The sequence below is a fragment of the Castellaniella sp. genome, from assembly GCF_036379515.1.
Classification (GTDB): Bacteria; Pseudomonadota; Gammaproteobacteria; order Burkholderiales; family Burkholderiaceae_B; genus Castellaniella.
Genome location: NZ_DASVGN010000007.1, coordinates 57,672 through 113,125, shown reverse-complemented (window position 1 = coordinate 113,125; position 55,454 = coordinate 57,672). Strand labels below are relative to the sequence as shown.

Here is a 55,454-nt window from a genome sequence, read left to right as displayed (position 1 = left end):
GCCACATCAGTTCGTCCGAAATGGACATCACCTTGCCGAACATCTCACCGGGCGGCTCTTCGATACCGATGTAATTACCGAGAGACTTTGACATCTTGTTGACGCCGTCGAGGCCCTCGAGCAGCGGCAGCGTCAGGATGCACTGGGGCTCCTGGCCGTATTCTTTTTGCAGTTCGCGCCCTACCAGCAGGTTGAACTTCTGGTCGGTGCCGCCCAGCTCCAGGTCAGCCTTCAGGGCAACGGAGTCATAGCCTTGCAGCAGCGGATACAGAAATTCGTGCACCGAGATGGGGATGCCGCCCTTGAAGCGGCGCGTGAAGTCGTCGCGCTCCATCATGCGGGCCACGGTATAGCGCGAGGCCAGTTGAATCAGCCCGCGAGGGCCCAGCTTGTCGCACCATTCGGAGTTGTAGCGGATCTCGGTACGGGATGGGTCCAGCACCAGGCTGGCCTGCGCGTAATAGGTCTTGGCATTTTCGTGAATCTGCTCGGGCGTGAGCGGCGGGCGGGTGGCGTTGCGTCCGCTGGGATCGCCGATCTGCGCGGTGAAATCGCCAATCAGAAAAATGACGGTATGCCCCAGGTCTTGCAGTTGGCGCATCTTGTTGAGCACCACCGTGTGACCCAGGTGAATATCGGGCGCCGTGGGGTCAAGGCCCAGTTTGATGCGCAGCGGCACGCCAGTGGCGCGGCTGCGCGCGAGTTTGTTGGTGAATTCTGAAGCGACGAGAAGTTCGTCGCAGCCCCGCTGTGCCACGCGCAGATCACTGGCGATCTGGGGGTCTACAGGGCTGGTGGGGGACGACATGATATAGGTTTTTACGAGAAAAATTGAAACACGGCTCGAAAAAGCACGCGCTATGCGCTAGCATAACGTGCCTTTGCAGCTTCTGTACAACACATTCGTCGCGGAACTGAACGAAAGGGCTCCATGTTAGCAGAGCCCATCAGCAGATTTTGCGCACACCAGAAATCCTCCGGACGCCTTGCCCATGATGCCTGATGAACAGCAGACACACTCCTCCCGTCATGTCACACGTAGTTTGCTGATTGCCGCCGGGGGTCTGTTTCTGACTGCTGCCGCACTGGCTGTTGTCCGACCGTCCGCCCCACCCGAACCCATTTTTCACGCGCGCCAGACGCTGGATCTGCCTCCCATGGGAAGCCCGGCGGCCAGGAACCCGGCGCCCTTCATTGCCTCGACTCGCATCCGACGCGGCGACACGGTCTCCGATCTGCTTGCACGTCTGGGCGTGAACGAAGACGGTCTGCTCACATTCCTGACCCACGACAACAGCGCACGGTCCATCTACAAGCTCTACCCCGGCCGCACCATTGAAGCGGCGCTGGACAACCAGAACCGACTGGTCTGGCTGCGCTATTCGCATACGCCAGGCAGCAGTGCAAAATCAGGCGTGGATTCCTCGTGGCTCGAGGTCCGCCCCGACGGAAAAGGCAACTTCACGGCGCAGGAACAGACTGTCGCCGCCTCCCGGGAACTGCGCGTCGCCGAAGGCGAAATCAGCAGTTCTTTGTTTGGCGCAGCCGACGAAGCGCACATCCCGGACGCCGTCACCATGGAAATGGTCGACATCATGGGCAGTCGCATCGACTTCCTCAAGGATTTGCGCAAGGGTGACCGCTTCCGCATTTTGTACGACGCCTACACGCACGACGGCGAAGAAGTGGGCACCGGACGTATTCGCGCTCTTGAATTCATCAACGGCGGCAAAACCTACAGCGCCGTATGGTTCGACGACTCGCACGGCAACAGCGGCTATTACGATTTCTCGGGCGCGAGCCTGAAGGGCGCATTCCTGAAGACGGCCATCAAGTTCACCCGCATCAGCTCGCGCTTTGGCATGCGCATGCACCCCATCCACAAAAAATGGGTGGGTCACAAGGGGGTGGACTATGCGGCGCCTGCGGGCACGCCCATCCACGCCACGGCGGACGGTACGGTGGCCTTCATCGGCCAGCAAACCGGCTACGGCAATGTCATCATCCTGAAGAACTTTGGCCAATATTCCACGCTCTATGCACACCAAAGCCGCTTTGCAGCGGGGCTGCACAAGGGCGATCACGTGCAGCAGGGCCAGCTGATCGGCTACGTAGGCCAGACGGGTTGGGCAACCGGGCCACACCTGCACTACGAGTTCCGCATCAACGACAAGCCGGTCGATCCGCTGTCGGTGGCGCTACCGGTGGCACAGCCGCTGGATCCCGCCGACCAGAAAAGCTTCCGTGCCTTGGTGGCACACTACCAGCCTGACATCCAGATGCTGGCCGCGCTGCAGAACAGTCGCATCCAGGTAGCCGAACGCTGACCCAAGGTCTGTCTATGTCCGAGATCTACATCGGCCTGATGTCGGGCACCAGTACGGATGGTGTGGATGGCGTGCTGGCGGATTTGGCCGGCGACGGCATCCGAGTGCTGGCCAGTACCAGCCTGCCCTTGGCAGGCCCCTTGCGCGAACAGCTGTTGGCGCTGAATACCTCAGGCCCCGACGAGTTGGCTCGCAGTGCCCGGGCGGCCCTGGGCCTGGTCGACGCCTACGCTGCCGTCTGCGCCGAGCTGCTGCGCCTGTCAGGTTTGCCCGCCACGGCCGTACGAGCGGTGGGGTCACACGGCCAGACCGTGCGCCACGCGCCGCAAGACGGCTATACGATCCAGATCAATGCCCCCGCACGGCTGGCCGAGCTCACCAGCATGGCGGTCGTGGCGGATTTTCGCAGCCGCGACGTGGCAGCCGGAGGGCAAGGTGCGCCACTGGTCCCGGCGTTCCACGCCGCGCGCTTTGGCCGCAATGCCGGCCGGACGGTCCTGAACCTGGGGGGGATTGCGAACCTGACCGTCCTTGGCGCTCCGGTGCGGGGCTTTGACACAGGCCCCGCCAACATGCTGATGGATGCCTGGATACAACAACACCTGGGGCAGCCATTTGACCGCGACGGCGCCTGGGCGGCGCGGGGACGCTGCAATCCCATGCTGCTGGACCTGCTGCTGGCGGAGCCCTGGTTCAACACGGTGCCGCCCAAGTCCACGGGTCGCGACCTGTTCAATCTGAGCTGGCTGCAAAAGCATCTGAAGTCTTTGCCGATCACGGTGTCCGACGCCGACGTGCAGGCCACACTGCTGCAGCTGTCCGTCACGACCATCGTCGATGCCATCCAGACCCATGCGCCCGAGACTCAGGAAGTCCTTGCCTGTGGCGGCGGGGCACTGAACCGCGGGTTCATGCACGCGCTGGCCCGGCAGCTATCCTGCCCACTGACCACGACAGATACCTATGGGGTGCCGGCCCAGACGGTCGAGGCGCTGGCCTTTGCCTGGCTGGCACAAGCCTGCCTGCACCAAAAGGCGGCCTGCTGGCCCGAAGTGACAGGCGCGCGCCATGCGAGTATCGCTGGCTGCCTGTACCCTGCCTGAGTCAGGGCTCGAACGAAGAGCCGCAACCGCAGGTGCTCTGGGCGTTGGGGTTGTCGATGACGAACTGTGCTCCGTAGAGATCTTCCTGGCAGTCGACTCGTGCCCCCGCGAGAAAAGGCGCACTCTGTGCATCGACCACCAGGGTAGCGCCCGCACATTCGACCAGCGTGTCGTCGTCGTGCACGGCTTCTTCCATGGAAAACCCATACTGAAAGCCGGAACAGCCGCCGCCTTGGACATACACGCGCAGCTTGAGCGCCGCGTTGCTGCACTCCTGCTGCAACGTACGCACACGGGCCGCAGCCGCATCGGTCAGCGTGGGCAGGCCTGGAGCGGTCTGCAGATCGGTCTGTGCTACACGAGTCATTGTGATGCTCCCGTCGGTGGGTTCGCGGCGGATGCCGCCTTTGGGATGGCGCTTTGGGACGCGCGCACCGTATCGCCTTCGAGCACGTCAACACGCACCGATTGAATCATGAGCCCGGGGATTTTCTCGAGCACGCCCGTGCTGCGCTGATATTGATCGAAGTCCAGCGCCAGGGGATCAACCGGCGCAGCGGGTGCTGTCTTGGGCGACGCAGACGAAGCGCTGGCCATTGCAGGGGCAGGGGCAGGGGCGTGATCGGATGCTGCAGGCGTTGCAACGTTGGCAGGAGCGGCATCAGCAGAGGCCGCGCCCGCCGCCGGGGCTCCGTCGCTTTGCGGAGCGCTCAAGGGAATCTGCACGGTCTTGCCGTTCTGGCGGCCCGTGGCCACGAACCGCAGACGCCCTTTGAGGGGCGCGGACGAGTCTGGCGCGCTGCGTGTCAGAAGCACCCGATAGTGGAGAAAATCGCCCTCGGGCTGGACGTCGAAAGCCCGAACCGTGACAGACCCCGCCGGCCCCGCCGGCAACAACTGTTCGTAGAAAGACAACTGGTCGCGCGTGTTGCCCAGGGCCTGCTGCAGCTCGGTGACCTTGTCCTGCAGCGTACGCTGCGTGCCATCTTGCACGTTGCTCTGGCTCGTCAAGGCCGCCAGCGCCGCCTGCGATTGAGTGAGATGGTCTTGCAGCTCGGTGTTTTGCACTTGCAGCGCCTTGATGTGTTCACGGTCGCCCGAGTGCATGCCGACGTGCATGACCACCGCCCCCACTACGAAAGCGAGAATCAGCACCAGCAGGCGCGAGAGACCCCGTACCAACCAGCTGCTCAGGCCACCTCGCCCATTTTGATTCGTTGCCATGATCGCTCCTGAACGCTGGGCCTTACGGCAACACGGCCACTTGCTGCAAGCCGGTGGTTTCCGGGAAGCCGAACATGAGATTCATGTTCTGCACAGCCTGACCCGCCGCCCCCTTGACCAGATTGTCTTGCACCACCAGTACCACCAGCGTATCGCCATCGCCCGGGCGATGCACGGCAATACGCAGCATGTTCGAGGCCCGCACCGAACGCGTCTGCGGCAAGCTGCCAGCCGGCATGACGTCGACGAAGGGTTCGCCCGCATAGCGCTTTTCGTAGAGCGCCTGAAAATCGGTCTGCATGGCATCCGGCAAAATGCGCAGATACAGGGTGGAGAACATGCCGCGGATCATGGGCACCAGATGCGGCACAAAGGTGACGCTCACCGGCACGCCTGCAATGCGGTTCAGGCACTCGGTGATTTCAGGGTGATGCCGGTGCCCGGCCACGCCATACGCCGCAAAATTATCAGACGCCTCGCAAAACAGCGACCCCACCTGGGTCTTGCGACCCGCGCCCGACAAGCCGGATTTTGAATCGGCAATGATGTGGGCGACGTCCACCAGCGGCTGCGCTGCCTGCAACACGGGCGCGAGCCCCAGCAGCACGGTCGTGGGATAGCACCCCGGATTGCCCACCACCCGGGCCTTGCGGATGCGCTCGCGGTCCAGCTCGGGCAAGCCATAGACGGCGTCGCGCAGCACGGCAGGGCAGCTGTGCGGCAGCTTGTACCATTTTTGAAAGGTATCGACGTCCTGCAGCCGGAAATCTGCCGCCAGATCAATCACCCGCACATCGTGCTTGAGCAAGGCCGGAGTTTGTTCCATGGCCACGCCATGGGGCGTGGCAAAGAACACTACGTCGCACTGATCGAGCGCGGCTTCTTCGGGTGTCTGGAAGCACAGGCCGACGTGACCACGCAGATTGGGGAACATGTCCGCCACCGGCAGGCCTGATTCCTTGCGTGAGGTGATGGCGTGCAGGTCCACACGCGGGTGCTGCGAGAGCAGGCGCAAGAGTTCGACGCCGGTGTAGCCGGTGCCACCAACGATGCCAACTTTGATGCGCGATGGGGTGTCTTGCGTCATGGAGGTGAACCTTGTGAAAGAGCAGAGGCCAGCCCCTGCCGTCAAAACAGCAAAATGATCCTTTATTGTAGGCCAGACCAGCCTGCGCCTCCCGCACCGGCCCGCTTGCAGCAAGGACTTCTTTGACGCAAAAACCCCGACGCGAAGGCCGGGGTTTTTGTCGCATGAGCCGTTGCCGGCCGATGCTTAGCGCTTGCTGAACTGCTTGCGCCGACGGGCCTTGTGGAAGCCGACCTTCTTGCGCTCGACTTCGCGAGCGTCACGCGTGACGAGCCCGGCCTGCTTGAGCGGGGACTTCAGCGTTTCGTCGTAGTCGATGAGCGCGCGAGTGATGCCGTGACGCACGGCACCGGCCTGGCCAGATTCACCGCCGCCCGTGACGTTGACGTGAAAGTCGAACGATTCGAGGTGGTTGGTGACTTCGAGTGGCTGGCGCACGACCATGCGGCCGGTTTCGCGGGCGAAGTATTCGTCTACCGGACGACCGTTGACGACGATCTTGCCAGTGCCTTTCTTGAGAAAGACGCGGGCCACGGACGTCTTGCGGCGGCCAGTGCCATAGTTCCAATTACCGATCATGATGGCCTATCCTCAGATGTCCAGGGTTTGCGGCTGCTGCGCACTGTGCGGATGTTCGGCACCGGCGTAGATCTTCAGCTTCTTGGCCATGGCGTAGCCCAGAGGGCCTTTGGGCAGCATGCCTTTGACGGCTTTCTGCAGGGCGCGGCCCGGAAAACGCTGTTGCATTTTCTGGAAGCTGGTTTCGTAGATGCCGCCCGGGTAGGTAGAGTGGCGATAGTAGCGTTTGTCGGTCGTCTTGGCGCCCGAAACGACGATGTCGGCGGCGTTGATGACGACGATGTAATCGCCAGTGTCTACGTGGGGAGTGAATTCTGGTTTGTGTTTGCCACGCAAGCGGCGTGCGACTTCGCTGGCCACACGGCCGAGGATCTTACCCTTGGCGTCGATCACAAACCATTCACGCTTGACTTCATGCGGCTTGGCCACAAAGGTCTTCATGATGGGTTTTACCTGAAAATTAAAGTGAAGATTGCTGCTGCTATTTCCGCCGCTACAACCCTGCCCGTCTGGGTTTCATGGCTTCAGTTTTGCATCCCTAAGCGCAACCCGTACAGACATGGATTCAAACGGAAATCCGACAATTGTACCTGGAATTTTGGTCTCATGTGAAACCGGGCTGGACGACTGACACAGCACGCAGGCTACGGCCAGTGGCCCTTCGGGCTTCCTGGGTCTTCCTCGTCCGGGTGGCAGCGGACAAACTCGCCGCTGCGCGGCTCAAACATGTCCGCTGACGACTCCCACCCTCCCTTCGGCAGCACCCAGCACTGGCCTACCCGCCCGCGCGCTGTGTCAGTCGTCCAGCCTCTCCACCGTAGCGCGGCGGCCTCCAGCTTACCCCGCAATCTGCGCGTCGCGCCCTCCCGCCCTCTATTGCCCCGCCACCGCCATCTGATCGATCAAGATGGACCCCGTGGATTTGGCGCCGCGTCCGTAGACATCCGCGCCCACGGCCACCATGCCTCGGAACATCTCTGCCAGATTGCCCGCGATGGTGATTTCGTGCACCGGGTGGCGGATCACCCCGCCCTGCACCCAATACCCGAACGCGCCCCGGGAATAATCCCCCGTGACATAGTTCACGCCCTGCCCAATGAGCTCGGTGACCAGAAGCCCCGTGTCCATCTTGCGCAAGAGCGCGGGGAGATCGTCACCCGCTTGCGTCCGCTGCGAACGCAGACTCAAATTATGCGAGCCGCCGGCATTGCCGGTCGTGGCCATGCCCAGCTTGCGCGCGGTGTACGTAGACAGGAAGTACCCTTCGAGCACGCCCCCGCCCACTACTCGGCGGGCCTGTGGCCGGACACCTTCGGCGTCAAAGGGCGAACTCCCCTGAGCTCCAGGGATATAGGGGTTCTCGATGACATCGAGGTGATCGGCCAATACCGGGGTTCCCAAGGCATCGAGCAGGAAACTTGCCTTGCGATACAAGGCTCCGCCACTGGCGGCCTGCACCAGCGCGCCCAGCAACCCCACGGCCAGAGGTGCTTCGAAGAGCACCGGGTAGCGGCCCGTCTTGACTGGCCGCGCATGCAGGCGCGACAGCGCCCGCTGGGCGGCGTAACGGCCCACTTCGGCGGGATCTGCCAGGTCTTCGGCACGCCGCGCCGACGTATACCAGAAATCGCGCTGCATGCCATCGCCACGCCCCGCAATGGGGGCTACCGACAGGCTGTGGCGCGAATACGGATAGCCGCCTAGAAACCCCCGGGAATTGCCCAGCACGAAGTGGCCTTCAGTGGCATCCACCGAGGCGCCTTCCGTATTGGTGATGTCGCGGCTGGTCGAAAGCGCAGCCCGCTCGGCCCGAATGGCCAGGCGCTTGGCGCCCTCGGCATCGATGGCCCATGGGTGATACAGATCCAGATCCGGGTAATGCAGCGCCAGCTGATCGGGTTCGGGCAGGCCTGCCGCCGGGTCTTCGGCGGTATAGCGCGCGATGTGCCAGGCCGCATCAACCGTGCGCTGCAGTGCGTCTGCAGAAAAATCGGATGTGGACGCCGAACCGCGACGCTGGCCGGCAAAGACCGTGACGGCCAGCGACCGGTCGCGCGTCTGCTCGATGGTTTCGACTGCCAGCTGCCTGGCCGCCACCGAGAGCCCTCGGCTCTCGGAGACTTCGGCGGCCGCATCGGTCGCACCGGCCTTGCGCGCACGCTGCAGCACGTCCGTGACCAGTTCACGAAACCGCGCCTGCTGTGCGGGGATGTCCAGAAAATCTTCGGTAGAGTCGTTCATGCGCAATCCGCAAAAATCCAGACGGTTATCATAACCACTGATCAGTCATTTTATGCTTTCAACCATGGACCCTACGTCAACGGAATCCTCCGACCTGCAGGATCTCCCTCCCAGCAAGTCGCAGGTCAAGCGCGACATGCACGCGTTGCTGGATCTGGGCCGCGAGCTCATCGCCTTGCCAGCGTCGCAGCTGGATCAGCTGCCGCTGGCCGAAAGCCTGCGCGACGCCATCGATCTGGCCCAACGCACGCGCAGCCACGAAGGCTTGCGGCGGCAAACCCACTACGTGGGCAAGCTCATGCGTCAGGCCGACGCGCCCGCGCTGCGCGCCCAGCTCGACCTATGGGCCAACGGGTCACAGGCGCAAGCGCGCGCCATGCAGCGCATCGAAGCGCTGCGTGATCGGCTGATGGACAGCGACGACGCCCTGACTTCCCTGCTGGACAGCTTCCCGGGCCTGGACATCCAGGCGCTACGGGCACAGATCCGGGCAGCCCGCAAAGAGGCACGCGACAATGCCGCACTGCCGGAGGGCCGGGAACCGGTGCGCAAGCACTACCGCGCATTGTTCCAGACCCTGAAAAAACTTGATTTCAAGGACGAGACACGCTGATGGATATCCCGCTCGAGACGCTGGAACGCGAAACCGGCCCCAACCCGACGCACAGCATCATCTGGCTGCACGGGCTGGGGGCAGACGGAAATGACTTCGCACCCATTGTCCCCGAATTCACTGGCGACGGCCTGCCGGCGCTGCGCTTCGTGTTCCCCCATGCACCCGTGCGCCCTGTCACGCTCAATCAGGGCATGCCCATGCGCGCCTGGTACGACGCCTACGGTCTGCAGCGCGACTCGCGCGAAGACATCGCCGGCATCCGCACGGCACGCCAGGCCATCGGAGGCCTCATCAAGCAGGAATGCGCACGCGGCGTGCCGTCAGAACACATCGTGCTCGCGGGGTTTTCTCAGGGCTGTGCCACGGCACTCTACACCGGGCTGCGCTTCGAACGCCGCCTGGCGGGCATGGTCGGGCTGTCGGGATACCTGCCACTGCGCCACACCACCGCCGCCGAACGCCACCCGATCAACGCACAGACGCCGATCTTCATGGCGCACGGCACGCAAGACCCCGTCATACCCATCACCTTCGCCGAAACCGGCCGCGACCTACTCACGGCGCTGGGCCAGCCGGTGCAATGGCACACCTACCCCATGCCGCACGCCGTGCACCCACAAGAGCTTGAAGACATCCGTGCGTTTCTGATCGCACTGTTCAGCCCGCCGCAAAAGTAGGCTGCAACCCCAGGCGCGTCACATTGCCTCAAGACCACTGCCGCACCACGGCCTACTCGCGCCGTTTGCGCAGATCCAGCCACACCCGCCGCATGGTGGGGTCATCCGCCTCGGCATCGTTCTGGAACCCCAGATGGGTCATCAGCCCCAGCATGGGCCGGTTCGTGGCCAGCACCACCCCTTCGATGTAATCGAGCTGCTGGCGCTGCGCCACCTGAATCAGGCTCTGCATGAGGTGCTCGCCCAACCCGCGCCGCTGCCAGTCGTCGGCAATGACCAGCGCGTATTCTGCCCCCTGGCCATCGGCATTGCGCAGACAGTGGGCAAAGCCCACGATGCGCTCGCGCAGCAGCCCCCGGTTCTCGGCGTTGGACACTTGTGCCGTCGCCACCAGCGCTACCTCGCGGTCGTAATCGATGCGCGTATAGCGGGCCAGCATCCGGGGCGTGAGTTCGCGCAGCATGGACACGAAGCGCATATAGCGCGATTCGTCCGACAGCCCGCGGATGAACTCCTGCAGCAAGGTGGCGTCCTCAGGGCGGATCGGGCGCAACAGCCATTCTTGTTGACTGGCCGTCACCATGGACCGCACCAGACGGCGCGGATAGGGATGGATCGCCATATGCCGATAGGCGCGATTCTCTGGACGCTCGCCATCGTAGTCGGGGTCGAGCGTGACGTGCACGCCCCCTGCAAAAAGGCTGGTGTCGTCCGACCACAATGGGTCTACCGTCAGCGTCTTGACTCCGGGCAGTTCGCTCACGATTTCTGAAATGCGCTCCAGCGTGTCGCGCAGGCGATCGAAGACGGCGGAGGTCAGTTCACGCTCGAGCACCCGGGTCCAGAAAGACCCCCGTTGGATGAGTTGACGCGCCAGGTAGGTATTGAGCGGTGGCAGCTCGATATTGCGCTGTGTCGTCACCAGCTGGGCATAACGCCCACCTGGGCCAAATTGAATGTAAGGCCCAAAATGGGCATCCTGACCCACACGGATTGCCATGGGAATGGCTGCGGGTGTCTCACCGGGCGTACGCTGTTCGTCAAAGACGACAGGCACGTGAAAACAGTCCAGCAGCCAGCGACTACCAGCGGCATCCAGACTGGCATGCCCCGACATGATCGCGTCCGAGATCAACGTCCGGGCCTCGTCGAGCCGAGGCGGGCGATTGAGCATTTCAGGCGGCAAGGCCTGCTGCGCCAAGGTCTGGTTGTAGTGATAGGTGGCTAGAATACCCAGCGCATTGGCGGCAGATTCGGGCGTGCGGAAAGCAGGCAACCCCACCGCGTCCAACCTGTGCCGCAAAGGCCGCATGGCGGCATCGCCCAGAAAGCACGACACAATGGGTTTTGCGGCAGACTCTGAAAACTGCGCCAGCACGTCGCTGGCTGCCTCCATGTCGGACAAGGCATCGGGCGCAAGCAAGACCAGCACACCATCCACATTGGCGTCGCCCGCCACGAGCGCCAGCGTCTTGCCCAGACGCTCGGGCGTCAGGGGCGCATGACTGACGACGGGGTTGTCCACACTGGCACCGGGCTCGAGCAAGGCCTCAAGATCGCGTCGCGTTTGTGTGGTGAGATCGGCGCGCAGCAGGGGGCCATTGCCACCCATGACATCCAGCGCCAGGTGCGCGGCACCATAGCCATTCGAAAGCAGCGCCACCCGACGCACGCGTTGTTGCCGCGCATGCACCAGCACCTTGAGGGCCGAAAACAATTGCACGAAAAACCGGATGCGCACCGCCCCCGTGCGACGCAACAGCGCGTCGAAGACGCGGTCGGCCTCGAGATCCTGCACCGCGCCGGGCGGGTTCGCCTTGAGCACGATGACCGGCTTGACGCTGGCCGCCGCCATGAGTGCGCTGGTGAAATGCCGCGACGAATCGGCCTCTTCGAGGTACAGCACGATGCTGTCGCTGCGGGAATCCATGGCGAGGTATTCCAGGATCTCGGCCACCGTCACGCCTTCGGCATCGCCCGCCGAAACCACAGCCGAAAACCCCAGCTGGATGTCGCCCGCCCAATCCATGACGGCCGCTGCAATCATGCGGGATTGTGCGACCAGCGCGACGCGCCCCACGGGGGCCGCGCGCGGGTCCAGACTCAGATTCAGACTCAGGTGCGGGCGTTGCACCCCCAGTGCACCCGGGCCCAGGACCAGGCAGTCGTTCTGCCGCCCCCAGGCCTGGCACTCGGCGCGCGCACGCCGCGGGTCAGCAGAGGGAATTTCGTGCGGCAACAACACCAGCGCTCGCGGATGATGCGGCCGCAACGCCGCCAGCGCCAGAGGCAGTTGAGCCGGGTCGACGCTGAGCAGCGCCATGTCCAGACGCTGCCCGTCCTGCAAAAAACCCAGCCGGTTGGCAGGCAGACGCCAGCGACCATCCGGCTGAATGCGGAAATCGGCGATTCGGCCCTGCAGCTGCTCGGGGGTCGACTGAACGACCGGGAGTTCGTGAGAGCTCAGAATGAGCAGTGAACGCGGCTCGAACAGAGCCGCCAGACGGTGACGCGACATGAAATGAGATCCTGGGTGATGCCGCAAGTGGCTGTGAGCAGGGCGTTTCGCACGCGCTGCCGGCGGCCCCCTTAAAATGGCAGATTGTTCCCTTGATTTTACTAGCTGCAGACGCGCTGGCCGCACCTGCACTCCGACTCCGACCATGACCGACGTTTCGACGCGCCCTGTGCGCACGCGCTTTGCCCCTTCTCCCACCGGATACCTGCATCTGGGGGGTGCCCGCACTGCCCTGTTTTCGTGGGCGTTTGCGCGCCACTTTGGCGGTACCTTCATCTTGCGCATCGAAGACACCGATCTGGAACGCTCTACGCCGCAGGCCGTACAGGCCATTCTGGACGGCATGAAGTGGCTGGATTTGCAGCCCGACGAAGGCCCGTTCTATCAGATGCAGCGCATGGACCGGTACCGTGCCGTCATCGCAGACATGCTGGCGCAGGGCACCGCCTACTACTGCTACAGCACGCCCGCCGAAGTCGAAGCCATGCGTGAGCGCGCCCGCGCCATCGGCGCCAAGCCCCGCTACGACGGGACCTGGCGCCCCGAGCCGGGCAAGACCTTGCCCCCCGTTCCACAGGGCATCAAGCCGGTGGTGCGCTTTCGCAGCCCGCTGGAAGGCGCGACCGCCTGGAACGACCTGGTGAAGGGCCCCATCAGCATCGACAACGCGGAGCTCGATGACCTCATCATCGCTCGGCCAGACGGTACCCCCACCTACAACTTCTGCGTCGTCGTTGACGACTGGGACATGGGAATCACGCACGTCATCCGAGGCGATGATCACGTCAACAACACGCCACGGCAGATCAACATCCTGCGCGCACTGGGCGCCGAGATCCCGCACTACGGGCACGTCCCCATGATTCTGGGGCCCGATGGCGAAAAGCTCTCCAAGCGCCACGGCGCCGTGAGCGTCATGGAATACGATCGCCTGGGCTACCTGCCACAGGCCATGATGAATTATCTGGCGCGCCTGGGCTGGAGCCACGGCAACGACGAGCTCTTCACACGCGAAGAATTCATCAAATGGTTCGACCCTGCGCACCTGAGTCGCTCGGCCGCGCAGTGGGACCCCAAGAAACTGAACTGGGTCAACGCCCACTGGCTGCGTGAGCTGGCGCTCGACGACCTGGCAGCCCGCGTCACACCCCGCATCCGCGAACGTGGCGGCGACCCGTCGGCGACGACCGACCTGCCCGCCGTGCTGGCACTATTGCGTGACCGCAGCGAAACCCTGGAAGACCTGGCCGAAGGGGCCATGCTGTTTTGTGGTGCCTACGTACCGGCCGACGACGCACTGCGCACCGAAGTGCTGGACACCGATGCGCTTGCTCTGCTGCGCGAATTCCACACTCAGGCAAGCGCGCTGCAAGACTGGTCCGAAGCCAGCTTGGATGCACTCATCAAGAGCATCCTGAAAGACCGCGGCGTCAAGATGCCCAAGCTCGCGATCCCGCTGCGCGTGGCTGTCACGGGACGCAAGCACACACCGTCAATTGGCGCCGTGCTGAATCTGCTGGGCCGCACCACCGTGCTCGAGCGCCTGGGCTCAACGATCTAGTGCCGAGGCGCTTCGACGCTCATCAGAATGGCAGGCGATAGCCCGGCGACATCCGCCTGAGACGCACCGCGCCATTCGGGCCCAGCATCCGCAGCTCGGTTGCGGTGGCTTGGCTCACGCGGTAGCGGTTGATATAGATGGGGTCGTTCAGATCGACAGGCACCCCGTTGGACTGCAGTGTGCGCAACACCACCGTCTGGCTTTCGTGCGTCCAGCACCCGGCCTCATACAGACCTTGCGAGGGCGCACGAGGACGCTTGACCTGCTCGACATAATTCATCGTGCCATTGGCATTGAGCGTGTAGAGCGTGCGCAAAGAACCGGCCAAGCCTTTCTCGGAGGTCACCGACAGCCAGTTCCCGACCACGGGGTCGCCCGCTCGTGCAGGCACACAGGCGGGCGGCGCCTTGGCCTGAGTTTGTTCGGGAGCCCTAGCCGGTGGCGTGGTGGGGGCGCATGCTGCCAACGCCACCAACACCGATAAACTCAAGGGCCCGCGCAGCAGACGAACGGTTCGCACGGTTTGACTCCTATTCATGACATAAGTCATTCAATTCCCCAAGCCCACACGCCCATGATGTTCGAGTGACACGCTTGAGACCTACAATTTTTTGAAAACTGGCACAGGGCCAGTTCGCCTTATTCTAACGACATGAGCCATTCCATACTGCAGACATTGCATCTGTACGCCGCCATATTTTTCGTGGGCACGGTGTTCTTCGAGGTCACCATCCTGGAGGGTATCCGCGAGCCGCTGGGGCGTGAAACCATGCGCAACGTAGAACTCGCCATCGGCCGCAGGGCGCGCCGCATCATGCCCTTCGTCATCCTCGTGCTCTTTGGCGCAGGGCTCGGCATGGCCTGGCAGTTCCGGGCCGAACTCGCGCACCCGCTGGGCAGCAGCTTCGCCACGCTGCTCTGGATAAAGATCATCCTGGCGATCAGCGTGCTCGCGCACTTCATCACCGCCATGACGCTCAGTGGCACAGGCCGCCTGAAATCCCGCCATTTCAAACTGATCCATCTCAGCGTGTTCACGCACGTGATTCTGATCGTGTTCCTCGCCAAAGCCATGTTCTTTCTGCATTGGTAAGGCGCGCGCGAACGCAACTTTTTTGAGACAGGCTGCGCCAGAAATCATCGGCAAACGGCCAATCACCCGCAATAATGCTTGGTCCGCGCAACACCTTAAGATAGACTGGAAGGCATGCGATATTTTCATATTGCATGCCTGCGCCATTTGAAATGGGCCGCACCCCGCGGTGGGGGTCATGTCAAATGGGTGGACGTTTTCTTCCGACCTCCAGGAGCATGAAAATGGCAACCCGCAAACCGGCCGGCACAGCGGCCACCGCGGCGGCATCCAAAGCCGCCAAGAAACCCGCCACAACCAAGCCTGCAAAAGCAGCTGCAGCCAAACCTGCAGCCAGCACCAAAAAGCCTGTAGCCAAGGCATCCAGTCCGAAGTCCGCCCCCAAAGCTGCCGTCAAAAAAGCGGCCGCCAAGCCAACTACCAAAGCCGCAGCCAAGCCAGCGGCCAAAGCCAAGGCAGCAAAGCCCGCCGCCAAAAAAGCAGTAGCAGTCAAAGCACCCGCCAAAAAGGCCGGTACTGCAAAACCTGCAACAAAGGCAGCGGTCAAGAAAACCGCCACCAAGGCCAGCGCCGCCAAACCAGCTGCAAAAGCAGCAGCCAAACCGGCCGCCAAGAAAACAGCAGCTAAAGTCGCGGCAAAGAAACCCGCGGCAAAAAAGGCCGCTGTAGCAAAGCCGGCTGCCAAAAAGGCCGCTGCTGCAAAGCCCGCCGCCAAGGCGGCTCCGGCAAAGTCTGCGGCTGCAAAAAGCGCAGCTGCTGCCAAAAAGCCGGCCGCCGCAAAGCCAGCCGCCAAGAAACCTGTCGCCAAAAAGGCCACAAAGCCCGCAGGCGCAGCCCCGGAAGCACGCACGGACAGCAACCCTGCGGGCTCATGGCCCTTCCCGGTCTCCAAGCGGCCCTAAGCCCTCTTGCGTCTATCCATGACGCAGCAAAACGGCCCGGCAACTTGCCGGGCCGTTTTGCTGAATGCGACAATGCGACAATAGGCGCGCACCCACACGGCCCGTCGGCCACACGAGCACTGCATGGTACAGAACATCCTCCTCTTCCTGATCGACATCTTCTTCCAGCTCTTCGGAATCGCGCTGATCCTGCGTGCGTGGATCTACGCCATCCGCCTGCACCCCTTCAACCCCTACTCGCAAGCCATCTTGCGCGTGACCGACTGGCTGGTACAGCCCATCCGCCGCGCCATTCCGGCCAGTGGGCGATTCGACTGGCCCAGCATCATCGCCTGCTGGATTTCAGCCATTGTCTACCTGCTGCTCACCTGGCTCCTGGCCATGGGTAGCTTGCCCTCGGCAACCTCCACGGTACCGCTATTGCTCACAGGCCTGCTCATCAGCCTGAAATGGCTCTTCAACGTCATCGTGTGGATCACGCTGATCCAGGCCGTGTTGTCGTGGGTCAATCCGCTTTCGCCCATCATGCCGGTGCTCTACACGCTGACGGCGCCGCTGTTGGACCCCATCCGCCGTGCCATGCCGCGCACCGGAGGCCTGGACTTCTCACCGCTTATCTTGCTGGTGATCGCACAAGTCCTGATGATGGTGCTCAGCCACCTGGCGTTTTCAACCTTCGGCCTCTGAATTTCCCTCACCCGCCACAACAAAAAGGCCCGACATCCGTCGGGCCTTTTTGTTGTGGCAATACCCAAAATTACATGGGCACCACACGCGTGGGCCCGCCGCCACTGATGACCTGCACGCGCTGCCCTGAACTGAGTGGAACGTCGGCGGCCTGTGCAATGACGCGGGTTTCACCGTTATCGAGGCGTACGGTGATCTCAAGACCTTGCGTCTTGCCCACCTGATTTTCGACGGCATTGCCAGCCAGGCCACCCAGCAAGGCGCCCCCAATGGCCGTCAGAATCTGCCCGCGGCCACCGCCGATGGCACTGCCTGCCACACCGCCCAATGCAGCGCCCCCAATGGCGCCTACGCCCGAGGACTGATTCGATTGAATGGTGACAGGCCGCACCGATACGACCGTACCGTAACGGACGATCTGCTCCTGCTGAGCCTGCCCGTAGGTGTACACCGAACTGGAAGCCGACTGGCTGGCGCAGCCCGCCAGCGCCAGCACAGACAGCGACAACCCCGCGGCGGCCAGTACACGAACGCAACGAGAAGAACGGAAACCAAAAGTGGGGATCGCCATGGACAGACTCCTGAGTAACGATGTGCCGTTCAGGCCGGAAAATTGGCCTTCACGCCATAATGGGCCTGCAAGGCAGCCGCAATATCAGCACGTGACGGGCGATGGTTCTGTGAACCCTGGCTGCCGATTTTAAAGCCCCCCATGACATTCGCCAAACAGCAGGCGTCATGCAGGGACCAGTCGTTCACCAGCCCATAGAGCAGGCCCGCGCGGTGCGCATCACCACAACCGGTGGGGTCGACGACGGCACTGACCGGGACGGGCGCAATATCCGCGCGCCCTGAAGCCGTGTACAGCGACGCACCCTCGCCCCCGCGCGTGACTACCACGGCTTTCAAGCCCGCGGCAATCGACTCCAGCGATTCGCCGGTGCGGTCGACGATGATGCTGGCTTCATAGTCGTTCGCGGTGAGGATCGAGGCCATGCCCAACATGCGGCGCAGGTCTTCACCTTGGAACAGCGGCATGGCCTGCCCCAGATCGAACACGAACGGAATGCCAGCCGCATGCAGGCGTTCGGCGTGGGCGAACATGCCATCCTTGGAATCGGGGGACACAATGCCCCAGGCCGCCTTCTGGCCCGTCAGATCGTTTTCAGCCGAACGCAGCATGGCGCCCGGGTGAAAGGACGCGATCTGGTTCCCATCCTGGTCGGTGGTGATGTAGCACTGCGGCGTATAGGCATCGGCCAGCACGCGGATCATCCGAGTGTCGATCCCCATGTCCCGCATGCGCTGCAGATAGTCGTCGGCGTCCTGGCCCACGGTGCCCACCGGTACCGGATGTCCCCCCAGCAGCTTCATGCTGTAGGCGATGTTTCCGGCACAGCCCCCGTACTCTTTGCGCAGTGTGGGAACAAAGAACGACACGCTCAGCGAGCGGATGTTGTCCGCGAGAATGTGATCACGGAATCGCCCTTCGAAGACGGCGATGGTGTCAAAGGCAATGGAGCCACAGACAAGAACTTCCTTGGACATTGAAACCTCAGGGGAAGAACAGATCCAGCTGGTATCCGTTGATACGGACGCCACTCAGGGTCAGGGGAACACGCAAGAGCGCTTCACTATGCGCGGCAAAAGGCTGGCCATTCATGGTCGGCCCGAGATATTCGGCCGGTGTCAGGTTGCGCCGAACCAGCAAGGTGCCCGAACCGTCTTTCAGATCCAGCACCAGCATGGGCCATTCTTGCGGCTGTCCGAGCTGATTGCGCAAGGTGACCTGCAGCACAAAATGCTGATCGGCATCCGGTGCAGACGTGGCGCCACTGCCATGGCCGCCGGATGGCGAGGCCGGTACCGTGTCGGCCACCTGCAGCGCCGAGCCCGTCACGACGATTTGATTGATGTCGCGCGCGTAAGGCACGCGGCAGCGCAGCGGTACGCAAACGCGCTCCAGCAACGGCCGCACGCTGGGCGCAAACTGCGCGATTCTGGCCCGATAGACGTAGACGAGCTGCGCCACGAACAGTACCACCAATAGGCTGAGCAACACCATCGAAAAAAATCGAACGAGCGCAGACCAGAGCCCTTCAGGGCGATCCGGCTGCAGCAAGGGCGCAGCAGACCCCCCTGCGGAGCGGGCCGGGTGCGGCTCCACGACGATGGAACCTCGGCCACCCGCGGCGGGAGTTTCGTCCCACGAGAGTGGATCGGAGTCCATGCCCGATTCATCTGCGGACGACCCTACGTGCGGCTCATTCCAGTCGCTCGCACGGGGACCGTCTTCGGGCCAAGGAGCCACGCCCACCCGGAACTCCGGGTCTCGAACAGACGATGAACCATGCAGGGACGAACGCCCTGCCCGAATGACTTGTGGCGGCGCATCCCAGTCCTCTTCAGGTTCCGGCCCTGGTTCCGGCACCGATGCTCGGGTCGGAATGGGCTCCGGGCCGCGCGGCGGCGCTGCATCGAGCTCACCGGCGGCCATGCCGCCGGGCTGCGTCGGCTCCCGTACGACTTCGGCATAGCCATCGAAAATATGGGCGCACTGCACACAGCGGATATAGCCCTTGCGCAGCTGCAGATCCGAGAGGCTTGCCTCAAAGACAGTGCCGCAGTTGGGGCAGCGTGTGGTCAGATCCATACGCTTGCGCCCTCAGTCGGGCTTGCGCCCTGCCAGGCACACCCAGCCTTCGCGCGTGGCCCAGACCCGCAGCAGCAACCAGGGCGCATAGACCTCTGCCACTTCACTGGCCTGGCGTTCGAGCACGCCCGAAAGGACCAGATGTCCGCCCGGAGACACCCGGGAGCACAGCATGGGTGCCAGCATTTTCAAGGGGTTGGACAGGATGTTGGCCACCACAAGAGCGCTGGTTCCGGCCGCCAGGCCGTCGGGCAGACAGGCATCCAGCTGCACGTGGTTGACTGCTGCGTTCTGCCGCGTCGACAGCACAGCCTGCTCGTCGATGTCCACCGCGTGCGTCTGGCCAGCACCCAGCAAGCGGGCTGCAATCGACAAGATGCCCGAACCACAGCCGTAGTCCAGAACGGTTTCACCGCCGCGCACGTGCTGTGCGAGCCATTCGAGGCACAGATGGGTCGTGGGGTGGCTACCCGTACCAAAGGCAAGCCCCGGGTCGAGCTCGATGCGCACCACGCCCGACTGCGTCTCCGGAGTGGGCACATGCGTGTCGTTGCGGTGCCAGCTGGGCACGATCCAGATGCGATCCCCGACCACGATAGGGCCGAACTGAGACTGCGTGAGCCGGACCCAATCGGCATCGGGGACTTCGCGCACCGACCAACGGATCTGTTCGGGAGGCACTGCAGCCGCCTGCGCCAGATACGCCACGAAATGCGCGGGGTCTTCGCCATCGGCGATCAGCGCTGCCAGCCGATTGCGCTGCCAGGCCTGCACCTCGGGCTCGAGCCCGGGTTCACCAAACAGCGGCTGCTCGTGCACCGTATCGCCGTCTGCGTCTTCGACCGACACGGAGAGCGCCCCGGCTTCGAGCAAGCTGTCGGACCAGAACTCGGCTTGTTGCTCGGTGCAGCTCAGTACCAACTCTCGCATGGCGACCTCAGGCTGCCTGGCCGGCCAGCTTGTGCTCCAGATAATGAATGCTGGTGCCACCGGCAATGTAGTTGGCATCCGCCAGCAGCTCGCGATGCAGCGGGATGTTGGTCTTGACGCCTTCCACGATCATCTCGGACAAAGCAATGTCCATGCGCATGCGGGCCTGCTGGCGATCATCGCCAAAAGCAATCAGCTTTGCAATGAGCGAGTCGTAATACGGAGGCACCGTATAACCCGTGAAGACGTGCGAATCCATGCGCACGCCCGGCCCGCCCGGCACGTGCCAGTTGGTGATGCGGCCCGGACTGGGCGTGAACTTGTGCGGGTCTTCGGCGTTGATACGGCACTCGATGGCATGCCCATGCAAATGGATGTCGCGTTGACGCAAGGTGAATTTTTCACCTGCAGCCACCCGGATCTGCCACTGCACGAGATCGAGCCCCGTGATCATCTCGGTGATGGTGTGTTCGACCTGGATACGGGTGTTCATCTCGATGAAGAAGAACTCGCCGTTCTCGTACAGGAATTCGAAGGTGCCTGCGCCACGGTAGCGCATCTGGCGGCAGGCTTCAGCACACCGCTCGCCAATGGCTTCGATCAGTGCCCGGTCGATGCCGGGTGCAGGCGCTTCTTCAATGACCTTCTGGTGGCGGCGCTGCATGGAGCAGTCGCGCTCACCCAACCAGACGGCCTTGCCCTCGCCATCGGCCATGATCTGGATCTCGATGTGGCGAGGATTTTCGAGGAATTTTTCGAGATAGACCTCGGAATTATTGAAGGCAGCACCAGCCTCGGTGCGCGTCATGGCCACGGAATTGAGCAGCGCGGCCTCGGTGTAGACCACCCGCATGCCACGCCCGCCGCCTCCGCCTGCTGCCTTGATCATGACGGGATAACCAACCTCTTTGGCAATCCGCAGGATTTCCTTGGGGTCTTCGGGAAGTGCGCCATCAGACCCGGGCACGACCGGCACGCCTGAGGCAATCATGGCCTGCTTGGCGTGCACCTTGTCGCCCATGGTACGGATGCTTTCAGGGCGTGGGCCAATGAAGACGAAACCGCTCTTTTCGACGCGCTCGGCGAAATCGGCGTTCTCGGACAGAAACCCGTACCCGGGGTGGATGGCCTCGGCGTCGGTCACCTCGGCAGCCGAGATGAGAGACGGGATGTTCAGGTAGCTGTCGCGCGGCGAAGCAGGCCCGATGCAGACGGCTTCGTCGGCCAGGCGAACGTACTTGGCTTCGCGATCGGCTTCGGAATACACCATGACCGTCTTGACGCCCAACTCTCGGCAGGCGCGCTGCACCCGCAGCGCGATTTCGCCGCGGTTGGCGATCAGAATTTTTTCAAACATGGCGCTCAGGCAATAATGAAGAGGGGTTGGCCGTACTCGACAGGCTCGCCGCTTTCGACCAGGATTTCCTTGATGACGCCGGACTTGTCGGCTTCGATTTCATTGAGCAGCTTCATCGCCTCGATGATGCACAGAGGGTCGCCTTCCTTGACCGACTGGCCGACTTCCACAAAGGCGGGCGCACTGGGGTTGGGCGCGCGGTAGAACGTCCCGACCATGGGGGCCTTTACCTGGTGACCTTGCACGGTCGGTGCCGCGGCGGCTTCGGCCGCCACAGGCGCTGCTGCCACGACGGGTGCCGCCGCGGCCATCACAGGGGCGGCAGCCATCACGGGAGTCTGCGAGAACTTCACGATGCGGACCTTGCCTTCGCCTTCGGTGATTTCGAGTTCAGCAATCCCCGAATCGGCCACCAGGTCGATCAGCGTTTTCAGTTTTCTGAGATCCATGAGAATTGAGTCCTGTGTGCTGGCTCACGGGCACCGTAAGCCTCTGAATCATTGAATTGTGCGTGATAAATAAAATAGGCCGTCGACCCGCTCCTGATGCGACGGACATTGAATCCGCGGCACCGGTATTTCGGAGCGTCTTCGACGGCGATAGAAAAAGCCCATGAATACCTGTACGAGTGCTCCTCAAGGTACCGCCACCCGGCCACGAACCCGGGCGCCAAGCCTTTCAAAGCGTCTTTTTACGCTAAAGGCCGCGATTTGTCCACTAAAAACCGGCGCAATGAAGCGTACGCGCACCCCATTGAAACCTAAAGTATCTTCGACAAGCGCGCATCCAGGGTCGCCGGCGTCAGCTCGCCCAACACCATGCTGGAAGCGCGGCCCCCTGAATTGAAGAAGACCGTAAAAGGCAGGCCACCCCCTTTGTTGCCGAGGGTGCGCATGAGGGAGATCCCGTCGGTGCCACCCAGTACCAAAGGATACGAAACGGTCACTTTCTGCAGAAACCGTTGCACGTTGGAACGCGTATCGATCGCCACGCCCACGATGACAAGCTGGGGATGACTGTGATGCAGTGCTTCGAGCATGGGCATTTCGCGCACGCAAGGAGCACACCAACTGGCCCAGAAATTGAGCACCACCGGGCGCCCGACATACCCGGCCATCGACATTTGCCGCCCTTGCAGGTCTTCGAAAGAACGACCAAAGACCGGATCAGGCGGCAGGGAAAACGCCTGTGCTGCTGATCCGGCCAGCATCAGCGCCGCCAGACTGCCGCATCGAAGAAAGTCCCGCCTGTCCATACTGCCTCCGCTCCACGAGCGTTCATTCCGCATGGCAGACTACCCGCGTGCGCAGACGGCGTCAAACTCTCCCCGTGCGAGCCTCTACAATACCCCCCGGAGGAATCGATGCACGTACACATACTGGGAATCTGCGGCACGTTCATGGGCGGCCTCGCGCTCATCGCGCGCTCGGCCGGCCACACAGTCACCGGCTGCGACGCCGGCGTCTACCCGCCCATGAGCACGCAGCTGCAAGAGCAGGGCATCGAGCTCACCGAGGGCTTCGACGCGAGCCAGCTCGCGCTGGGCGCCGACCTCTACATCGTAGGCAACGTGGTGAGCCGGGGAAACCCGCTCATGGAAGCCATTCTGGATCGCAACCTGCCCTACACCTCGGGCCCGCAGTGGCTGGCCGACCACGTGCTGCGCGGCCAGCATGTGCTGGCCGTGGCAGGAACGCACGGCAAGACCACCACCAGCTCCATGCTGGCCTGGATCTTCGACCATGCGGGTCACCCCGCCAATTTTCTGATCGGTGGCGTAGCCCCCGACCTGCAGGTTTCGGCGCGCTTTCAACCCGGCCACACCCACTTCGTGATCGAGGCCGACGAATACGACACGGCCTTTTTCGACAAGCGTTCGAAGTTCGTGCACTACCACCCACGCACAGCAATTCTGAACAACCTCGAATTCGACCACGCAGACATTTTCCCGAGCCTGGCGGCCATCGAAACGCAATTTCATCACCTGGTGCGCACCATCCCGGCCTCGGGCTGCATCATCCGTCCGGCGACGAGCGCTGCTCTGGACCGCGTGATCGCCCAGGGCTGCTGGAGCCCGATCGAGACTTTCGGTCCCGGAGGCCACTGGCAGGCTCGCCCGCTGACGGACGACGGTCAACGCTGTGACATCGTCTTTGACGGACAGCGGGAGGGGACGCTGGACTGGGCAATGGCTGGCACGCACAACCAGTCCAATGCCCTGGCGGCCATCGCTGCAGCCCGCCATGCGGGCATCTCGGTGCAAGACAGCATCAGTGCCCTGAATGCCTTTCAAGGCGTACGCCGACGACTGGAACTGCGGGGCACCGTCAACGGCGTGGCCGTCTACGACGACTTTGCACACCACCCCACCGCCATTGCCACCACCCTCGACGGCCTGCGCCGACGCGTAGGGCACGCTGCACGCATCCTGGCCGTCATCGAACCCCGCTCCAACACCATGAAACTGGGCACCATGGCAGCGCAGCTGCCGGCCGCGCTTGCCGACGCCGACCTGACCTTCTGCTACGGAGCCACCCACGGCAAACAGGCGCTGGGCTGGGACCCGGCCAAGGTGCTGGCCCCGCTGGGCGAACGGCTCTGGTCCGGGTCGGACCTGCAGGCGCTGGCGCAAGCTGTCTGCCGCGTTGCACGCCCGGGTGACCACATCCTGGTCATGAGCAACGGCAGCTTCGGCGGCATTCACCAAACACTGCTCGATGGTCTCGCCCATCGCCAGACCCACTGAGTTTTTCACATCCATCATGTACGTTCTCTACGAAGACACTGGCAAACTGAAGGCCGAGACCCTGTTTTCCGAGGCAGAGACCTCACTGCAGGTCGAGTCGGCCAGCGGCAAGCGCAGCAAGATCAAGCGCAACACGGTGCTCTTCACCTTTGAGCAGCCGGCCCCTGATGTGCTGCTGTCGCAAGCCGAAGCGCTCGCGGCCACGCTGGATATCCCGTTTCTATGGGAATGCGCGCCACAGCAGGAGTTCGAGGTGGCATCGCTGGCCGAAGACTATTTTGGTCACGCCCCCGGCGCGCTGGAAAAAACAGCGCTGCTGATGGCGCTGTCGGCAGCGCCCGCCTATTTTCATCGCCGCGGACGCGGCACGTACCGCCCTGCACCGCCTGACATCCTGCAAGCCGCGCTGGCCGCCATCGAAAAGAAGCGCCGCCAGGCCGAACTGCAGCAACAGTGGACTGACGACCTGGTCGCCGGAAAATTGCCGGAAGCGCTGCAGCCCGTGGCGCGCTCGTTTCTCGATCACCCGGATAAAAACACCCAGGAATGGAAGGCCTTCGACGCTGCCTTGCAGCAGTTGAACGTGTCGGCCGACAAACTGCTCCTGACGCTGGGCGTCTGGCCCAACCCGCTGGCCATGCGGCGCGAGCGGTTCCTGTCCACCCATTTTCCCAAGGGCACCGAGTGGCCACCAGTGGCGACCCAGCCCTGGGGAGCCGACCTGCCGCAAAACGACATTGAGGTCTATTCGGTCGACGATTCCAGCACCATCGAAATCGACGACGCCTTGTCAGTGACATTGCCCGACGACGGCACGATCCGTGTCGGCATCCACATTGCCGTGCCGTCGCTGGCCATCCCGCGCGGCAGCGAGTTCGACGACATGGCGCGTACCCGCATGTCGACCGTGTACATGCCGGGCGAGAAAATCCCCATGCTGCCCCGTGAACTGATTGCCGCGTTTTCGCTGGACGAGGGTCAGTGGCGCCCGGCGCTGTCGCTCTATGTCACCGGCCGCATGGAAGACGGCGAAATTCTGCAGACCGAAACCAGGCTCGAGCGCATCAGGGTAACCGGCAACCTGCGCCACGACGTGCTCAACAACGAGATCACGGAAGCCGCACTGACCGATCCGTCCGCGACCGTCCCTTACGCCCACTGGCTGCGTCCGTTATGGCACTTTGCGCTCAAGCGCACGGCCGTGCGCGACCACGTGCGGGGCAGACCCGAAAACAACGACCGGGTCGAATACAGCTTCGAGATCGAAGGTCCGCCAGACGACCCGAATTCCATCGTGCAACTCATCCCGCGCCAGCGCAACGCGCCACTGGAGCGACTGGTGGCCGAATACATGATCCTGGCCAATAGCCAATGGGCGGCCCTGCTAGCGCAGCACGGAGTGCCTGGCATCTTCCGCTCGCAGCAGATGGGACGTACCCGCATGTCCACCCAGCCGCTGCCGCACGAGTCCATTGCAGTGCAGCAGTACGCATGGGCCACCTCACCGTTGCGCCGCTATGTGGACCTGATCAACCAGGGCCAGATCATGGCCGCCGCCGAGCATGGTGTCTCGGCGCGCCTGGTGGCTCCGTTCAAACCCAAGGACGCCGACCTGTACGCCATCATCGGGGCCTTCGATTCGCAGTACACGCTCTGGGGCGATTTCCAGTCGTCGATGGAGCGCTACTGGTGCATCCGCTGGCTGCAACAGCAGCGCATCAAAGAAGTGGGGGCGTACGTGCTGCGCGACAATCTGGTGAGGCTGTCCTGCGCGCCCTTCGTCACGCGGATCAATGGGATGCCGGCCATGGAACGCGGTGACGCCGTCGTGCTGGACATTCTGGGGTACGATGAACTGGACCTGGACATCGACTGCCGTCTGCATGAGGCGGCCTGACACCGGGCGGACCCCGCCATGGATACTCTGTCACTCCAACTGCTGCAAGCTCCGCACGAAGGCCGCAGCCGCATGGCGACGGCCCTGCTGCTGTCGCTGGCAGCGCACGGTGCGCTCCTGCTGTGGCACAGCGGCCTCCTGACGCCGCCTCGCCCAAGCCCGACTTCGCTGGAAGTCACTCTGGTCAACAGCCGCAGCGACACTCCGCCGCTCAGACCCCAGGCGCTGGCGCAGCAATCGCTCAACGGCGGAGGCAACGCGGCCACGGGCCTCGCCGCATCACCCCTGCCGCGCACAGTCGACAGTACCGCGGACGAACAAGTGCTCGAGGCGCTGCACCGGCGTCAAGCCGAGCTCGAAGCCGAACAGAAGCGACTGCTCACTCAGCTCGAAGCCCACGAAAAAGTCGCCGCTTCGCGACCCAATCGCGAGCTGCTGGGGCAAAGCAGCGATCCCGGCAACGACGACCGCGAGCAAGAAAGCCTGATCCTGAACGCGCGCATCGCAGCGATCAAGGAGCAGATCGAGCACTACAACGCCGAACCGCGCCAGACCTTCGTAGGGCCCGCCACCCAGGCCGTGGGCTACGCTCAGTACGTCGAAGCATGGCGCCGGCGCATCGAACTCATCGGCACCGAGCACTACCCTCCCGAAGCTCGGGGCAAGATCTACGGTGATCTGCAGCTCACCGTCTATATCCGGAGCAACGGCCAACTGGACCATATCGCCTTCGACCAGCCCTCCAGCCACGCAGTGCTCAACAGCGCGGCGCGACGCATCGTGGAACTCGCTGCACCCTTTGATCCCTTTCCGGCCGAGCTCGCCAAGAAAACCGACATTCTCGCCATCACCCGAACCTGGCATTTCACCCACGGCGGGCTGGAAACCGGGTCGCCATGAGGCCCCGGTTTCGCCGCTCGCTGACCCGGCTGCTGCTCTGGATCATCTGTGCCGGGGTGCTCTATGAAGTCAGCCTGTTTGGCCGTGTCGTGTGGTTCAACTACCGCAACCCGAGCCAGTCTGCCGTGATGCAAGAAACACTGGACGTCTTGCGCCAGACCAATCCCAAGGCCCGGCTGAACCATCAATGGGTACCCTATAACCAGATTTCACCGGCACTCAAGCGCGCAGTCGTGGCATCGGAAGACTCCGGGTTCATGGAGCACGACGGGGTGGAATGGGACGCCATTCAAAAGGCCTGGAGCTACAACGCGCGCGAAGCGGCGCTGGGGCGATCGCGTCGGCGCGGAGGCTCCACCATCACGCAGCAGCTGGCGAAGAACCTGTTCCTGTCGAATTCACGCAATTACCTGCGCAAAGGACAAGAGCTGGTCCTCACCTACATGATCGAGGCTGTCATGAGCAAGCGACGCATTCTGGAGCTCTACCTGAACGTCGCTCAATGGGGAACCGCGACATTCGGTGCCCAGGCGGCGGCCCAGCACTGGTTTCATACCAGCGCCGCACGGCTCTCCAGCGCCCAGGCGGCCGCGCTGGCCTCCATGTTGCCCAATCCCGATTACTACGATCGCCACGGCCAGACGTCGTGGTTGCGCAGCCACGCGGCTGTCATCCAGGCCCGGATGCGTCTGGTAGAGATTCCCTAGCGCTACGATCAAGAGAGCAGGGGCGATCGCGTTACTATGGGGGCTTTCATTGCCTCTTCTTCCATGCGCACGGCCCGACGCTACATCGCCCGCGAAATCTATCGCTCGACCGCCATCATTCTGATCGCGCTCGTGGGGCTGTTCATGTTCTTTGCGCTCATCGAGGGGCTGGACCGGGTCGGGGCCCACCTGACGCTGCTTGACCTGTTCTACCTGCAGACGCTGGAGCTGCCCAGCAACCTGTACGAGCTGCTGCCGATCGGCCTTCTGATCGGCGCCGTCCTGGCACTGGCCGGGCTCGCCCAACGCCACGAACTCACGATTCTGCGCGCCTCGGGCGTAAGCGGGTTGCGCCTGCTGGCGACACTTTGGCTGATTACGCTCCCCCTGGTGGCAGGTGCCTTCGTGCTGTCGGAATACATCACACCCGCGGCCGAAATCCAGGGCAGCGAATCGCGGCTGGCGCTTTTGGGCCGCACCGATGGCGGGCGCCTCGAGAGCGGCTACTGGTTCAAAGAGACAGACGCCCGAGGCGGTGACCGCATCATCAACATCCAGTCGCTCAGTGGCCAGGGCCGTGTCAGCGGCATCACCCTGTACGAATTCAACCACAACGAAAGCCTGGCCAGCTTCACTCAAGCCAAGACCGGTCGCTTCACGCACGGCAAGCTGGATCTGAGCGACCTGACCGAAACGCGTATCGAACCAGAATCCACCAGTGCGCTCTCCGATGCCAGCGCCCCCACGGCACCCATTGCAAAAGTCCTGCACCAGGACAAGCGCACCATCAACACCAGCCTGACGCCTGAACGACTCATCGCTCGCATCCTGACTCCAGAACGCATGTCGATTTCCGACTTGCTCGACTATATCCACTATCTGCAGGCCAACCATCTGCAGACGGACCGTCAGGAAGTCGCGCTGTGGCGCAAGATCGCCTATCCGTTCACACTGCTTGTGATGATGACCATTGCCGCACCCATAGGTTTCATGCAAACGCGGCGCGGTGGCGTGGGCCCCAAGGTGTTCCTGGGAATCATCCTGGGGGTGGGGTTCTTCATGCTCAACCAGCTGGCTCTCAACGCGGGCATGCTCGGTAACTGGCCCCCTTGGGCTACCGCGCTGGTCCCCAGCCTGGCGGGTCTGGCGCTGGCCCTGGCCGCCCTGCTGGCCATGGAGCATCGTCACCATGTGTCGCTGTGGCTGCGGCAACGCCGCCTGGAGCGCAGCCACTCATGACGGCAGCACGCGACGTCTGGGTCATCGGCGACGTCCAGGGCTGCGCGGGTGCGCTGCGGGCCCTGCTTGCACGCCCGGAGCTTTCGAACCCGGACGACGAAATCTGGTTTGCCGGCGATCTGGTCAACCGCGGCCCGGATTCCCTCGGCGCCCTGCGCCTGATTCAGGGACTGGGCTCGCGGGCCCGGGCCATTCTCGGTAATCACGACCTGCATCTCCTGGCCGTGGCGGCGGGAGTGCGCAAGCAAGGCAAGTCCGACACACTGAGCGACATCCTGCAGGCACCCGACGTGACTGCCCTGCTGGACTGGCTGCGCCACCGGCCGCTCCTGATCCGAGGTCATGGTCACATCATGGTGCACGCGGGCATCCTCCCAGCCTGGACCTTGGACCAAGCCGAGGCACTGGCACAAGAAATCGAGACCGCGCTGCAGGGCCCCCAGTGGCACAAGGCGATGGACGACCTCTACGGAGAAGAACCGCTCCAGTGGAACGATGCGCTGCGGGGCGCGGACCGCATGCGCGTGATCGTCAATGCGCTGACACGCATGCGCGTCTGCCACACCGACGGACGCATGGAATTCCGCTACAAGGGCGAGCTGGCGGACGCACCCGAAGGATTGCTGCCCTGGTTCGAACTGCCGGCACGCCGCGATCCAGGCGAACCCGTGGTGTTCGGTCACTGGTCGGCGCTGGGTCTGAACATCCGTGCGGACAGCATCTGCCTGGACACGGGCTGTGTCTGGGGGCGGCAACTGACCGCCCTGCGCCTACGCGACCACCACATCGTGCAGCAGAACTGCACGGAGTGCCGGTAGCCAGTTGGTTCTATTGCTCCGTACCCCGACCAGGCGTCACAGCGGGGCCCTCTCCCGAGGGCAAAATCTTTTGCCGGATCGCAGCTCGCGCCTGATGCGCCAAGGTGCCCCGCTGCGATTGTGCCGAAACCGGGATGAGCGGTAAAAACTCGCACTCCACCCTCACCCGCGTCGCTCCCAGCAGCCACCAAAGGTTGGCGACCAAGGTCTGCTCGCCCACGAAGGCCAGCTCGGGCGCGCGCCGCGCCCCGCGCATGAACCGCAGCGCCACAGGTTGCACGGCGACTTGCGCCTGAACGGCCGCGTCGAAGAGTCCCGCATGGAACGGCAGCAGATCCAGGCCCTCGGTGGTGGTGCCCTCCGGAAAGAGCCCCACCGCATCGCCCTGCGTGAAACAATCCTGCATCTGCTGGCTTGCCTGGCGTACCGCCTGCCGATGCCCGCGATCGATGAATAACGTCCCGGCCCAGGCCACCAGCAGTCCGATCACCGGCCAGCGCCGAATGTCGCTCTTGGCCACGAAAGAGGTCGTGCGCACGCTATTGAACGCAAAGATATCCACCCAGGACACGTGATTCGACACCCACAGAACCGGCCCCTGCAACACGGGTTGCCCCATGACTTGCAGGTGCACGCCGCACAAGACCATCAGCCCTCGCGACCAGCCGCGCACGACCGAACGCCGCGCAGAACGCCGTAAAGCCGGAAACACCAACAGCTCGGTGGCCAGCCCCAACACGATCCAGACGATCACGGCCACCGCACGAATCACGAACAGAAAGAGCGCCACCGGATACCCCGCCTACGAATGAAGTGAGGCCGTACACCTCCTGGGCTGCAAAGGCTTGCAGACACCAAAAATGGACAGCACAATTGGTGCGCCATGATAACCGGTGGGGGTACGACGGCTTAGGGCAGACTGTCGAGATGGCGCTGCAGGATGATGGCGGCCGCCATGGCGTCATCGTCCGATCCGGACGCCAGCAAGCCCTGAGCCTCGACGCTGGAGCCCCGCTCGTCGACAAGAATCACGGGGACATGAAAACGTCCCTCGATCTGATGCGCAAACCGCCGACTCTGCTGCGATGCGGGTTGCTCTTCTCCCGCGAGGGTGAGCGGCAGGCCCACCACCACCGCATCGGGTTGCCATTGGGCGAGCACCGCCGCCACCTGATCAAAGCGTGCTGCCCGGGTCTCAGACCGCAGGATACAGAGGGGCCGGGCGTGAGCGGTCAAGGTGTTGCCAATGGCCACGCCGATCTTCTTCAGGCCGTAATCGAACGCCAGCAGGGTTTGTTCTACGGCCGGCCCGTGCCCGGCAGCTTCAGGCATGCCCCGCGTCGCCCGTCAGCATCGAAGAGCGGATTCCCAGCTGCGCCAGCGCTGCGTCGTAGCGTTCGTCGGCCGGTGTGTCGAAGAGGATTACGTTCGAGGCCAGGACATTGAGCCAGGCATTGCGGGCAAGTTCGTCTTCGAGTTGCCCCGCGCCCCAGCCGGCATAGCCCAGCGTGACCAGAAGATGTTCCGGCCCATGGCCATCAGCCACGTCCTGGAGCACGTCGCGCGACGTGGTGAGCGCCACATCGTCACCCAGCGGGATGCTGGAGTTGTAGGCGCGTTGCGGCACATGCAGCACGAAGCCGCGATCGGTCTGCACCGGCCCGCCAAAAAAGACCGGCGCCTTTTCAATCGGGCCAATCTCGAGCGACAGTTTGAGATCGATGCGCTGCAGCAGATCACCGACAGTCAGATCCGTCGGGCGATTGACCACCAGCCCCAGCGCGCCATGTTCGGTGTGCTCACAGACATAAATGACCGTATTGGCCAGTTCGCCGGATACTCTGCCCGGCATGGCCAGCAGAAATTGCCTCGACAGGTCGATGTGCGGTCGATTTTCGGCAGCATGCGATTCGGTTGTCATGGCAACTCCTCAACGGCCACATGGCCTGCTTACCTAGTGTACCGTCTGGCCAACCCAAATACCGGGATTCAAATCTCGATCAGTTCAAAATCCTCTTTTCGGGCGCCACACTCGGGACAGACCCAATTGGGAGGAACATCTTCCCAGCGGGTGCCCGGCGCAATGCCATCCGCGGGATACCCTGCCGCCTCATCGTAAATCCAGCCGCACACCAGACACATCCAGGTTCGCATGGAATTTGCCTCACCTATATCGCTCGCCGCCATGGTCACAGACCGCATCCATTAGAATGGAGGCCATAGTACACAACTTGCCGGCGCACAGGCCGACGCGCAATCCGCACAATGGCTGTCCTCGATCTACCGGCTACGCCGCTCCCCCTGATTTTCGGCCCGCTGGACCCAAGCGGCGCAAGTAACCTGCCCGCCGACGCAGTCATCTGCGCCCAGTTGGGGACTCACGCCGCCTCGGTGGTCACGGCAATCCACGTGCAGGACACCACCGGGGTGGAATCCATCCAGCGGCTGTCTCCGGAGCTCGTGGACGACCAGGCCCGGTGCCTGCTCGAAGACATGGCGATCGGCGCCCTGAAGATCGGCCCTCAATACGATCCTGAAACCATCTCTGTGCTCGCCCAGATCACGGCCGATTACAGTGCGCTGCCGCTCGTGTTGCAACTCTCCAACCCGCCCCCGGTACCGGACGTCGAGACCCTGGATGCCGAAGAAACCGTCAGCGCCCTGGTGGAATTGCTTGTACCGCAAGCCCTGATGGCCGTCGTGGATGCGGGCCTTCTGGAGCTTTGGGCGGGCCAGGGTCTCTTGTCGTCCTCTCGCGCCAGCTCTCCCATCGAAGCCCTGCACGATTTCGGCGTTTCTCATGTGCTGTGCAGCAATGCAGCCCTGAGTCCCGAGCTCAATGGGATCACTCTGTACTCGCGCGGGCAGCCCAGCCGTCGCTGGCCCTGGGCCGCGCCCAGTGTGCGCGTCAGCGACGCCGAAGGCCTGCTCGCGACCATCCTGACCTGCCTGCTGGCCCGCGGCGAAGACCCGCAGGCAGCCGCGCGACAGGCCGTTACGGCCTCCGGTGCCATGCTCTCACGGCATTTTCACCCCGGCATGGGGCAACGTATTCTGCTGCACACGACACCATGAATCCACTGCGTTTTCCCCGAGGCCTCTACGGCATCACACCCGACTGGGACGACACCGAGCGCCTTTTGGGCGCCATCGAACAAGCGCATGCGGGCGGCATGGTGGCGCTGCAATGGCGACGCAAGCATGGGACCCAAAGTGCGTTGCGGGCCCAGGCGCGCGAAGTGCACGCGCTCTGTCTGCGCCTGGGCCTGATCTTCATCATCAATGACGATTGGCGCCTGGCCGCCGACCTGGACGCCGACGGGGCTCACATCGGGCGTGACGACGGTGCCGTTGCCCAGGCCAGGCAGGCCCTGGGCGCAGACAAATTGCTGGGCTGTTCCTGCTACGACAGGCCGGATCTCGCCCGAGAACGGCTATGCGAAGACGTGGATCTGATCGCATTCGGTGCCATCTATCCGTCCCCGACCAAGCCCGAGGCCGAACACGCCACGCTGGATCACATCCGAGCCGGGCACGACCTGGTGCGCGGTCTTTCCCCTCGCCCGGCCGTCTGTGCCATCGGCGGCCTCACCCCAGAAAACTCCGCTGCCGTGATTGCGGCCGGTGCCGACAGCCTGGCTGTCATCAGCGCCGTATTCGAGGCGCCCGACATTCGAGCTGCCGCGCAACGCTTCTCGGCGCTTTTTCTCTGATTTTTATACGGATATCGTCATGTCCCGCAACACAGAACTCTTCGAACGCGCCTGTCGCGCCATCCCGGGTGGGGTGAATTCGCCCGTGCGCGCCTTTCGCTCCGTGGGCGGCACTCCGCCCTTTATCGCGCGGGCACGTGGACCCTACATGTGGGACGCCGAAGGCACCCGCTACATCGACTACATAGGCTCCTGGGGTCCGGCGATCCTTGGCCACGCCGACCCCGAGGTAGTTCAGGCGGTACAGCAGGCAGCCGAGGGCGGCCTGTCGTTTGGCGCGCCCACCGAAGCCGAGGTCGAAATCGCCGAGGCCATCATTGCGCGCATGCCTTCCATCGAGCAGGTGCGGTTGGTGAGTTCAGGCACCGAGGCCACCATGTCGGCCATCCGGCTCGCCCGCGGCTACACCGGCCGTCCCAAGATCATCAAGTTCGAGGGCTGCTACCACGGGCACGCCGACAGCCTGCTCGTGAAAGCCGGCTCCGGCATGCTGACCTTCGGCAACCCGACCTCGGCCGGGGTACCGCCCGAATTCGTGCAGCACACGCTGGTTCTGGACTACAACGACCTCGCGGCCGTCGAAGCCGCCTTCCGGCAATATCCCGAAGAGATCGCCTGCATCATCGTGGAGCCCATTGCCGGCAACATGAACATGGTGCGACCCGCGGCCGGGTTCCTGCAGGGTTTGCGCACGTTGTGCACGCAATACGGTGCGGTCCTGATCTTCGACGAAGTCATGACCGGCTTTCGGGTGGGGCCGCAAGGGGTGCAGGGGCTCACGGGGATCAAGCCCGACTTGACCACGCTGGCCAAGATCATTGGCGGCGGCATGCCCGTAGGGGCTTTCGGTGGGCGGCGCGACATCATGGAACAGATCGCCCCGCTGGGCGCGGTTTACCAGGCCGGCACCCTGTCCGGAAATCCGGTCGCCGTGGCTGCAGGGCGCGTCACCTTGCGACGCCTGGCACAACCGGGGTTCTACGAAGCGCTGCATCAACACACCGGCGAGCTCGTGCAAGGCCTGGTGGAGCGGGCGCGCGCCCACGACGTGGCGTTCTCGGCCGATTGGCAGGGCGGGATGTTCGGCCTGTATTTTCGCGACACGCCGCCCACCAGTCTGGCGGAGGTCTCCGCCTGCAATCTGGAAGCCTTCAAACAGTTCTTCCATGGCATGCTGGCCGCAGGGGTGCACTTTGCACCTTCGGCGTTCGAGGCAGGCTTCGTATCGGCAACGCATGACTCTGCGGTGATCCAGGCGACGCTGGATGCTGCGGACCGGGTGTTTGCCCGCATGATTCAGCACTAGAATTGCAGCTTTGAACCTGATCCCCACCTCGCGACATGGCCATCAACCTTGACATCCCGGCGCGTGACGCCGTCTTCCCCGTCCCCGGCATTCGCATCGGCATGGCCGAAGCGGGCGTGCGCAAGGCCAACCACCGCGACCTAACTGTGCTGCTGCTCGACGAAGGCACCACCGTCGCCGGCGTCTTCACGCAGAACCGCTTCCGAGCCGCCCCCGTTCAGGTGTGCGAACGGCACCTGTCCTCGGGATCGGCCATCCGGGCACTGGCCATCAATACGGGCAACGCCAACGCCGGGACGGGTACCGCCGGACTGCAGGCTTCAGACGCCACTTGTCAGGCTCTTGCGGGGCAATTGGGCCTGAAGGCGGATCAGATCCTGCCGTTTTCGACGGGCGTCATCCTGGAACCGCTGCCCGTGGATCGCATCATCGCCGCCCTGCCGGCGGCGGTGGCAAGTGCCCGCGCCGACCATTGGTTCGAAGCGGCGCACAGCATCATGACCACTGACACGCAGCCCAAGATCCACTCGGCGCGCGTCGAGCTCGCCGGACAGGCCGTGACCGTGACCGGCATTGCCAAGGGCGCGGGCATGATTCACCCCAACATGGCCACCATGCTGGGATTCCTGGGCACGGACGCCGGCTTGCCAGCCGAGCTGCTGCACACCCTGGCCAAACGGATCGCCGACCGGTCCTTCAACCGCATCACCGTGGACGGCGATACCTCCACCAACGATTCTTTCATCATCATGGCGACCGGGGCCAGCGGGATGCACATCACCTCGGAAGCAGACCCTCGATTCGCCGCGCTGGAGCAGGCGCTGACCCATGCGGCACGCGACTTGGCCCAGAAGATCGTGCGCGACGCCGAAGGCTCGACCAAATTCATGACCATCCAGGTGGAAGAAGCCGGCAACACGGCTGAAGCCCTGCAGGTGGCCTACGCCATTGCCCATTCGCCACTGGTCAAGACGGCGTTTTTTGCGTCCGATCCGAACCTGGGCCGCATCCTGTGCGCAATCGGATATTCGGGTGTGCCTGACCTGGATGTCTCGAAGATCACGCTCTGGCTGGGGGATGTGCGCGTCGCCTGCAACGGTGGTCGCGACCCGGGCTATCAAGAAGCCGACGGCCAGCGCATCATGGCCGCACCTGAAATCCTGGTGCGCGTAGCCCTGGGGCGCGGCCAGGCAAGCGACACCGTTTACACCTGCGACCTTTCGCACGAATATGTGAGCATCAACGCCGATTACCGCTCCTGAAGTGCGTGATATCAAAATGTGTGCGCCAGCCCTTTGATTTGACAAGGTAATTCTGTATATAATGCAGGGCTTGGCGTTTGCTCTACCTATAGGCTTGCGCCATTTTGCAATGTCAGCGCCTTGCAGATCGTCTGCCGGGCTTGGCAAATTCTTTAGGAATCCCCCATGTACGCGGTCATAAAAACCGGCGGCAAACAGTATCGTGTTTGCGCTGGCCAAAAACTGAAAATCGAACAGATACCGGCTGACATTGGGCAAGAAATTTCGCTTGACCAGGTGTTGTCGGTGGGCGAAGGCGAGTCGCTGAAAATCGGCGCGCCTTTCGTTGCTGGTGCCTCGGTCAAAGCTACCGTTCTTGCGCAAGGCCGTCACGACAAGGTCACCATCTTCAAGATGCGCCGTCGCAAGCACTATCAGAAGCATCAAGGCCATCGCCAGAACTACACTGAAATCCGCATCGAAACCGTTGCGGCCTGATTCCGGCCATCGCATTTAGGAGCTCATCATGGCACACAAAAAAGGCGGCGGCTCGACTCGCAACGGCCGCGATTCCGAATCGAAACGACTGGGCGTGAAGGTGTTCGGCGGCCAGGCAATCCTGGCAGGCGGCATCATCGTTCGCCAACGCGGCACGCAGTTTCACCCGGGCGTGAACGTCGGTATCGGCAAGGACCACACGCTGTACTCGCTGGTCGACGGCAAGGTACGTTTCGCAGTGAAGGGCGCGCAGAACAAGCGCACCGTCATTGTCGAATCTGCCAGCTGATCGCACCGACGCGACAGAGGGCCCTGCCAACTGGCAGGGCCTTTTTTTATTAGAATGAAAACTGCAGTTCCACACGGAACCTGCAACCTACCCGCCGTCTGACGCGGCGTTGGATTCCACCATGAAATTCGTAGACGAAGCCACCATAGAAGTCGTCGCTGGCAAAGGCGGCAACGGTGTCGCGAGCTTCCGCCGGGAAAAATTCATTCCCATGGGCGGCCCGGACGGCGGCGACGGAGGCCGGGGCGGTTCCATCATCGCCGTGGCCGATCGCAACATCAACACGCTGATCGACTACCGCTACGCCCGCCTGCACCGGGCCAAGAACGGCGAAAACGGGCACGGCTCAGACCGATACGGCGCCGGGGCTGACAACATCACGCTGCGCATGCCTGTAGGCACCACCATTCTGGATGCTGAAACAGGAGAACAGCTGTTCGACCTGGATCGCCATGGCGAACGCGTCACCCTCGCTGCCGGAGGCGCAGGGGGCCTGGGCAACCTGCACTTCAAGTCCAGCACGAACCGGGCACCACGCCAGTGCACCCCGGGGCGCGAAGGCGAGCAGCGCAAGCTGCGATTGGAGCTCAAGGTACTGGCCGATGTGGGCCTGCTGGGCATGCCCAACGCGGGCAAGTCCACCCTGATCACCAAAGTCTCGAACGCACGCCCCAAGATCGCCGATTACCCCTTCACCACGCTGCACCCCAATCTGGGGGTGGTGCGCACCTCTGCGTCCCACAGCTTCGTCATTGCCGACATCCCTGGGCTTATCGAAGGGGCATCCGAAGGCGCCGGGCTGGGGCATCTGTTCCTGCGCCACCTGAGCCGCACACGCGTGCTGCTGCACCTGCTGGACGTCTACTCGCCCGATCCTGACGTCGACGCCTGCGCCCAGGCGGCAAAAGACGCGCGAGCCATCGCTCTGGAACTCGAGCGCTACAGCCCTGAACTGGCCGCCAAACCGCGCTGGCTGGTCCTCAACAAGATCGACATGGTCGAAGACCCGGCCGCCGTGCAAGCTCGCATCTGCACGGAACTGAACTGGACCGGCCCGGTGTTTGGAATCTCGGCGCTGACCGGCGACGGCACGCAAGCGCTCACGGGCGCACTGCAGGCCTGGCTCGACGAGCAGCTGCGCACCGCTCATGCGCACGACGACGATCCGCGCTTTGCCTCACCCGATTCCGCCGAACAAGACCCCCAGACGCCCTCTTCCGACGACACTCTCTGATTTCTCCATGGCTCACCCTGCTCCCGGGCCTTCGGTTGCCCACACTGCCCACCGGCTGGTCCTGAAGGTCGGTTCCTCCCTGGTCACCAACGAAGGCCGAGGCATCGACCTGGAGGCCGTCGAGCAATGGGCGGCACAGATCGCCGGGCTGCACGCCGAGGGCCGGCAAATAGTGCTGGTCTCCAGCGGCGCGATTGCCGAAGGCATGGCCCGTCTGGGCTGGCCGCGCCGCCCCAGCACCATGCCCGAGCTGCAGGCGGCCGCTGCCGTGGGTCAGATGGGGCTCATCCAGGCCTACGAATCCGCCTTTGCCCGGCATGGCATTCGCACGGCGCAAATTCTGCTCACGCACGAAGATCTGTCGCACCGCCGCCGCTACCTGAATGCGCGCAGCACGCTCAACACTTTGCTGAGCCTGGGAGTCGTGCCCATCGTCAACGAGAACGACACCGTCGTCACGGACGAGATCCGCGTGGGCGACAACGATACGCTGGGGGCTCTGGTCACCAACCTCATCGAAGCCCACGTTCTCATCATCCTGACTGACCAGCCGGGGCTCTACAGCGCCGACCCCCGCAAGAACCCCGAGGCCGAGTTCATCCACCACGGCCAGGCGGGCGACCCGGCTCTGGAAGCCATGGCCGGCGGCTCGGGGAGTGCCATCGGCACGGGTGGAATGCTGACCAAGGTACTGGCCGCACGCCGAGCTGCCAACAGCGGTGGCCACACCATTATTGCCTCGGGCCGTGAACCGGCCGTACTGCAGCGGCTCGCCGCCGGTGAGGCCATCGGTACCGAGCTACGCGCCGTGCTGCCGATGCGTTCGGCCCGCCAGCGGTGGCTCGCCAACCACCTGCGCCTGCGCGGTCGGGTCACACTGGACGCGGGTGCCGTGCGGGCACTGACGCAAGGCCATCACAGCTTGCTGCCGGTCGGCGTCATCGCAGTCGAAGGCGACTTCGACCGAGGCGACGTCGTGGCCTGCGTGGACGAACACGGGGTCGAGTGCGGTCGTGGCCTCATCAATTATTCGTCCGCCGACACTGCGCGCATCCTGCGCCAGCCCAGCAACCGGATCGCCGACATCCTGGGCCATCTGACCGACCCCGAGCTGATTCATCGGGACAACCTGGTGGTGGTGCGCACACGCACCGCCATCACTTCTGCGCAGGAATGAAAGACGTCTCCTTGACTTCTTCCATCACCACGCAGCTCTTGGTCTGCGTCACCCCCGGCAAACGCAGGAGAATGTCGCCCAGAAGGTTGCGGTACTGACCGATTTCCTTGATGCGCGCCTTGATCATGTAATCGAAGTCGCCCGAGACCAGGTGACATTCGAGCACCTGCGGCACGCACAGCACTTCGCGGCGAAATTCTTCAAACGTGCGCTCGGACTTGCTGGACATGGTGATTTCGACGAAGACCAGCAGACCCGCATCCAGCGCTGCCGGCGATACCTGTGCGTGATACCCCCGGATGACACCGTCGCGTTCCAGCCGCCGCACGCGCTCGATGCAGGGAGTCACCGTCAAGCCCACCGCATCGGCCAATTCGGTCATGGAGAGCCGCCCATTTTGCTGCAACAGGTCTAGAACGCGGCGATCAATCTTGTCCAAGGCATGGGTTGATTCTTTCTGAATCCGCATGATTTTCTCCGTGGCAACGACCCGGCTCCGGCGACTGTTTTGGCTGCTTTCCAGGACCGAACGCGCCGCACCAGCATTTCGTCCTGCCGCTCGCTGATTAGCAGCTTAATACCCATTGTATTTCATGGAAATGTGATTTTTCCATAAAAAATTAACCAGACAAATCGCCTACCATAATGAAAAATTCATTGTGATGAGGCGCATCATGAAGGTTCTGGTTCTGGGTGGCGGTGTCGTAGGGGTCACGAGCGCCTACTACCTGGCTCGCCAAGGGCACGAAGTCACCGTCGTCGACCGCGAATCCGACACTGCCGAAGAAACCAGCTTTGGCAATGCCGGGCAACTTTCCTTCGGATATTCATCTCCGTGGGCGGCTCCAGGCATTCCGTTCAAGGCGCTCAAATGGATGTTTCAGCAGGATTCCCCACTGACCATCCGTCCCGACGGCAGCTTCGCGCAAATCAAATGGCTGCTGCAGATGTGGCGCAACTGCACGCCCGAGCGGTATGCACTGAATAAAGAACGCATGCTGCGGATGTCCGCCTACAGCCGTCAGTGCCTGCACGATCTGCAGTCCGACACCGGCATCCGGTTCGAAGGACGCCGCCAAGGCACATTGCAGGTCTTCCGCACGCAAAAGCAGATGGACACTGCCCAGATCGACGTGCAGGCGCTCAGCGACGCGGGCGTCTCGTTCGAGCTGGTGGATGGTGATCACCTCACACAATACGAACCGGCCCTGGCTCAGGTCCGCCACAAACTGGTGGGCGGGCTGCGCACGCCTGACGACGAAACAGGCGATTGCCGCCTCTTCACCCATGCACTCACGCGTCTTGCACAAGACCTGGGCGTTCAGTTCCGCTACCAAGAGACCATTCAGTCACTGCAACGGACGGGCGGACGCATCACCGGGGTGAAATGCGCTTCGGGGTTGCTCCAGGCCGATGCCTACGTCGTCGCGCTGGGGTCGTATTCTCCGCTGCTGCTACGCGGCATCGTCGACATCCCTGTCTACCCCATGAAGGGCTATTCCATCACGGTGGACATTGCCGACGAACAGCGTGCCCCGGTGTCCACCCTGCTGGACGAAACCTACAAGGTAGCCGTCACCCGGTTCGATCAGCGCATTCGGGTCGGCGGCATGGCGGAAGTCGTAGGCTACGACAAGACGCTCAACCCGCGTCGCCAGCACACGCTGGAACTGGTGCTCAACGACTTGTTCCCCGGCAGCTATACCCCTGGCAACGTGCATTTCTGGACGGGCCTGCGCCCCAAGACCCCTGACAGCACACCGATCGTGGGGGCCACTGCGCTGGACAATCTGTACCTGAACACAGGCCATGGCACGCTGGGCTGGACGATGTCATGCGGCAGCGGCCGTCTGCTTGCCGATGTCGTGTCGGGGCGTGCCACGGCGATTCGCAGCGACGACCTGAGCGTGGCCCGCTACCACACCGTCAATCAGACCACCCAGCAGTATCGGGCCGCCACGCGCTGAATCGGGATCGTCAGGCCCAGCTTGCGCGCCCTGGCGCGCAAGCGCCCGACCACGACAGGGATATTTGCCGTCGCCCTGAGCGGGCGGTTGGCGGGGGCGTCCCAGGCTTGCAGAGCCACCTGCACCAGCGTGTCGGGATGCGCCTCGTTGTGCACAGCCTCGAAGAGATGCTGCACCAGGGCGCGCTCCACTCGCGTCAACGGCACACACTTCCCCTGATCATGCACCAGAAGCCAGGCGCTCGAACGCGGTGCCCAGGCGTCGTGCGCCAGCTGCCACGAACCAAGGCACAAGGTCTTGCCAGCAGAGGTCACGGGGGCAGCCCGGGGCGAGAGGTCCATGGCTATCGATCGTAGCGGGCCTCCTGCGGCAGGTCAATCACAAATGTGATAATGATAATCACCAATGTGCTTGATGTTTTCTGTCCAATGATCGGGTGGATACCTTTGCCAGCCGACTCAAGTACGCCCGAACCCTGCGACATCTGTCACAGGCGGCGCTGGCACGCAAGTGTGGCCTGTCGCAAAGCGCCATTGCCAGCTATGAGCGCGGCACGCGCAAGGAGCCCAGCAAGATACTGGCGCTTGCAAGCGCGCTGGAAGTCAATGCCCATTGGCTGGGCGAGGGGCAGGGACCCACGTTTCCCGTGCAGCCTGCGGGACTGTCACTGGGCGAAACCACTTGGCCGTTCAGGTCCATCAACCCTCAGCTGTTCTGGTCACTACCCCTGAGCGACCGCGAGGCGGCTGAACGGGCGCTTGCCACCTTCATCGACGGGCTGCTCAAGGCGCGAACACCTTGAGCCTGCGTCCAGGAAGACAGCCCAAATCCAGGATGCCCCCGCGACCCACTGGCGCCGCGGCGGCGTCTCGTAGCATCATTGTTTGACTGCGTACAGGAACAGCTCGACTCGACGGTTCAAGGCGCGCCCTTCAGGCGTGTTGTTGTCGCCGACCGGATTGGCCGACCCCAGGCCCTCGGCCGTCAGCCGGCTGCCGGCAACGCCCTGGCTCGCCAGATACTGTGTGACCGCCGATGCTCGCCGTTGCGAAAGCGGCATATTGATTGCATTCGTACCGGTGCTGTCGGTGTAGCCAATGGCCTTCGCCCGCAGTTCGGGGTGCTCGTTCAAGGCCTTGGCCACGCTGTCGAGCACGGGCAGCAACGCTGGCTTGAGCTGAGCCTGATTCGTGTCGAAGGACACATTGCTGGGGATGTTGACCTTCAGTGAACCATCCGGCATTTCGATGACGGCCACGCCCAGGCTGGATGCGCCGGATTTTTCCACATCCTGTTTTACGCTCTTCCAGTTGTACCCCACCAAGCCACCGACCACGCTGCCAAGGCCCGCTCCGATCAACGCACCCTGCCCGTGACCGATCAAGGCGCCGATGCCGGCACCTACTGCGGCCCCCGCGCCTGCTCCCACGGCCGTGTGCTGGCCCTGCGGCGTCATGTTGGCACAGGCCGTCAGAAACACCAGGCTACCGACAGTGGCCACCCGGGCCACCTGATACCCGATAGAGTGATGCGAAGCGGATGGATAAGCCAATGCAACCATTGTTGTTCTCCTTGGAGACGAAGAATTCATAGCGTAGCAAGTTGAATCAGACCTTGAGTAAAAGGATGTATCAAGCACACCCGGAATACAATTCCTCGAGCCTCTGAATCATCGCTGCCCGCCCCGGCGTCTCGCTTGGGCCGGCAACCAGTAGAATGGTTCGGAGCCCCCTTTGGACACCGCGTCGCACACAGGGTCTGCATGATCGAATTTCAGCATGTCTTCAAGTCGTTCGGCCGCAGCCGCAACATTCTGGCAGACGTCAATTTCAACATTGACGCCGGTGAATTCATCTTCGTGTCGGGGCCGTCCGGCGCCGGGAAATCCACGCTGCTCAAGCTGGTTGGCGGGCTCGAGCACCCAAGCCGGGGCTCGGTGACCGTCAACGGTCACCGCACCGACCAGCTTGCGGCGCGCGCGCAGCCCTACCTGCGGCGAACCGTGGGGCTGATCCTGCAGGATGCCCACCTGCTCTTTGACCGCACGGCGTTCGACAACGTGCTGCTGCCGCTGCAGGTGCAGGGGCTCGACGGCAGCATGGCAGCGACCCGTGCCCGCGCCGCCATGGAAAAGGTCGGCTTGCGCGGCAAAGAAGACCTGCATCCCATTGAGATGTCGGGCGGCGAACAGCAACGGCTCGCCATGGCCCGGGCCATCGTCGGACGGCCTGCCATCCTGATTGCTGACGAACCGACGGCCAATCTGGACCACGCCAATGCCGTGCGCATCATGGACGTATTTCGGGACTTCAACCGCGTAGGCGTGACGACCCTGATCGCCTCTCACGACACCGATCTCATGGCGCATTACGCACAGCGCACCCTGCACATCGCCGAGGGCCGCTTCAACGATACTCCGGGAGTCCCAGCATGAACCGCTGGCTGAGCCACCACCGCTACGCTCTCCGGGTCGCACTGCACCGGCTGCGGCTGCATCCGTTCTCATCAGCCGCCAACATCGTGATCATTTCGCTGATGCTTACCGTCCCCATCCTGGGCGCGGCCGTCCTCGAATCCAGCCAGCCGCTGGCGCGTCAACTTGCCGTCACACCCGAGCTGACGCTCTTCCTTGCACCCCATACCAGCAGCGCCGATCAGCAAACCCTGCTTGCCCGCATCCAGAAAGAATCGGGCAGCAAGATCAACCAGGTGCGCCTGCTGCCGCGCGATCAGGCCATGGCGCAGTTGCGCGCCGACCCGGCCTGGGCGCAGGCGCTGGATGCCCTGCCCGAAAACCCGCTGCCGGATGCCATCATCGTCACGCTGAAAGACTCGACTGCGCCTGCTCAGGAAGCAGCAGCCCTCACGCAGACGTGGCAGCAATGGCCAGGCGTCGCCCGTGTGCAAATGGACAGCGAGTGGGTGCGGCGGCTTGAATCCCTGCTGTCCTTCGTGCGCATGGGGCTGGGGCTCCTTGCCATCGCAGTAGGCATCGTGGTGCTCGCGACCGTCTTCAACACCGTGCGCCTGCAGGCACTCACCCAGCGCGAAGAAATCGCAGTCGCGCGGCTGGTGGGGGCTACCGAGTCCTTCGTGCGACGTCCGTTCCTGTATCTGGGGGCACTCACCGGCTTCGCCTCCAGCCTCCTTGCCATCGCACTGGCGGATCTTGCTTTGATTCCCCTGAACACCATCCTGGGCAACTTTGCGCACAGCTACGGCATTCAGTGGGCCATCCATCTACCCGCCAGCTCCGACCTATTGCTCTGGGGAATCCTGATTGTCATCCTGGGTGCCGTCGCCGCAAGACTCTCGGTCACTCGCCACACCCGATTCTGATGGGCCCCGCATCGCGTATCGCGGCCTGGCAACGCCAGTCGGGACGCCATGGGCTTCCGTGGCAGTCCACCCGTGACCCTTATCGGATCTGGCTTTCAGAGGTCATGCTGCAGCAGACACAGGCTGCCACGGTGGTGCCCTATTACCAGAGATTCCTGCTCGAATTCCCGAATGTGGCAACCCTGGCCAACGCCCCGCTGGACGCCGTATTGCGAGCCTGGGCAGGCCTGGGGTATTACGCCCGGGCGCGCAACCTGCATCGCTGTGCGCAAACCATTCGCGACCACCACCACGGGCAGTTTCCAGTGAGTGCCGCCGCATTGTCCGAGTTGCCAGGTATCGGTGCCTCCACCGCAGCAGCCATTGCCGCTTTTTCCTTTGGTGAACGGGCTGCCATCCTGGACGGCAATGTGCGCCGTGTGCTGGCACGCTATTACGCTCTGGACGGCGACCCCACCAGCGCCGCCGCCACCCGCCAGCTCTGGACCTGGGCACAGGCGTGGCTGGATCAGGCGCCTGTCGACCTGGACATGGGCGCCTATACCCAAGGGCAGATGGACCTGGGGGCTACCGTATGCACGCGCAGCGCCCCCGATTGCCCTCATTGCCCTTTGTTCGATACCTGCGAAGCGAGGCGCCAGGGACGGCAGCAGGAGCTGCCTCACCCTCGGGCACGCCGCGCGCAGCCAGAACGCCGCTGCCACATCTTGCTGGCCGAATGCGGCGACACGCTATTGCTGCAGCACCGTCCTCCACAGGGGGTCTGGGGGGGGCTCTGGTCTTTGCCCCAGTTCGACACTGACCACGAACTGCAGGACTTCTGCCGTCATGGCGGGCCCCCACAGGCGCTGCAGCCCATGGCGGCCTTCGAGCACGTATTCACCCATTTTCGGCTGCACCTGCAACCCTGGCATCTGCAAACAGAACAGTGGATGCCATCCGGCGAGCAGGGCGAACATGCCTGGGTCGGCGCGACGCAGCTGGCGGAACTCGGAATGCCCGCCCCCATCAGCCGACTGCTGGAGAGTTTCTACGTGTCCCGCTGCGGCTGATGTGAGCCTATGCTCATGAGCAGGCCGCAGGCCACGCCCAGCGTGATGAGAGCAGTCCCTCCGTAACTCATGAACGGCAGGGGTATCCCCACCACCGGCAGGATGCCGGTCACCATGCCCACATTCACGAACACATAGACGAACATCATCATGGACATCGCGCCTCCGACCAGGCGCCCGAACTGCGTGGGTGCGCGCACCGTAATCGAGAGGCCACGCAGCACCAGCAAGGCATACAAGGCCAACAGGGCCACCCCCCCATACAGGCCGAATTCTTCAGCAAAGACGGCAAAGATGAAGTCCGTCATGCGCTCGGGGATGAAATCCAGGTGCGATTGCGTGCCCTGCATGTAGCCCTTGCCGTATACGCCCCCCGAACCGACGGCAATCATGGACTGGATCGTATGAAAGCCTTTGCCCAGTGGATCCATCCCCGGGTTGAGCAGCACGCAAATGCGGTTCTTCTGGTATTCGTGCAGCACGACCCAATTCACGTCCGGCTCACAAATCTGGCCCTCGTGTGTGACCAGGGTGCCCAGTCCGATCCCCAGCACCAACACGACAGGGATCAGCAACTTGAAGGACAGACCGCCAAAATACATGACGCAAAAGCCTGAAGCCAGTACCAGCATGGCCGTGCCAAGATCAGGCTGCTCGATGATGAGGGCGGCCGGGATGAGCAGCAGGAACGCCGCCACACAAAAATCGCGAGCCCGGATGCGACTGAGAGATTGGCGCTCGAAATACCACGCCAGCATGAGCGGCACGGCGATTTTCATGATCTCCGAAGGCTGAATCCGCGCGACTCCGATATTGAGCCAGCGCGTGGCGCCCTTGCTGGTCACACCAAAAAGTGCCACCGCCACCAGCAACGCAATGCCCAGCAGGTAGACATAGGGAGCACACTTCAGGATGACTCGAGGCTGAAGCACGGCCACGATCCACATCACCACGAAGGCAATCAAAAAATTGCGGAACTGATCTGCGAACCGGGGATCAGCATCCCCCACGGCCGAATGCATGGTGGCCATGCCCACCATCGCCATCACGGCCAGCAGCGCCAGCAAGGGCCAATCCAGCGCCGCAAACATGCGGCGCACAGCCAGGACCATCAGTTTCATGGGGTATTCTCCTGGACGCCCTCGGCAGGTTCGTCGCTCCCGTCGGGCAAGGGCGCGGGCTCGGGCGATTCTTCGTCATCGGGCGCAGGGGCGGCTTCTGGCTCGGAACCGGCCTTGATCAAGGTCTTGCCAGCGGCCTGCTCGGCCTGCAGTTTTTGCTGCCGAGCCGCGACGCGTGCCGGGTCCAGCCAATAATCAAAGACCTTGCGCGCAATCGGTGCAGCCACGGATGCACCCCAGCCGCCATTTTCCACGATCAGGGCCACGGCAATCTGGGGATCGTCGGCAGGCGCATAGGCCATGAAGAGCGCGTGATCCCGCAGGCGCTCATCCACGGAATGCGCCCGGTACTTGGCGCCCTTCAGGCTGTAGACCTGGGCCGTCCCCGTCTTGCCGGCCGCCTGGTAGGGCGCCCCCAGGAACGCCTGGCGCGCGGTCCCCTGGCGCACCACGTCTATCATCGCATCTTTGACGATCTTGAGATTTTTGGGGTCCAGCTTGATCGTGTATTCAGGCCCCGTCACCGGATAACTGAAGCGACCCGTCACCGGGTTGATGATACGGCGCACGAGGTGTGGCTTCATGTACACACCATTGTTGGCCAGCACGGAGGTGGCCTGCGCCAATTGCAGCAAAGTGAATGCGTTGTAGCCCTGGCCCACGGCCACAGAAACAGTCTCACCCTGATACCAGTGCTGTTGGGCGGGCTTCTTGTACATCTTGCGCTTCCAGGCCCGCGAGGGCAGGACTCCACGCCGTTCGCCATCCAGATCGATGCCGGTGATCTGGCCAAAGCCAAACTGCTTGGTGAAATCGTGCAGTTTGTCGACGTCCATGATGGCACCGAGCGAAAAGAAGTAGACGTCTGACGACTTCACGATCGCCTTGTGCATGTCGGTAGGCCCATAGACGGCCCCGGCTGCATTGCGAAACTTCTGGCCGGCCAGCTCGAAATATCCCGGATCAGGAATCAGCTCGGTCGGCGAACGCAAACCCATCTGCAGCGCCGCCAGCGCGACGAACGGCTTGTAAGTCGAGCCGATCGGATAGGTACTGTAGAGCGGGCGATCGATGAGTGGATGGTCAGGCGAATCGTTCAGCTTCTTCCAGTTTTCAACGTCGATCCCATCGACGAACAGGTTGGGGTCGAAGGAAGGGGATGAGACAAAGGCCAGCACTTCGCCCGTCTTGGGTGCAATGGCCACCAGTGCGCCCCGCTTGCCCTGGAACTGTTCTTCAGCAAGCTTCTGCAGGCCAATGTCCAACGAAAGCTCCAGGTTCGAACCTGGAATCGGATCGGTACGGCTGAGCTCGCGCACGGGGCGGCCTCCCGCCGTCACCTCGAGCTCTTCGACTCCGGTGCGGCCATGCAAGGCGCGCTCCCAGGTCTTCTCGATGCCCTTCTTGCCCATCACCTGGGTGCCGCGATAGTTGCCGGCCTGTCCCGTGTCTTCGAGATGTTGTTCGTCTTCCTCGGAAATCCGGCCCACGAAACCCACCACGTTCGCGGCCGTTTCATGTTCAGGGTAATACCGTACCCAGCGCGCCTCCAGATCCACGCCCGGAAATTGATACGCGTGCGCCGCAAACCAGGAGGCCTCGATTTCATTGAGGTTGTTGCGCAGCAGCACCGGCGCATAGCGGCCACTTTGCTGATACAAGCGCAGAAATTTGCGACGATCGCCGGCACTGATGTAGACGAGCTCGCCCAGGTGATCGAGCATGGCGTCGATGTTGCCTTGCACGCGCGAGCGCGTCACGACCAGCGTGTAGTCACGCTCGTTGCGCGCCATGACCACGCCGTCGCGATCCATGATCTGCCCGCGGCGAGGAGGAATCGGCACGATGGCAATGCGATTTTGCTCCGCACGCGCCGACAGATTGTCGTAGCGCACCACCTGCAAAAACCACAGACGTCCCACCAGCACCAGCAGGAAGACCACCGCAAACAGCCCCGCCACCCAGGCACGCAGCAGAACGGTCTGGCGCTGATGCTGGCTGGTCTTGTGAAACTCAAACATAAGCTACACGGAACCCACGTCCGAGCCATCCAGGCGGCGCTGATACAGTAGCAGCAGCACATCGGCCAGAGGCCACAGGACCGCCGTGATGACGCCCGACCAGAGCCAGTCCCAGCCAACCCACTCACCGTTCATCCATGCGCCCAGCAGGTGGGATGCCATGAGTGCCACGATGAAGATCGGCAGCACATGCAGCATCTGCACCCAGGGATTGAAATGCTGCAGACGCCGGTTCAATCGCAAGATGCCATAAGCCACCAACACATAGCACAGCGCATGCAGCCCCAGCAGGCCCGTGTCGTGCACATCCATGAGCACACCCAGCACGAAGGCAGTGAACAGCCCCACCCGGTTGGGCTCGTGCAAACACCAGAACGCCAGCACCAGCATGAGCAGGTCCGGGACCGGAGCCCACAGGCGCCAGGGCAGCAACGAGGCCATCCAGATGCCGATCAAGGACCCCCAGACGAGCAAGGAGGGCGCGGGACGATAGAACGGAGCCGAATCGATGGGCTGCAGCGCCATGAGAGACGACTGCCCCGACGCCGGCCTATGGGTGCGCGAGTTCACGCTCGATCTCCTTGGGGTCCGGAACGTCGCTCACGTCCACCTGCAGGACCAGAAAATGCCGGTAGCGCTCGGGATGCGACAAGGGGTCGGCAATCGCCATCGCAAAGCCGGTGCCGGGGTCATGATCCACCTTCTCGACGCGGCCCACCGGCAAGCCGGCCGGGAACAACCCGCCAATCCCGCTGGTGACCAGGGTATCGCCTGGTTTGATGTCCACGTTGCCCGACAGATAGCGCACCTCGAGCTTGCCGACCTCGTCGCTGCCGAAGGCAATCAACCGCAGGCCATTGCGCAGCACCTGCACGGGAATGGACATGCGGTCGTCAAACAGCAGCGCGGCCTCGGAGGTAAACGGCGTGACACGAATGATCTGCCCCACCACGCCGCCCTCGTCGATCACGGGCATCCCCGGCTTGATCCCGGCACGCGAACCCTTGTTGAAAATCAACCTGTGGTTGAAGGCATCAGGCGGCACGTAGAAGACTTCGACCGCCACCGACTTCTGAGAAATCTTTTCCGATACATTGAGCAAGCGCCGCAACTGCTCGTTCTCGGTCGCCAACTGCGCCGCGTGCGTGGCGATCTGCGCCATCTCGATGCGCTGCCGGCGCAAGGCATCCTGTTCATCACGCGCCAGCGTAGCTGCGTGGGACCAGCTGTCGAAGTATTCGAGCGCATCGCGCGGTGCCAGTACCACGCGCTCGAAGGGGTAAATGGCTACGGCCACGGCCCGGCGGGCAGAAGAAAACACTGCCCAGTGGGCGTCCACCACCACCAGCACCAGACATACCATGATCAGGAGCACCGCGCGGACTTCCACGCTGGGTCCTGTCTTGAAGAGTGTCAGTTTGCCGGGTTCTCTCATGGCGAAACAGCAATGGTGGCCCAACGTGCTGTCGAGCCAGTTCAGTCAATGGCGCATTGCAACAAGGGCGTCGGGCACCCCATCCGGCAATTGGGACAGGGCCTCGCAACGCGCCGGTCAATCGTAGATGAACACCCCACCCAGACGCTCCAGGTGCTCCAGTGCTTCACCACAACCGCGCACCACGCAGGTGAGCGGGTCTTCGGCCACGACTACGGGCAGGCCGGTTTCTTCTTGCAGGAGACGATCCAGATCATGCAACAAAGCGCCACCTCCCGTGAGGGAAATGCCCTTGTCGGTGATGTCGGCCCCCAGTTCCGGCGGCGTTTGTTCCAGCGCCGTTTTCACCGAAGACACGATCTGGTTCAGAGGATCAGTGAGGGACTCGAGGATTTCGTTGGACGACACCGTGAAGCTGCGCGGGACGCCTTCGGACAGGTTACGGCCCTTGACTTCGATTTCGCGGATTTCGGAGCCCGGGAAGGCCGAACCGATTTCTTTCTTGATGAGCTCGGCCGTGGGCTCGCCGATGAGCATGCCGTAATTGCGACGAATGTAATTGACGATGGCTTCGTCGAATTTGTCGCCGCCGACCCGCACGGAGCCCTTGTACACCATGCCACCCAACGAAATCACGGCGACTTCGGTGGTACCGCCACCGATGTCGACCACCATGGACCCGCTGGCGTCGGACACGGCCAGGCCGGCCCCGATGGCAGCCGCCATGGGTTCTTCGATCAGGTAGACCTGGCTGGCTCCCGCACCCAGAGCGGATTCACGGATGGCGCGACGCTCGACCTGGGTGGAACCGCAGGGCACGCACACGATGATGCGCGGGCTGGGCGCCAGCATGCTTCGCGGGTGCACCATGCGAATGAACTGCTTGAGCATTTGCTCGGTGACGGTGAAATCGGCAATCACGCCGTCTTTCATGGGCCGAATGGCCTCGATGTTGCCAGGCACGCGGCCCAGCATCTGCTTGGCTTCGCGGCCGACAGCCTGAATGATTTTTTTGCCGTTGGGGCCACCATCGTGACGAATGGCGACGACCGAGGGTTCATCCAGCACGATGCCCTTGCTGCGGACATAAATGAGCGTATTCGCCGTGCCGAGGTCAATCGCCATGTCGCTGGAAAAATAGCTGCGTAGGAATCCGAACATGGGCGCACTAATGAAAAGAGGACAAGGGGGCTCGGCGATAAGCGCCGGCCATTCCGCATGGAATCAGCAATGATAACTTATAATCCCCCTCGGATACGCTGAAGCGACTGCGTAATATATTGCAAAATCATTGCTTTTCTAATTTCCGGTTACACCCCAGACGTATCCACCGCCCTTGCGCACGCACGGACGAGTACTCACCGGAACCACCGACATGGCACTGACTGAACAGGACATCGCCTGGCTGGCGCGGCTTGCCGGCCTGAATCTCACGGCCAACGACCAGCAACGCGCACAGCAGGAACTCACCCGCATTCTCGGGCTGATCCAGGAACTGCAGGCTGTGGATACCCAGGGCATCACCCCCATGGCGCACCCGCTGGCGGCACATCAGGACGTTGCCCTGCGCCTGCGCGAAGACACCGCAGAACCGGCTCAGACCATCGCACAGCGTGATGCCTGCCTGACCAATGCACCGGCCGCACACCAAGGGCTGTTTCTGGTTCCCACCGTCATCGAATAAGCCATGACCCTGCTTTCTGAATTCCACAGCCTCCGCGATCTGAGCCAGGCCCTGAGCGACAAACGCATCAGTGCCGTCGAACTGGCCACCGACACCCTGCAGGCCGTCCACGCCTATCCGGATAGCCACGTGTTCCTGCACGTCGACGACGCCCTCACCCTGGAACAGGCCCGCACGGCGGACGCCACGCGCGCTGCCGGCCAGGCCGGGCCCCTCACGGGCATCCCGATTGCACACAAGGACTTGTTCGTCACCCAAGGATGGCGCACGACGGCCTCGAGCAAAATGCTCGAGCACTACGTCAGCCCCTTCGATGCCACAGTGGTGGGCCAGCTGCGTGCCGCAGGCACCGTATCGCTCGGAAAGCTCAGCTGCGACGAATTTGCCATGGGCTCGGGCAATGAAAACTCCGCTTTCGGCGCCGTCCACAACCCCTGGAACCCCGAGCACGTGCCCGGTGGTTCTTCAGGCGGTTCGGCAGCAGCCGTGGCCGCGGGGCTGGTGGTCGGTGCCACCGGCACTGACACCGGAGGCTCGGTACGTCAGCCGGCCGCCCTGTGTGGCGTCAGCGGCATCAAGCCCACCTATGGCACCGTGTCCCGCTATGGCATGATCGCCTACGCGTCCAGCCTGGACCAGGCGGGGGTACTGGCTCGCAACGCCTGCGACCTGGTCCCCCTGCTCGACGTCATGAGCGGTTTCGACGAGCGCGACTCCACCAGCCTGGAATCCTGCGATGGCGTCGCCAACGCCCCTGGGCGTGTGCAGTCGGATTATGCTGCCGCACAGGTGCGCTTCGAGGCGGCGGCAGCGCAGCCCCTCAAGGGCCTGCGCATTGGCGTCCCGCGCGAGTTCTTCAACGAGGGGCTGTCCGCAACAGTAGGAGACGCGATCGAAGCGGCCCTCAAGGTGTTCGAATCGCTGGGCGCTACCCGTGTGGAGATTTCTCTGCCGCGCACTCGTCTGGCCATCCCGGCATATTACGTTATCGCACCGGCTGAAGCCTCCAGCAATCTGTCGCGCTACGATGGAGTGCGCTACGGTCACCGGGCCGCGCATTACGGCGACCTGATCGACATGACCAGCCGCTCACGTACCGAAGGCTTCGGTGACGAAGTCCGCCGGCGTATTCTGGTGGGCACCTACGTGCTGTCGCATGGCTACTACGACGCCTATTACCTGCAGGCGCAACGGGTGCGCCGCATGATCGTCGATGACTTTCAGCACGCCTTCGCAAATGATTGCGACGTCATCATGGGCCCGGTCACACCCGACGTGGCACGCCGTATCGGTGACAACCGGCAGGACCCCATCGCCGACTGGCTGGCCGACATCTACACGCTGGGAGTGAGTCTGGCCGGCCTGCCCGGCATGTCCATCCCCTGTGGCTTTGGCGGTGGCACCACGCCCCTGCCGATCGGCCTGCAGCTCGTGGGACGCTATTTTTCCGAAGGCCATCTGCTGGCGCTGGCAGACCGCTATCAACAGGTCACCGACTGGCATCAACGCATTCCGGGGCACGCATAATGGATTGGGAAATCGTCATCGGGCTGGAAACGCATACCCAGCTCTCCACACAGTCGAAAATCTTTTCCCGCAGCAGCACGCAGTTCGGTGCCACGCCCAACACGCAAGCCAACGCCGTGGACATGGCGCTGCCGGGATCGCTGCCGGTCATGAACCGTGGCGCCGTCGAACGTGCGATCCGCTTTGGCCTGGCCATCGGCGCTCAGGTGGCCAATCGCTCGGTCTTCGCACGCAAGAACTACTTCTACCCCGACCTGCCCAAGAATTACCAGATCAGCCAGATGGAACTTCCCATCGTCCTGGGCGGGCAGCTTTCGTTCTTCGTCGGCGAGCAGGAACACACGGTGAACCTGACCCGCGCCCACCTGGAAGAAGATGCAGGCAAATCACTGCACGAGCATTTTCAGGGCCCGCACGGCGAGTCCTCCAGCGGCATCGACCTGAATCGTGCGGGAACCCCGCTGCTCGAGATCGTCTCCGAACCCGAAATGCGTTCGGCCGCCGAGGCCGTGGCGTACGCACGTGCGCTGCACGGGCTGGTGGTGTGGCTGGGGATCTCGGATGGCAACATGCAGGAAGGGTCCTTTCGCTGCGATGCCAACGTGTCGGTGCGCCCCAAGGGGCAAAAAGAATTCGGCACGCGGTGCGAAATCAAGAACATCAACTCATTTCGCTTTATCGAACGCGCCATCCAATACGAAGCCCGCCGCCAGATTGAACTGATCGAAGACGGCGGCACGGTGCGCCAGGAAACGCGCCTGTACGATTCCGAGCGCGACGAAACCCGCACCATGCGCTCGAAGGAAGACTCCAACGATTACCGCTATTTCCCCGACCCCGACCTGCCGCCGCTCATCGTGCCGCAAGACTGGATCGAGCACGTACGCGCCACCCTGCCCGAACTGCCCGCCGCCAAGCGGGCCCGTTTTGAAGCCGAGATGGGGCTCACCGCCTACGATGCGGCCCAGCTCACGCTGCACCGCGACATCGCCAATTACTTCGAAGCCGTGGCGCATGCGCTGCCTGGCGGGCAGGCGAAGCAGGCGGCCAACTGGATCCTGGGCGAGCTGTCCGCTGCACTGAACCGCGAGGAGCTCGAGATCCGGCAATCCCCCGTCTCGCCCCAGCGGCTGGCAGCGCTCATCACCCGTATTCTGGATGGCACGATTTCCAACAAGATGGCCCGCGACGTCTTTACAGCCATGTGGGCGGGAGAATCGGGGGGCGAACCCGACGCCATCATCGAAGCCAAGGGCCTGCGCCAGATCAGCGACACGGGCGCCATCGAAGCCATGATAGACACCGTGCTGGCCGCGCACCCCGACATCGTGGAGCAATATCGTGCAGGCAAAGAAAAAGCCTTCAATTCACTGGTCGGTCAGATCATGAAGGCCGCACGGGGCAAGGCCAATCCGCAGCAGGTCAACACCCTGCTCAAACAGAAACTTCAATAAGAAACTTCAATAGCCGGCATCAGCCACCGCGATCGCGGTGGCTGCCTACAGGCGGCTTCAGATCCCGTAGCGCTCGCGATACGCCACCACCGCACCCCGGTGGGCGGCGAGTTCGGGGTCGCCATCCAGCAGGCCGATCACGTCCGTCAGGGACGCGATACTGATGACCGGCATGCCATAGGTTTGTTCCAGGTCCTGCACGGCGGAATGCGCCGACAGGTTCCCCAGCGAGCCTGCACGCTCCATGCGATCCATGGCAATCAGGACGGCAGCAGGTTGTGCACCGGCCGCCCGGATGAGACCCACCGATTCACGCACCGAAGTCCCGGCTGTGACCACATCATCGATGATGACCACGCGCCCGGCGAGCGGTGCGCCCACCAGAACCCCGCCTTCGCCGTGATCCTTGGCCTCTTTGCGATTGAAGGCGAACGGCACGTGACGGCCCGCCAGAACAGGGTGTTCGGCCAGGGCTACGGCAGCCGTCGTCGCCAACGGGATACCCTTGTAGGCCGGACCAAACAGCATGTCGAA

Annotated in this window: 59 protein-coding genes (1 of these 59 only partly in view); 30 read left to right on the top strand and 29 right to left on the bottom strand. The window is 63.1% G+C overall.

The window, feature by feature from the left end:
- Positions 1-808: tyrosine--tRNA ligase (gene tyrS / locus VF285_RS02025; RefSeq protein WP_346950937.1), on the bottom strand; the 808-nt coding region annotated here is incomplete at its 3' end.
- Between the two features lie 184 nt (positions 809-992).
- Between tyrS and VF285_RS02020 the strand changes: the two genes are divergently transcribed.
- Entirely contained in the window at positions 993-2,327 is a 1,335-nt protein-coding gene (locus tag VF285_RS02020; RefSeq protein ID WP_346950936.1) for a M23 family metallopeptidase, read from the top strand.
- Positions 2,328-2,341: 14 nt separating this feature from the next.
- The gene (locus VF285_RS02015) at positions 2,342-3,430 is read left to right on the top strand and encodes an anhydro-N-acetylmuramic acid kinase (protein ID WP_346950935.1); all 1,089 of its coding nucleotides are present in this window, start codon (positions 2,342-2,344) and stop codon (positions 3,428-3,430) included.
- A gap of 1 nt (position 3,431) precedes the next feature.
- Here VF285_RS02015 and erpA read toward each other — a convergent pair whose 3' ends face one another.
- From erpA to pmbA, 6 genes are all read right to left on the bottom strand, one after another.
- On the bottom strand, positions 3,432-3,797 hold the full coding sequence (erpA, locus tag VF285_RS02010; protein ID WP_346950934.1) for an iron-sulfur cluster insertion protein ErpA: 366 nt from the start codon (positions 3,795-3,797) through the stop codon (positions 3,432-3,434).
- Positions 3,794-4,654 (bottom strand): DUF6776 family protein, encoded by an 861-nt coding sequence (locus VF285_RS02005; RefSeq protein WP_346950933.1) that lies wholly within the window; start codon positions 4,652-4,654, stop codon positions 3,794-3,796. Before VF285_RS02005 ends, erpA begins: the two co-directional genes overlap by 4 nt.
- Positions 4,655-4,676: 22 nt before the next feature.
- The gene (argC, locus tag VF285_RS02000; protein WP_346950932.1) at positions 4,677-5,741 is read right to left on the bottom strand and encodes an N-acetyl-gamma-glutamyl-phosphate reductase; all 1,065 of its coding nucleotides are present in this window, start codon (positions 5,739-5,741) and stop codon (positions 4,677-4,679) included.
- A 186-nt stretch (positions 5,742-5,927) separates the two neighbouring features.
- On the bottom strand, positions 5,928-6,320 hold the full coding sequence (gene rpsI, locus VF285_RS01995) for a 30S ribosomal protein S9 (RefSeq protein ID WP_346950931.1): 393 nt from the start codon (positions 6,318-6,320) through the stop codon (positions 5,928-5,930).
- Positions 6,321-6,332: 12 nt separating this feature from the next.
- Positions 6,333-6,761 (bottom strand): 50S ribosomal protein L13, encoded by a 429-nt coding sequence (gene rplM / locus VF285_RS01990; protein WP_346950930.1) that lies wholly within the window; start codon positions 6,759-6,761, stop codon positions 6,333-6,335.
- A gap of 432 nt (positions 6,762-7,193) precedes the next feature.
- Complete coding sequence (gene pmbA, locus VF285_RS01985) at positions 7,194-8,561, bottom strand: metalloprotease PmbA (protein WP_346950929.1); 1,368 nt, start codon at positions 8,559-8,561, stop codon at positions 7,194-7,196.
- Between the two features lie 52 nt (positions 8,562-8,613).
- Between pmbA and yjgA the strand changes: the two genes are divergently transcribed.
- Both yjgA and VF285_RS01975 read left to right on the top strand, forming a co-directional pair.
- A complete protein-coding gene (yjgA, locus tag VF285_RS01980) occupies positions 8,614-9,174 on the top strand; it encodes a ribosome biogenesis factor YjgA (protein WP_414648044.1) in 561 nt (186 codons plus the stop codon).
- Positions 9,174-9,854, top strand: coding sequence for an alpha/beta hydrolase (locus VF285_RS01975; protein WP_346950927.1), 681 nt, complete (start codon positions 9,174-9,176; stop codon positions 9,852-9,854). Before yjgA ends, VF285_RS01975 begins: the two co-directional genes overlap by 1 nt.
- A gap of 52 nt (positions 9,855-9,906) precedes the next feature.
- Here the strand turns inward: VF285_RS01975 and VF285_RS01970 are convergent, their stop codons facing one another.
- Positions 9,907-12,372, bottom strand: a complete 2,466-nt coding sequence (locus VF285_RS01970; protein WP_346950926.1) for a GNAT family N-acetyltransferase — start codon at positions 12,370-12,372, stop codon at positions 9,907-9,909.
- 145 nt (positions 12,373-12,517) lie between these two features.
- Between VF285_RS01970 and gltX the strand changes: the two genes are divergently transcribed.
- A complete protein-coding gene (gene gltX, locus VF285_RS01965; protein ID WP_346950925.1) occupies positions 12,518-13,933 on the top strand; it encodes a glutamate--tRNA ligase in 1,416 nt (471 codons plus the stop codon).
- Between the two features lie 22 nt (positions 13,934-13,955).
- On the opposite strand, the gene VF285_RS01960 is transcribed toward gltX, so the two are convergent.
- Positions 13,956-14,453, bottom strand: a complete 498-nt coding sequence (locus tag VF285_RS01960; RefSeq protein WP_346950924.1) for a hypothetical protein — start codon at positions 14,451-14,453, stop codon at positions 13,956-13,958.
- A 132-nt stretch (positions 14,454-14,585) separates the two neighbouring features.
- On the opposite strand from VF285_RS01960, the gene VF285_RS01955 reads away from it, so the two are divergent.
- The 3 genes from VF285_RS01955 to VF285_RS01945 all read left to right on the top strand — a co-directional run bounded on the left by VF285_RS01955 (position 14,586) and on the right by VF285_RS01945 (position 16,615).
- Positions 14,586-15,026 carry a hypothetical protein gene (locus tag VF285_RS01955; protein WP_346950923.1) on the top strand — a complete coding sequence of 147 codons (441 nt, stop codon included), beginning with the start codon at positions 14,586-14,588 and terminating at the stop codon, positions 15,024-15,026.
- 224 nt (positions 15,027-15,250) lie between these two features.
- Positions 15,251-15,928 (top strand): histone, encoded by a 678-nt coding sequence (locus VF285_RS01950; protein ID WP_346950922.1) that lies wholly within the window; start codon positions 15,251-15,253, stop codon positions 15,926-15,928.
- A gap of 123 nt (positions 15,929-16,051) precedes the next feature.
- Entirely contained in the window at positions 16,052-16,615 is a 564-nt protein-coding gene (locus VF285_RS01945; protein ID WP_346950921.1) for a YggT family protein, read from the top strand.
- Positions 16,616-16,685: 70 nt separating this feature from the next.
- Here VF285_RS01945 and VF285_RS01940 read toward each other — a convergent pair whose 3' ends face one another.
- The 7 genes from VF285_RS01940 to VF285_RS01910 form a co-directional block, all read right to left on the bottom strand.
- Positions 16,686-17,186: a glycine zipper 2TM domain-containing protein gene (locus VF285_RS01940; protein WP_346950920.1), complete on the bottom strand. Its 501-nt coding sequence runs from the start codon at positions 17,184-17,186 to the stop codon at positions 16,686-16,688.
- 29 nt (positions 17,187-17,215) lie between these two features.
- Complete coding sequence (locus VF285_RS01935) at positions 17,216-18,163, bottom strand: carbohydrate kinase family protein (protein ID WP_346950919.1); 948 nt, start codon at positions 18,161-18,163, stop codon at positions 17,216-17,218.
- Between the two features lie 7 nt (positions 18,164-18,170).
- Entirely contained in the window at positions 18,171-19,268 is a 1,098-nt protein-coding gene (locus VF285_RS01930; protein ID WP_346950918.1) for a zinc-ribbon and DUF3426 domain-containing protein, read from the bottom strand.
- Positions 19,269-19,280: 12 nt separating this feature from the next.
- Positions 19,281-20,198 (bottom strand): 50S ribosomal protein L11 methyltransferase, encoded by a 918-nt coding sequence (gene prmA, locus VF285_RS01925; RefSeq protein ID WP_346950917.1) that lies wholly within the window; start codon positions 20,196-20,198, stop codon positions 19,281-19,283.
- Between the two features lie 7 nt (positions 20,199-20,205).
- A complete protein-coding gene (accC, locus tag VF285_RS01920) occupies positions 20,206-21,555 on the bottom strand; it encodes an acetyl-CoA carboxylase biotin carboxylase subunit (RefSeq protein ID WP_346950916.1) in 1,350 nt (449 codons plus the stop codon).
- Between the two features lie 5 nt (positions 21,556-21,560).
- Positions 21,561-22,004: an acetyl-CoA carboxylase biotin carboxyl carrier protein gene (accB, locus tag VF285_RS01915; RefSeq protein ID WP_346950915.1), complete on the bottom strand. Its 444-nt coding sequence runs from the start codon at positions 22,002-22,004 to the stop codon at positions 21,561-21,563.
- 311 nt (positions 22,005-22,315) lie between these two features.
- On the bottom strand, positions 22,316-22,810 hold the full coding sequence (locus tag VF285_RS01910; protein ID WP_346950914.1) for a TlpA disulfide reductase family protein: 495 nt from the start codon (positions 22,808-22,810) through the stop codon (positions 22,316-22,318).
- A 108-nt stretch (positions 22,811-22,918) separates the two neighbouring features.
- On the opposite strand from VF285_RS01910, the gene mpl reads away from it, so the two are divergent.
- The 6 genes from mpl to VF285_RS01880 all read left to right on the top strand — a co-directional run bounded on the left by mpl (position 22,919) and on the right by VF285_RS01880 (position 29,862).
- Positions 22,919-24,301: a UDP-N-acetylmuramate:L-alanyl-gamma-D-glutamyl-meso-diaminopimelate ligase gene (mpl, locus tag VF285_RS01905; protein ID WP_346950913.1), complete on the top strand. Its 1,383-nt coding sequence runs from the start codon at positions 22,919-22,921 to the stop codon at positions 24,299-24,301.
- Between the two features lie 16 nt (positions 24,302-24,317).
- A complete protein-coding gene (locus VF285_RS01900) occupies positions 24,318-26,198 on the top strand; it encodes a ribonuclease catalytic domain-containing protein (RefSeq protein WP_346950912.1) in 1,881 nt (626 codons plus the stop codon).
- Positions 26,199-26,216: 18 nt separating this feature from the next.
- Complete coding sequence (locus VF285_RS01895; RefSeq protein WP_346950911.1) at positions 26,217-27,098, top strand: energy transducer TonB; 882 nt, start codon at positions 26,217-26,219, stop codon at positions 27,096-27,098.
- On the top strand, positions 27,095-27,805 hold the full coding sequence (gene mtgA / locus VF285_RS01890; RefSeq protein ID WP_346950910.1) for a monofunctional biosynthetic peptidoglycan transglycosylase: 711 nt from the start codon (positions 27,095-27,097) through the stop codon (positions 27,803-27,805). Before VF285_RS01895 ends, mtgA begins: the two co-directional genes overlap by 4 nt.
- A gap of 63 nt (positions 27,806-27,868) precedes the next feature.
- The gene (gene lptG, locus VF285_RS01885) at positions 27,869-29,044 is read left to right on the top strand and encodes an LPS export ABC transporter permease LptG (RefSeq protein WP_346950945.1); all 1,176 of its coding nucleotides are present in this window, start codon (positions 27,869-27,871) and stop codon (positions 29,042-29,044) included.
- A complete protein-coding gene (locus VF285_RS01880; RefSeq protein ID WP_346950909.1) occupies positions 29,041-29,862 on the top strand; it encodes a symmetrical bis(5'-nucleosyl)-tetraphosphatase in 822 nt (273 codons plus the stop codon). Before lptG ends, VF285_RS01880 begins: the two co-directional genes overlap by 4 nt.
- Positions 29,863-29,872: 10 nt before the next feature.
- Here VF285_RS01880 and VF285_RS01875 read toward each other — a convergent pair whose 3' ends face one another.
- From VF285_RS01875 to VF285_RS01860, 4 genes are all read right to left on the bottom strand, one after another.
- Positions 29,873-30,652 carry a lysophospholipid acyltransferase family protein gene (locus tag VF285_RS01875; protein ID WP_346950908.1) on the bottom strand — a complete coding sequence of 260 codons (780 nt, stop codon included), beginning with the start codon at positions 30,650-30,652 and terminating at the stop codon, positions 29,873-29,875.
- 119 nt (positions 30,653-30,771) lie between these two features.
- Complete coding sequence (ruvX, locus tag VF285_RS01870) at positions 30,772-31,194, bottom strand: Holliday junction resolvase RuvX (RefSeq protein WP_346950907.1); 423 nt, start codon at positions 31,192-31,194, stop codon at positions 30,772-30,774.
- A complete protein-coding gene (locus VF285_RS01865; RefSeq protein ID WP_346950906.1) occupies positions 31,187-31,783 on the bottom strand; it encodes a YqgE/AlgH family protein in 597 nt (198 codons plus the stop codon). The genes ruvX and VF285_RS01865 overlap by 8 nt, the downstream gene beginning before the upstream one ends.
- 68 nt (positions 31,784-31,851) lie before the next feature.
- Positions 31,852-32,016, bottom strand: a complete 165-nt coding sequence (locus VF285_RS01860; RefSeq protein ID WP_346950905.1) for a rubredoxin — start codon at positions 32,014-32,016, stop codon at positions 31,852-31,854.
- Positions 32,017-32,127: 111 nt separating this feature from the next.
- Here VF285_RS01860 and thiD point away from each other — a divergent pair, with 111 nt between their 5' ends.
- The 8 genes from thiD to proB all read left to right on the top strand — a co-directional run bounded on the left by thiD (position 32,128) and on the right by proB (position 39,320).
- Entirely contained in the window at positions 32,128-32,937 is an 810-nt protein-coding gene (gene thiD, locus VF285_RS01855) for a bifunctional hydroxymethylpyrimidine kinase/phosphomethylpyrimidine kinase (RefSeq protein WP_346950904.1), read from the top strand.
- Entirely contained in the window at positions 32,934-33,575 is a 642-nt protein-coding gene (gene thiE / locus VF285_RS01850; RefSeq protein WP_346950903.1) for a thiamine phosphate synthase, read from the top strand. The genes thiD and thiE overlap by 4 nt, the downstream gene beginning before the upstream one ends.
- A gap of 19 nt (positions 33,576-33,594) precedes the next feature.
- Entirely contained in the window at positions 33,595-34,881 is a 1,287-nt protein-coding gene (gene hemL, locus VF285_RS01845) for a glutamate-1-semialdehyde 2,1-aminomutase (protein ID WP_346950902.1), read from the top strand.
- Positions 34,882-34,916: 35 nt separating this feature from the next.
- Positions 34,917-36,143: a bifunctional glutamate N-acetyltransferase/amino-acid acetyltransferase ArgJ gene (argJ, locus tag VF285_RS01840; protein WP_346950901.1), complete on the top strand. Its 1,227-nt coding sequence runs from the start codon at positions 34,917-34,919 to the stop codon at positions 36,141-36,143.
- 165 nt (positions 36,144-36,308) lie between these two features.
- Positions 36,309-36,620 carry a 50S ribosomal protein L21 gene (rplU, locus tag VF285_RS01835; RefSeq protein WP_346950900.1) on the top strand — a complete coding sequence of 104 codons (312 nt, stop codon included), beginning with the start codon at positions 36,309-36,311 and terminating at the stop codon, positions 36,618-36,620.
- 28 nt (positions 36,621-36,648) lie between these two features.
- Positions 36,649-36,909, top strand: coding sequence for a 50S ribosomal protein L27 (gene rpmA / locus VF285_RS01830; protein ID WP_346950899.1), 261 nt, complete (start codon positions 36,649-36,651; stop codon positions 36,907-36,909).
- Between the two features lie 121 nt (positions 36,910-37,030).
- Positions 37,031-38,143, top strand: a complete 1,113-nt coding sequence (gene obgE / locus VF285_RS01825) for a GTPase ObgE (protein WP_346950898.1) — start codon at positions 37,031-37,033, stop codon at positions 38,141-38,143.
- A gap of 7 nt (positions 38,144-38,150) precedes the next feature.
- Positions 38,151-39,320, top strand: coding sequence for a glutamate 5-kinase (proB, locus tag VF285_RS01820; RefSeq protein ID WP_346950897.1), 1,170 nt, complete (start codon positions 38,151-38,153; stop codon positions 39,318-39,320).
- On the opposite strand, the gene VF285_RS01815 is transcribed toward proB, so the two are convergent.
- Positions 39,301-39,789 (bottom strand): Lrp/AsnC ligand binding domain-containing protein, encoded by a 489-nt coding sequence (locus tag VF285_RS01815; protein ID WP_346950896.1) that lies wholly within the window; start codon positions 39,787-39,789, stop codon positions 39,301-39,303. The two genes, proB and VF285_RS01815, sit on opposite strands and share 20 nt — an antisense overlap.
- Before the next feature lie 205 nt (positions 39,790-39,994).
- On the opposite strand from VF285_RS01815, the gene VF285_RS01810 reads away from it, so the two are divergent.
- The gene (locus VF285_RS01810) at positions 39,995-41,287 is read left to right on the top strand and encodes a D-amino acid dehydrogenase (RefSeq protein WP_346950895.1); all 1,293 of its coding nucleotides are present in this window, start codon (positions 39,995-39,997) and stop codon (positions 41,285-41,287) included.
- On the opposite strand, the gene VF285_RS01805 is transcribed toward VF285_RS01810, so the two are convergent.
- On the bottom strand, positions 41,251-41,628 hold the full coding sequence (locus tag VF285_RS01805) for a hypothetical protein (RefSeq protein ID WP_346950894.1): 378 nt from the start codon (positions 41,626-41,628) through the stop codon (positions 41,251-41,253). The genes VF285_RS01810 and VF285_RS01805 overlap by 37 nt on opposite strands.
- 95 nt (positions 41,629-41,723) lie before the next feature.
- Between VF285_RS01805 and VF285_RS01800 the strand changes: the two genes are divergently transcribed.
- Complete coding sequence (locus VF285_RS01800) at positions 41,724-42,089, top strand: helix-turn-helix transcriptional regulator (RefSeq protein ID WP_346950893.1); 366 nt, start codon at positions 41,724-41,726, stop codon at positions 42,087-42,089.
- Positions 42,090-42,164: 75 nt separating this feature from the next.
- On the opposite strand, the gene VF285_RS01795 is transcribed toward VF285_RS01800, so the two are convergent.
- Positions 42,165-42,848, bottom strand: a complete 684-nt coding sequence (locus tag VF285_RS01795) for an OmpA family protein (protein WP_414648043.1) — start codon at positions 42,846-42,848, stop codon at positions 42,165-42,167.
- A 201-nt stretch (positions 42,849-43,049) separates the two neighbouring features.
- Between VF285_RS01795 and VF285_RS01790 the strand changes: the two genes are divergently transcribed.
- From VF285_RS01790 to mutY, 3 genes are read left to right on the top strand one after another with little or no spacing between them, the layout of a single operon-like run.
- Entirely contained in the window at positions 43,050-43,721 is a 672-nt protein-coding gene (locus VF285_RS01790) for a cell division ATP-binding protein FtsE (protein ID WP_346950892.1), read from the top strand.
- Positions 43,718-44,626, top strand: coding sequence for an ABC transporter permease (locus VF285_RS01785; RefSeq protein ID WP_346950891.1), 909 nt, complete (start codon positions 43,718-43,720; stop codon positions 44,624-44,626). The genes VF285_RS01790 and VF285_RS01785 overlap by 4 nt, the downstream gene beginning before the upstream one ends.
- Positions 44,626-45,678: an A/G-specific adenine glycosylase gene (gene mutY / locus VF285_RS01780; RefSeq protein WP_346950890.1), complete on the top strand. Its 1,053-nt coding sequence runs from the start codon at positions 44,626-44,628 to the stop codon at positions 45,676-45,678. Before VF285_RS01785 ends, mutY begins: the two co-directional genes overlap by 1 nt.
- On the opposite strand, the gene rodA is transcribed toward mutY, so the two are convergent.
- The 5 genes from rodA to VF285_RS01755 all read right to left on the bottom strand — a co-directional run bounded on the left by rodA (position 45,657) and on the right by VF285_RS01755 (position 51,416).
- The gene (rodA, locus tag VF285_RS01775) at positions 45,657-46,799 is read right to left on the bottom strand and encodes a rod shape-determining protein RodA (RefSeq protein ID WP_346950889.1); all 1,143 of its coding nucleotides are present in this window, start codon (positions 46,797-46,799) and stop codon (positions 45,657-45,659) included. The two genes, mutY and rodA, sit on opposite strands and share 22 nt — an antisense overlap.
- Positions 46,796-48,820, bottom strand: coding sequence for a penicillin-binding protein 2 (gene mrdA / locus VF285_RS01770; RefSeq protein ID WP_346950888.1), 2,025 nt, complete (start codon positions 48,818-48,820; stop codon positions 46,796-46,798). Before mrdA ends, rodA begins: the two co-directional genes overlap by 4 nt.
- 3 nt (positions 48,821-48,823) lie before the next feature.
- A complete protein-coding gene (gene mreD, locus VF285_RS01765; protein ID WP_346950887.1) occupies positions 48,824-49,390 on the bottom strand; it encodes a rod shape-determining protein MreD in 567 nt (188 codons plus the stop codon).
- The gene (gene mreC, locus VF285_RS01760; protein ID WP_346950886.1) at positions 49,371-50,255 is read right to left on the bottom strand and encodes a rod shape-determining protein MreC; all 885 of its coding nucleotides are present in this window, start codon (positions 50,253-50,255) and stop codon (positions 49,371-49,373) included. The genes mreD and mreC overlap by 20 nt, the downstream gene beginning before the upstream one ends.
- A 117-nt stretch (positions 50,256-50,372) precedes the next feature.
- A complete protein-coding gene (locus tag VF285_RS01755) occupies positions 50,373-51,416 on the bottom strand; it encodes a rod shape-determining protein (protein ID WP_346950885.1) in 1,044 nt (347 codons plus the stop codon).
- 214 nt (positions 51,417-51,630) lie between these two features.
- Between VF285_RS01755 and gatC the strand changes: the two genes are divergently transcribed.
- Genes gatC through gatB form a run of 3 tightly spaced genes read left to right on the top strand, consistent with a single transcriptional unit; the run spans position 51,631 to position 54,920 of the window.
- Positions 51,631-51,939, top strand: coding sequence for an Asp-tRNA(Asn)/Glu-tRNA(Gln) amidotransferase subunit GatC (gene gatC / locus VF285_RS01750; protein WP_346950884.1), 309 nt, complete (start codon positions 51,631-51,633; stop codon positions 51,937-51,939).
- Between the two features lie 3 nt (positions 51,940-51,942).
- On the top strand, positions 51,943-53,466 hold the full coding sequence (gene gatA, locus VF285_RS01745) for an Asp-tRNA(Asn)/Glu-tRNA(Gln) amidotransferase subunit GatA (protein WP_346950883.1): 1,524 nt from the start codon (positions 51,943-51,945) through the stop codon (positions 53,464-53,466).
- Positions 53,466-54,920, top strand: coding sequence for an Asp-tRNA(Asn)/Glu-tRNA(Gln) amidotransferase subunit GatB (gene gatB / locus VF285_RS01740; RefSeq protein ID WP_346950882.1), 1,455 nt, complete (start codon positions 53,466-53,468; stop codon positions 54,918-54,920). The genes gatA and gatB overlap by 1 nt, the downstream gene beginning before the upstream one ends.
- A gap of 57 nt (positions 54,921-54,977) precedes the next feature.
- Here the strand turns inward: gatB and pyrE are convergent, their stop codons facing one another.
- A protein-coding gene (gene pyrE, locus VF285_RS01735) for an orotate phosphoribosyltransferase (protein WP_346950943.1) crosses the window boundary here: on the bottom strand, positions 54,978-55,454 show its 3' portion. Its footprint extends 192 nt past the window's final position; only the last 477 of its 669 coding nucleotides appear in the window; its start codon lies off the right edge, out of view — the gene reads right to left on this strand; the stop codon is at positions 54,978-54,980.

Bases quoted from the DNA above. Each gene is read 5' to 3' on its own strand.
- VF285_RS02020 (WP_346950936.1), top strand. From the start codon at position 993: ATGATGCCTGATGAACAGCAGACACACTCCTCCCGTCATGTCACACGT.
- VF285_RS02015 (WP_346950935.1), top strand. From the start codon at position 2,342: ATGTCCGAGATCTACATCGGCCTGATGTCGGGCACCAGTACGGATGGT.
- erpA (WP_346950934.1), bottom strand. From the start codon at position 3,797: ATGACTCGTGTAGCACAGACCGATCTGCAGACCGCTCCAGGCCTGCCC.
- VF285_RS02005 (WP_346950933.1), bottom strand. From the start codon at position 4,654: ATGGCAACGAATCAAAATGGGCGAGGTGGCCTGAGCAGCTGGTTGGTA.
- argC (WP_346950932.1), bottom strand. From the start codon at position 5,741: ATGACGCAAGACACCCCATCGCGCATCAAAGTTGGCATCGTTGGTGGC.
- rpsI (WP_346950931.1), bottom strand. From the start codon at position 6,320: ATGATCGGTAATTGGAACTATGGCACTGGCCGCCGCAAGACGTCCGTG.
- rplM (WP_346950930.1), bottom strand. From the start codon at position 6,761: ATGAAGACCTTTGTGGCCAAGCCGCATGAAGTCAAGCGTGAATGGTTT.
- pmbA (WP_346950929.1), bottom strand. From the start codon at position 8,561: ATGAACGACTCTACCGAAGATTTTCTGGACATCCCCGCACAGCAGGCG.
- yjgA (WP_414648044.1), top strand. From the start codon at position 8,614: ATGCTTTCAACCATGGACCCTACGTCAACGGAATCCTCCGACCTGCAG.
- VF285_RS01975 (WP_346950927.1), top strand. From the start codon at position 9,174: ATGGATATCCCGCTCGAGACGCTGGAACGCGAAACCGGCCCCAACCCG.
- VF285_RS01970 (WP_346950926.1), bottom strand. From the start codon at position 12,372: ATGTCGCGTCACCGTCTGGCGGCTCTGTTCGAGCCGCGTTCACTGCTC.
- gltX (WP_346950925.1), top strand. From the start codon at position 12,518: ATGACCGACGTTTCGACGCGCCCTGTGCGCACGCGCTTTGCCCCTTCT.
- VF285_RS01955 (WP_346950923.1), top strand. From the start codon at position 14,586: ATGAGCCATTCCATACTGCAGACATTGCATCTGTACGCCGCCATATTT.
- VF285_RS01950 (WP_346950922.1), top strand. From the start codon at position 15,251: ATGGCAACCCGCAAACCGGCCGGCACAGCGGCCACCGCGGCGGCATCC.
- VF285_RS01945 (WP_346950921.1), top strand. From the start codon at position 16,052: ATGGTACAGAACATCCTCCTCTTCCTGATCGACATCTTCTTCCAGCTC.
- VF285_RS01940 (WP_346950920.1), bottom strand. From the start codon at position 17,186: ATGGCGATCCCCACTTTTGGTTTCCGTTCTTCTCGTTGCGTTCGTGTA.
- VF285_RS01935 (WP_346950919.1), bottom strand. From the start codon at position 18,163: ATGTCCAAGGAAGTTCTTGTCTGTGGCTCCATTGCCTTTGACACCATC.
- VF285_RS01930 (WP_346950918.1), bottom strand. From the start codon at position 19,268: ATGGATCTGACCACACGCTGCCCCAACTGCGGCACTGTCTTTGAGGCA.
- prmA (WP_346950917.1), bottom strand. From the start codon at position 20,198: ATGCGAGAGTTGGTACTGAGCTGCACCGAGCAACAAGCCGAGTTCTGG.
- accC (WP_346950916.1), bottom strand. From the start codon at position 21,555: ATGTTTGAAAAAATTCTGATCGCCAACCGCGGCGAAATCGCGCTGCGG.
- accB (WP_346950915.1), bottom strand. From the start codon at position 22,004: ATGGATCTCAGAAAACTGAAAACGCTGATCGACCTGGTGGCCGATTCG.
- VF285_RS01910 (WP_346950914.1), bottom strand. From the start codon at position 22,810: ATGGACAGGCGGGACTTTCTTCGATGCGGCAGTCTGGCGGCGCTGATG.
- mpl (WP_346950913.1), top strand. From the start codon at position 22,919: ATGCACGTACACATACTGGGAATCTGCGGCACGTTCATGGGCGGCCTC.
- VF285_RS01900 (WP_346950912.1), top strand. From the start codon at position 24,318: ATGTACGTTCTCTACGAAGACACTGGCAAACTGAAGGCCGAGACCCTG.
- VF285_RS01895 (WP_346950911.1), top strand. From the start codon at position 26,217: ATGGATACTCTGTCACTCCAACTGCTGCAAGCTCCGCACGAAGGCCGC.
- mtgA (WP_346950910.1), top strand. From the start codon at position 27,095: ATGAGGCCCCGGTTTCGCCGCTCGCTGACCCGGCTGCTGCTCTGGATC.
- lptG (WP_346950945.1), top strand. From the start codon at position 27,869: ATGCGCACGGCCCGACGCTACATCGCCCGCGAAATCTATCGCTCGACC.
- VF285_RS01880 (WP_346950909.1), top strand. From the start codon at position 29,041: ATGACGGCAGCACGCGACGTCTGGGTCATCGGCGACGTCCAGGGCTGC.
- ruvX (WP_346950907.1), bottom strand. From the start codon at position 31,194: ATGCCTGAAGCTGCCGGGCACGGGCCGGCCGTAGAACAAACCCTGCTG.
- VF285_RS01865 (WP_346950906.1), bottom strand. From the start codon at position 31,783: ATGACAACCGAATCGCATGCTGCCGAAAATCGACCGCACATCGACCTG.
- VF285_RS01860 (WP_346950905.1), bottom strand. From the start codon at position 32,016: ATGCGAACCTGGATGTGTCTGGTGTGCGGCTGGATTTACGATGAGGCG.
- thiD (WP_346950904.1), top strand. From the start codon at position 32,128: ATGGCTGTCCTCGATCTACCGGCTACGCCGCTCCCCCTGATTTTCGGC.
- thiE (WP_346950903.1), top strand. From the start codon at position 32,934: ATGAATCCACTGCGTTTTCCCCGAGGCCTCTACGGCATCACACCCGAC.
- hemL (WP_346950902.1), top strand. From the start codon at position 33,595: ATGTCCCGCAACACAGAACTCTTCGAACGCGCCTGTCGCGCCATCCCG.
- argJ (WP_346950901.1), top strand. From the start codon at position 34,917: ATGGCCATCAACCTTGACATCCCGGCGCGTGACGCCGTCTTCCCCGTC.
- rplU (WP_346950900.1), top strand. From the start codon at position 36,309: ATGTACGCGGTCATAAAAACCGGCGGCAAACAGTATCGTGTTTGCGCT.
- rpmA (WP_346950899.1), top strand. From the start codon at position 36,649: ATGGCACACAAAAAAGGCGGCGGCTCGACTCGCAACGGCCGCGATTCC.
- obgE (WP_346950898.1), top strand. From the start codon at position 37,031: ATGAAATTCGTAGACGAAGCCACCATAGAAGTCGTCGCTGGCAAAGGC.
- proB (WP_346950897.1), top strand. From the start codon at position 38,151: ATGGCTCACCCTGCTCCCGGGCCTTCGGTTGCCCACACTGCCCACCGG.
- VF285_RS01815 (WP_346950896.1), bottom strand. From the start codon at position 39,789: ATGCGGATTCAGAAAGAATCAACCCATGCCTTGGACAAGATTGATCGC.
- VF285_RS01810 (WP_346950895.1), top strand. From the start codon at position 39,995: ATGAAGGTTCTGGTTCTGGGTGGCGGTGTCGTAGGGGTCACGAGCGCC.
- VF285_RS01805 (WP_346950894.1), bottom strand. From the start codon at position 41,628: ATGGACCTCTCGCCCCGGGCTGCCCCCGTGACCTCTGCTGGCAAGACC.
- VF285_RS01795 (WP_414648043.1), bottom strand. From the start codon at position 42,848: ATGGTTGCATTGGCTTATCCATCCGCTTCGCATCACTCTATCGGGTAT.
- VF285_RS01790 (WP_346950892.1), top strand. From the start codon at position 43,050: ATGATCGAATTTCAGCATGTCTTCAAGTCGTTCGGCCGCAGCCGCAAC.
- VF285_RS01785 (WP_346950891.1), top strand. From the start codon at position 43,718: ATGAACCGCTGGCTGAGCCACCACCGCTACGCTCTCCGGGTCGCACTG.
- mutY (WP_346950890.1), top strand. From the start codon at position 44,626: ATGGGCCCCGCATCGCGTATCGCGGCCTGGCAACGCCAGTCGGGACGC.
- rodA (WP_346950889.1), bottom strand. From the start codon at position 46,799: ATGAAACTGATGGTCCTGGCTGTGCGCCGCATGTTTGCGGCGCTGGAT.
- mrdA (WP_346950888.1), bottom strand. From the start codon at position 48,820: ATGTTTGAGTTTCACAAGACCAGCCAGCATCAGCGCCAGACCGTTCTG.
- mreC (WP_346950886.1), bottom strand. From the start codon at position 50,255: ATGAGAGAACCCGGCAAACTGACACTCTTCAAGACAGGACCCAGCGTG.
- VF285_RS01755 (WP_346950885.1), bottom strand. From the start codon at position 51,416: ATGTTCGGATTCCTACGCAGCTATTTTTCCAGCGACATGGCGATTGAC.
- gatC (WP_346950884.1), top strand. From the start codon at position 51,631: ATGGCACTGACTGAACAGGACATCGCCTGGCTGGCGCGGCTTGCCGGC.
- gatA (WP_346950883.1), top strand. From the start codon at position 51,943: ATGACCCTGCTTTCTGAATTCCACAGCCTCCGCGATCTGAGCCAGGCC.
- gatB (WP_346950882.1), top strand. From the start codon at position 53,466: ATGGATTGGGAAATCGTCATCGGGCTGGAAACGCATACCCAGCTCTCC.